53 protein-coding genes are annotated in these 57,671 nt (G+C 37.0%); 39 read left to right on the top strand and 14 right to left on the bottom strand.

The genetic code is table 11. The annotated features are described in order from the left end of the window. Positions 1–357: 357 nt before the first annotated feature. Positions 358–2,061: a methyl-accepting chemotaxis protein gene (locus ACXYMZ_RS06135; RefSeq protein WP_458947502.1), complete on the top strand. Its 1,704-nt coding sequence runs from the start codon at positions 358–360 to the stop codon at positions 2,059–2,061. A gap of 453 nt (positions 2,062–2,514) precedes the next feature. Further along, complete coding sequence (gene metA, locus ACXYMZ_RS06140) at positions 2,515–3,423, top strand: homoserine O-acetyltransferase MetA (RefSeq protein WP_458947503.1); 909 nt, start codon at positions 2,515–2,517, stop codon at positions 3,421–3,423. Between the two features lie 39 nt (positions 3,424–3,462). On the opposite strand, the gene ACXYMZ_RS06145 is transcribed toward metA, so the two are convergent. Both ACXYMZ_RS06145 and ACXYMZ_RS06150 read right to left on the bottom strand, forming a co-directional pair. After that, positions 3,463–3,726 (bottom strand): DUF3006 domain-containing protein, encoded by a 264-nt coding sequence (locus ACXYMZ_RS06145; RefSeq protein WP_458947504.1) that lies wholly within the window; start codon positions 3,724–3,726, stop codon positions 3,463–3,465. Beyond that, the gene (locus ACXYMZ_RS06150; RefSeq protein ID WP_458947505.1) at positions 3,723–5,009 is read right to left on the bottom strand and encodes an MBL fold metallo-hydrolase; all 1,287 of its coding nucleotides are present in this window, start codon (positions 5,007–5,009) and stop codon (positions 3,723–3,725) included. The genes ACXYMZ_RS06145 and ACXYMZ_RS06150 overlap by 4 nt, the downstream gene beginning before the upstream one ends. Before the next feature lie 321 nt (positions 5,010–5,330). Here ACXYMZ_RS06150 and ACXYMZ_RS06155 point away from each other — a divergent pair, with 321 nt between their 5' ends. Further along, entirely contained in the window at positions 5,331–5,651 is a 321-nt protein-coding gene (locus tag ACXYMZ_RS06155) for a DUF3006 family protein (RefSeq protein ID WP_458947506.1), read from the top strand. Here ACXYMZ_RS06155 and coaW read toward each other — a convergent pair. Beyond that, entirely contained in the window at positions 5,648–6,442 is a 795-nt protein-coding gene (gene coaW / locus ACXYMZ_RS06160) for a type II pantothenate kinase (RefSeq protein ID WP_458947507.1), read from the bottom strand. The two genes, ACXYMZ_RS06155 and coaW, sit on opposite strands and share 4 nt — an antisense overlap. A 186-nt stretch (positions 6,443–6,628) precedes the next feature. Between coaW and ACXYMZ_RS06165 the strand changes: the two genes are divergently transcribed. The 11 genes from ACXYMZ_RS06165 (at position 6,629) to ACXYMZ_RS06215 (ending at position 18,598) form a co-directional block, all read left to right on the top strand. After that, the gene (locus tag ACXYMZ_RS06165) at positions 6,629–7,264 is read left to right on the top strand and encodes a 5-bromo-4-chloroindolyl phosphate hydrolysis family protein (protein WP_458947508.1); all 636 of its coding nucleotides are present in this window, start codon (positions 6,629–6,631) and stop codon (positions 7,262–7,264) included. A 4-nt stretch (positions 7,265–7,268) separates the two neighbouring features. Next, on the top strand, positions 7,269–8,423 hold the full coding sequence (locus ACXYMZ_RS06170) for a toxic anion resistance protein (RefSeq protein WP_458947509.1): 1,155 nt from the start codon (positions 7,269–7,271) through the stop codon (positions 8,421–8,423). A gap of 66 nt (positions 8,424–8,489) precedes the next feature. Next, positions 8,490–9,428: a ketopantoate reductase family protein gene (locus ACXYMZ_RS06175; RefSeq protein WP_458947510.1), complete on the top strand. Its 939-nt coding sequence runs from the start codon at positions 8,490–8,492 to the stop codon at positions 9,426–9,428. Positions 9,429–9,606: 178 nt separating this feature from the next. Then, the gene (locus ACXYMZ_RS06180) at positions 9,607–10,593 is read left to right on the top strand and encodes an NAD(P)H-dependent flavin oxidoreductase (RefSeq protein WP_458947511.1); all 987 of its coding nucleotides are present in this window, start codon (positions 9,607–9,609) and stop codon (positions 10,591–10,593) included. 14 nt (positions 10,594–10,607) lie between these two features. Then, positions 10,608–11,381 (top strand): enoyl-CoA hydratase/isomerase family protein, encoded by a 774-nt coding sequence (locus tag ACXYMZ_RS06185; protein ID WP_458947512.1) that lies wholly within the window; start codon positions 10,608–10,610, stop codon positions 11,379–11,381. Positions 11,382–11,402: 21 nt separating this feature from the next. Next, positions 11,403–12,344, top strand: a complete 942-nt coding sequence (locus ACXYMZ_RS06190) for an MBL fold metallo-hydrolase (RefSeq protein WP_458947513.1) — start codon at positions 11,403–11,405, stop codon at positions 12,342–12,344. An 85-nt stretch (positions 12,345–12,429) separates the two neighbouring features. Then, positions 12,430–13,254, top strand: a complete 825-nt coding sequence (locus tag ACXYMZ_RS06195) for an aldo/keto reductase (protein WP_458947514.1) — start codon at positions 12,430–12,432, stop codon at positions 13,252–13,254. A 21-nt stretch (positions 13,255–13,275) separates the two neighbouring features. Further along, positions 13,276–13,713 (top strand): hypothetical protein, encoded by a 438-nt coding sequence (locus tag ACXYMZ_RS06200; RefSeq protein ID WP_458947515.1) that lies wholly within the window; start codon positions 13,276–13,278, stop codon positions 13,711–13,713. 409 nt (positions 13,714–14,122) lie between these two features. Continuing rightward, positions 14,123–16,018 (top strand): PrkA family serine protein kinase, encoded by a 1,896-nt coding sequence (locus ACXYMZ_RS06205; RefSeq protein WP_458947516.1) that lies wholly within the window; start codon positions 14,123–14,125, stop codon positions 16,016–16,018. A gap of 10 nt (positions 16,019–16,028) precedes the next feature. Next, a complete protein-coding gene (yhbH, locus tag ACXYMZ_RS06210) occupies positions 16,029–17,198 on the top strand; it encodes a sporulation protein YhbH (protein WP_458947517.1) in 1,170 nt (389 codons plus the stop codon). Next, positions 17,195–18,598: a SpoVR family protein gene (locus ACXYMZ_RS06215; protein ID WP_458947518.1), complete on the top strand. Its 1,404-nt coding sequence runs from the start codon at positions 17,195–17,197 to the stop codon at positions 18,596–18,598. Before yhbH ends, ACXYMZ_RS06215 begins: the two co-directional genes overlap by 4 nt. A gap of 247 nt (positions 18,599–18,845) precedes the next feature. On the opposite strand, the gene ACXYMZ_RS06220 is transcribed toward ACXYMZ_RS06215, so the two are convergent. Then, complete coding sequence (locus ACXYMZ_RS06220) at positions 18,846–19,844, bottom strand: YcjF family protein (protein WP_458947519.1); 999 nt, start codon at positions 19,842–19,844, stop codon at positions 18,846–18,848. Positions 19,845–20,022: 178 nt separating this feature from the next. Between ACXYMZ_RS06220 and ACXYMZ_RS06225 the strand changes: the two genes are divergently transcribed. Then, entirely contained in the window at positions 20,023–20,976 is a 954-nt protein-coding gene (locus ACXYMZ_RS06225) for a dipeptidase (protein ID WP_458947520.1), read from the top strand. Positions 20,977–21,021: 45 nt separating this feature from the next. Here ACXYMZ_RS06225 and ACXYMZ_RS06230 read toward each other — a convergent pair whose 3' ends face one another. Both ACXYMZ_RS06230 and ACXYMZ_RS06235 read right to left on the bottom strand, forming a co-directional pair. Continuing rightward, positions 21,022–21,879 carry a YitT family protein gene (locus tag ACXYMZ_RS06230; protein ID WP_458947521.1) on the bottom strand — a complete coding sequence of 286 codons (858 nt, stop codon included), beginning with the start codon at positions 21,877–21,879 and terminating at the stop codon, positions 21,022–21,024. A 172-nt stretch (positions 21,880–22,051) separates the two neighbouring features. Further along, positions 22,052–23,146 (bottom strand): branched-chain amino acid aminotransferase, encoded by a 1,095-nt coding sequence (locus ACXYMZ_RS06235; RefSeq protein WP_458947522.1) that lies wholly within the window; start codon positions 23,144–23,146, stop codon positions 22,052–22,054. Positions 23,147–23,296: 150 nt separating this feature from the next. Between ACXYMZ_RS06235 and ACXYMZ_RS06240 the strand changes: the two genes are divergently transcribed. The 15 genes from ACXYMZ_RS06240 to opp4A all read left to right on the top strand — a co-directional run bounded on the left by ACXYMZ_RS06240 (position 23,297) and on the right by opp4A (position 43,110). Next, a complete protein-coding gene (locus tag ACXYMZ_RS06240) occupies positions 23,297–24,088 on the top strand; it encodes an HAD family hydrolase (protein WP_458947523.1) in 792 nt (263 codons plus the stop codon). Between the two features lie 165 nt (positions 24,089–24,253). Continuing rightward, positions 24,254–25,936, top strand: a complete 1,683-nt coding sequence (gene ilvD / locus ACXYMZ_RS06245) for a dihydroxy-acid dehydratase (RefSeq protein ID WP_458947524.1) — start codon at positions 24,254–24,256, stop codon at positions 25,934–25,936. Between the two features lie 996 nt (positions 25,937–26,932). Next, on the top strand, positions 26,933–28,654 hold the full coding sequence (ilvB, locus tag ACXYMZ_RS06250) for a biosynthetic-type acetolactate synthase large subunit (RefSeq protein ID WP_458947525.1): 1,722 nt from the start codon (positions 26,933–26,935) through the stop codon (positions 28,652–28,654). Then, positions 28,651–29,172: an acetolactate synthase small subunit gene (ilvN, locus tag ACXYMZ_RS06255; protein WP_458947526.1), complete on the top strand. Its 522-nt coding sequence runs from the start codon at positions 28,651–28,653 to the stop codon at positions 29,170–29,172. Before ilvB ends, ilvN begins: the two co-directional genes overlap by 4 nt. A gap of 27 nt (positions 29,173–29,199) precedes the next feature. Beyond that, entirely contained in the window at positions 29,200–30,243 is a 1,044-nt protein-coding gene (gene ilvC, locus ACXYMZ_RS06260; RefSeq protein WP_458947527.1) for a ketol-acid reductoisomerase, read from the top strand. Continuing rightward, entirely contained in the window at positions 30,230–31,774 is a 1,545-nt protein-coding gene (locus ACXYMZ_RS06265; protein ID WP_458947528.1) for a 2-isopropylmalate synthase, read from the top strand. Before ilvC ends, ACXYMZ_RS06265 begins: the two co-directional genes overlap by 14 nt. Before the next feature lie 43 nt (positions 31,775–31,817). Beyond that, complete coding sequence (gene leuB / locus ACXYMZ_RS06270) at positions 31,818–32,924, top strand: 3-isopropylmalate dehydrogenase (protein ID WP_458947529.1); 1,107 nt, start codon at positions 31,818–31,820, stop codon at positions 32,922–32,924. A gap of 260 nt (positions 32,925–33,184) precedes the next feature. Further along, entirely contained in the window at positions 33,185–34,591 is a 1,407-nt protein-coding gene (gene leuC / locus ACXYMZ_RS06275; protein WP_458947530.1) for a 3-isopropylmalate dehydratase large subunit, read from the top strand. Between the two features lie 13 nt (positions 34,592–34,604). Next, positions 34,605–35,186 carry a 3-isopropylmalate dehydratase small subunit gene (gene leuD, locus ACXYMZ_RS06280; protein WP_458947531.1) on the top strand — a complete coding sequence of 194 codons (582 nt, stop codon included), beginning with the start codon at positions 34,605–34,607 and terminating at the stop codon, positions 35,184–35,186. 223 nt (positions 35,187–35,409) lie between these two features. Continuing rightward, a complete protein-coding gene (gene ilvA / locus ACXYMZ_RS06285; protein ID WP_458947532.1) occupies positions 35,410–36,357 on the top strand; it encodes a threonine ammonia-lyase in 948 nt (315 codons plus the stop codon). A gap of 873 nt (positions 36,358–37,230) precedes the next feature. Beyond that, positions 37,231–38,241 (top strand): ABC transporter ATP-binding protein, encoded by a 1,011-nt coding sequence (locus ACXYMZ_RS06290; RefSeq protein ID WP_458947533.1) that lies wholly within the window; start codon positions 37,231–37,233, stop codon positions 38,239–38,241. Next, the gene (locus ACXYMZ_RS06295) at positions 38,228–39,160 is read left to right on the top strand and encodes an ABC transporter ATP-binding protein (RefSeq protein WP_458947534.1); all 933 of its coding nucleotides are present in this window, start codon (positions 38,228–38,230) and stop codon (positions 39,158–39,160) included. Before ACXYMZ_RS06290 ends, ACXYMZ_RS06295 begins: the two co-directional genes overlap by 14 nt. 7 nt (positions 39,161–39,167) lie before the next feature. After that, positions 39,168–40,130 (top strand): oligopeptide ABC transporter permease, encoded by a 963-nt coding sequence (gene opp4B / locus ACXYMZ_RS06300; protein WP_458947535.1) that lies wholly within the window; start codon positions 39,168–39,170, stop codon positions 40,128–40,130. 32 nt (positions 40,131–40,162) lie between these two features. Next, positions 40,163–41,071, top strand: a complete 909-nt coding sequence (locus tag ACXYMZ_RS06305; protein ID WP_458947536.1) for an ABC transporter permease — start codon at positions 40,163–40,165, stop codon at positions 41,069–41,071. Between the two features lie 137 nt (positions 41,072–41,208). After that, positions 41,209–43,110 carry an oligopeptide ABC transporter substrate-binding protein gene (gene opp4A, locus ACXYMZ_RS06310; protein WP_458947537.1) on the top strand — a complete coding sequence of 634 codons (1,902 nt, stop codon included), beginning with the start codon at positions 41,209–41,211 and terminating at the stop codon, positions 43,108–43,110. A 62-nt stretch (positions 43,111–43,172) separates the two neighbouring features. Here opp4A and ACXYMZ_RS06315 read toward each other — a convergent pair whose 3' ends face one another. Next, positions 43,173–44,870, bottom strand: a complete 1,698-nt coding sequence (locus tag ACXYMZ_RS06315) for a M3 family oligoendopeptidase (protein WP_458947538.1) — start codon at positions 44,868–44,870, stop codon at positions 43,173–43,175. Positions 44,871–45,218: 348 nt separating this feature from the next. Here ACXYMZ_RS06315 and ACXYMZ_RS06320 point away from each other — a divergent pair, with 348 nt between their 5' ends. After that, a complete protein-coding gene (locus tag ACXYMZ_RS06320) occupies positions 45,219–45,506 on the top strand; it encodes a hypothetical protein (protein ID WP_458947539.1) in 288 nt (95 codons plus the stop codon). 52 nt (positions 45,507–45,558) lie between these two features. On the opposite strand, the gene ACXYMZ_RS06325 is transcribed toward ACXYMZ_RS06320, so the two are convergent. After that, positions 45,559–46,404, bottom strand: coding sequence for a CvfB family protein (locus ACXYMZ_RS06325; RefSeq protein WP_458947540.1), 846 nt, complete (start codon positions 46,402–46,404; stop codon positions 45,559–45,561). A 140-nt stretch (positions 46,405–46,544) separates the two neighbouring features. Here ACXYMZ_RS06325 and ACXYMZ_RS06330 point away from each other — a divergent pair, with 140 nt between their 5' ends. Next, entirely contained in the window at positions 46,545–47,444 is a 900-nt protein-coding gene (locus ACXYMZ_RS06330) for an AEC family transporter (protein WP_458947541.1), read from the top strand. Here the strand turns inward: ACXYMZ_RS06330 and ytaF are convergent. Next, a complete protein-coding gene (gene ytaF / locus ACXYMZ_RS06335) occupies positions 47,439–48,056 on the bottom strand; it encodes a sporulation membrane protein YtaF (RefSeq protein ID WP_458947542.1) in 618 nt (205 codons plus the stop codon). The genes ACXYMZ_RS06330 and ytaF overlap by 6 nt on opposite strands. Before the next feature lie 167 nt (positions 48,057–48,223). Here ytaF and ACXYMZ_RS06340 point away from each other — a divergent pair, with 167 nt between their 5' ends. Further along, positions 48,224–48,463 carry a DUF362 domain-containing protein gene (locus tag ACXYMZ_RS06340; protein WP_458947543.1) on the top strand — a complete coding sequence of 80 codons (240 nt, stop codon included), beginning with the start codon at positions 48,224–48,226 and terminating at the stop codon, positions 48,461–48,463. Between the two features lie 62 nt (positions 48,464–48,525). Here ACXYMZ_RS06340 and ACXYMZ_RS06345 read toward each other — a convergent pair whose 3' ends face one another. Then, complete coding sequence (locus ACXYMZ_RS06345; protein ID WP_458947544.1) at positions 48,526–49,017, bottom strand: cupin domain-containing protein; 492 nt, start codon at positions 49,015–49,017, stop codon at positions 48,526–48,528. Between the two features lie 189 nt (positions 49,018–49,206). On the opposite strand from ACXYMZ_RS06345, the gene ACXYMZ_RS06350 reads away from it, so the two are divergent. Both ACXYMZ_RS06350 and ACXYMZ_RS06355 read left to right on the top strand, forming a co-directional pair. Then, the gene (locus ACXYMZ_RS06350) at positions 49,207–49,812 is read left to right on the top strand and encodes a YczE/YyaS/YitT family protein (RefSeq protein ID WP_458947827.1); all 606 of its coding nucleotides are present in this window, start codon (positions 49,207–49,209) and stop codon (positions 49,810–49,812) included. 9 nt (positions 49,813–49,821) lie between these two features. Continuing rightward, positions 49,822–50,238 carry a universal stress protein gene (locus ACXYMZ_RS06355; protein ID WP_458947545.1) on the top strand — a complete coding sequence of 139 codons (417 nt, stop codon included), beginning with the start codon at positions 49,822–49,824 and terminating at the stop codon, positions 50,236–50,238. 62 nt (positions 50,239–50,300) lie between these two features. Here the strand turns inward: ACXYMZ_RS06355 and ACXYMZ_RS06360 are convergent, their stop codons facing one another. Next, on the bottom strand, positions 50,301–51,404 hold the full coding sequence (locus ACXYMZ_RS06360) for an NAD(P)/FAD-dependent oxidoreductase (RefSeq protein WP_458947546.1): 1,104 nt from the start codon (positions 51,402–51,404) through the stop codon (positions 50,301–50,303). Further along, on the bottom strand, positions 51,397–51,858 hold the full coding sequence (locus ACXYMZ_RS06365) for a DinB family protein (RefSeq protein WP_458947547.1): 462 nt from the start codon (positions 51,856–51,858) through the stop codon (positions 51,397–51,399). The genes ACXYMZ_RS06360 and ACXYMZ_RS06365 overlap by 8 nt, the downstream gene beginning before the upstream one ends. Positions 51,859–52,111: 253 nt before the next feature. On the opposite strand from ACXYMZ_RS06365, the gene ACXYMZ_RS06370 reads away from it, so the two are divergent. Continuing rightward, positions 52,112–53,035, top strand: a complete 924-nt coding sequence (locus ACXYMZ_RS06370; protein ID WP_458947548.1) for a manganese-dependent inorganic pyrophosphatase — start codon at positions 52,112–52,114, stop codon at positions 53,033–53,035. Between the two features lie 51 nt (positions 53,036–53,086). Here the strand turns inward: ACXYMZ_RS06370 and ACXYMZ_RS06375 are convergent, their stop codons facing one another. Then, positions 53,087–53,287, bottom strand: coding sequence for a cold-shock protein (locus ACXYMZ_RS06375; RefSeq protein ID WP_458947549.1), 201 nt, complete (start codon positions 53,285–53,287; stop codon positions 53,087–53,089). 198 nt (positions 53,288–53,485) lie between these two features. Beyond that, positions 53,486–55,210: a SulP family inorganic anion transporter gene (locus ACXYMZ_RS06380; RefSeq protein WP_458947550.1), complete on the bottom strand. Its 1,725-nt coding sequence runs from the start codon at positions 55,208–55,210 to the stop codon at positions 53,486–53,488. Between the two features lie 202 nt (positions 55,211–55,412). Here ACXYMZ_RS06380 and mscL point away from each other — a divergent pair, with 202 nt between their 5' ends. The 3 genes from mscL to ACXYMZ_RS06395 all read left to right on the top strand — a co-directional run bounded on the left by mscL (position 55,413) and on the right by ACXYMZ_RS06395 (position 57,638). Further along, the gene (gene mscL / locus ACXYMZ_RS06385; RefSeq protein WP_458947551.1) at positions 55,413–55,796 is read left to right on the top strand and encodes a large conductance mechanosensitive channel protein MscL; all 384 of its coding nucleotides are present in this window, start codon (positions 55,413–55,415) and stop codon (positions 55,794–55,796) included. Positions 55,797–55,903: 107 nt separating this feature from the next. Next, on the top strand, positions 55,904–56,887 hold the full coding sequence (locus ACXYMZ_RS06390) for an ABC transporter ATP-binding protein (protein WP_458947552.1): 984 nt from the start codon (positions 55,904–55,906) through the stop codon (positions 56,885–56,887). Continuing rightward, positions 56,865–57,638: an ABC transporter permease gene (locus tag ACXYMZ_RS06395; protein WP_458947553.1), complete on the top strand. Its 774-nt coding sequence runs from the start codon at positions 56,865–56,867 to the stop codon at positions 57,636–57,638. Before ACXYMZ_RS06390 ends, ACXYMZ_RS06395 begins: the two co-directional genes overlap by 23 nt. Positions 57,639–57,671: the final 33 nt, after the last annotated feature.

The following is a 57,671-nucleotide window of genomic DNA, read 5'->3' on the forward strand; positions in this document are numbered from 1 at the left end:
AAGTAAAAGAACAATCCTACAGATCAGTCGTTTTTTAAGAGCCTCGTTGTGGAGGCCAGCTTATATCTGGCTCCTGAAAATTGAGGGAAAAGGTGCTTCTTAACTACCAAAACGTCGCTGTCATTCTCGTCTAACTGTAAATAAATCCCAAATGGATGGAGCCACCTTTAATAGGGTATTTAGTTTTTTGGCTCTTTTAGAAAAAAGTTATTAACTGAAAATTCAAACTATATTAATGCAACACTAGTGTAATTTAATATTATTACACTAACAATTTAGGAAAAATGTACGATATAAAGAATATCAGCTAACTTTAGGAGAAAGTTTTGATGCAAAATAAATAAGTGGGGTGCTTCGATGAAAAAGAAGTCAGGAATATTAAATTTTAAAAGGATAAGAACAAAGGTTTTATTCGGCTTTTCCATTGTTATGGCTTTGGTTATATTATTTAGCTTGTATTTACTTTTCTCTATTCAAATGGTGAATAATGAATTAGAGACAATCATAGATGAAGAAGTGGTTTTACTAATAACAGATGAAGAATTAGCGAACAACATGTTGGACCGTACGAGATTAATTCAAGGCTACTTATTATTTGATAACGAGAATTACAAAAATGCTTTTGAAGATGGATTAGAAGAAAGTATAGCTTTAGAGAATCGAGCAGCTGAGTTAAGTAGTTCACCAGAGCTAACATCCTTATTAGAAAGAAAGTTGGATTGGGGTTATCTTACAGATGACATTATCGCATCCTATGAATCTGGTAATGAAGAAGAAGCTAGAAACATAATGGAAAACGAATTAGAGCCATTAGGAAGAGAACTAATTGATGGATTTGTAAACCTTGCAAATGCTGCAGAAGTAAGAATTCAAGAACATGGTGATCAGATTCAGACAAATATGAACTTGTTCTTAATCGTTTCCATTGTTATCTCGATATTAGTTATTATTTTAGGAACTGTTATCGCAATGATTACAGCTTCTTCGATAGCAAGACCAATTCAAAAAGTGATGGAAAGAATGAATTTAATTTCAACTGGTGACTTGAGCCAGGAGCCTCTTGACGTGCAGTCGAGGGATGAAGTTGGACAACTCGTTACAGCTACAAATAAAATGAATAAAGATATGCGTGACATCATGGGTAGGATTACAGATGTATCAAACACTGTTTCAGCACATAGTGAGGAGCTTACACAGTCAGCAAATGAAGTGCGTTCAGGTACCGAGCAGATTTCGAGTACAATGGAAGAACTTGCATCTGGTTCCGAAACCCAAGCTTATCAATCAAGTAGTCTTTCAAACATGATGAGCACATTTACAGAAAGTATTGAAGATGTAAACCGTAACACAGAGTACGTACAAAAAGAGTCTAATCAAGTAGTTGTTATGACAGAGGAAGGATCTGTACTTATGGATTCATCGATGAGACAAATGGGTAACATTGACCAAGCTGTCAAAAACACTGTGGAAAAAGTTGAAGGCTTAGATGTTAAAACACAAGAAATTTCTCAGCTTGTTGTTGTAATCAAAGATATTGCTGACCAAACAAATCTACTAGCTTTAAATGCTGCGATTGAAGCGGCACGTGCAGGTGAAAATGGTAGAGGATTTGCAGTAGTAGCGGATGAAGTTGGAAAACTTGCAGAGCAGGTTGGAAATTCGGTAACAGACATTTCTGAGATTGTAAATGATATTCAATCAGAATTCGGTGTCGTAACCAATGAATTGAATAATGGCTATACAGAGGTTAAAGAAGGAACGGAACAGATTCAATTAACAGGCGAGAAATTTACAAGTATTCGCCATTCAGTAACGGATGTCGTAAATAATATTACAAATATATCTACAAGTGTCACTGAAATTGTTGCAAGCAGTCAGAAGATGAATAGCTCGATTCAAGAGATTGCTGCTGTTTCAGAAGAGTCAGCTGCAGGGATTGAACAAACATCTGCGTCTTCTGAGCAAACAAGTGGTGCAATGGAAGAAGTTGCAGGAAGCGCAACGGAACTTGCTCACTTAGCAGAAGAGCTCAATGATTTAGTGAATCAGTTTAAAATATAAATATGAACAAAGGCGCAAGCGCCCGTTCAGCGACGTACAAACTGCGCCCCACAGGACGTGGGGTGGTTCAACGTTGCGACGTGATGTCGCGTTTTTAGTTGAACTTCCCTTATTTTTTGAGATAAAGGAAACACGACGAGGTACGAGTCGATGTTGACTTTCACCGCAAGGGTATAAGTGCGACTAAGCCTCTCGCAAGCGAATCGGCAAGTCTTCTTTATCGATTGAAGAAGTGCGAAGTTTGATCGCCGCTTTAGCGCTGGAGCCGGACGTGGCTATCCACTAATAATGTCAACACCAAAGAATTTTATAAATTCCTTAATAAAAAGAAAGCAGAATCTTTTTCATTTCAAAAAGTATTCTGCTTTCTTTTTATTGTTTTCTTGTTATTTCTTAGATTACTATCTATAATGTACTTTATTGCTTAATAAAATTGTAAAGGAGGCGTGCTAGATGCCGATAAATATACCAAAGAAATTACCGGCGAGAGAAACATTAAATAAGGAAAAAGTTTTTATCATGGATGAAGAAAGAGCGCGCTCTCAAGATATTCGTCCACTTAATATATTGATTCTGAATTTAATGCCCGAGAAAGAAAAAACGGAACTACAATTATTAAGGCTGCTTGGAAACACGCCACTCCAGGTAAATATCACATTTCTGCGAACAGCAACTTATGAATCAAAAAATGTGAGTAATTATCATTTGGAGAATTTTTATACGACGTTTGATAAGGTGAAGGATCGCAAATTTGATGGATTGATTATTACCGGAGCTCCCATTGAGCATCTCGAATTTGAAGAAGTAAATTATTGGCAGGAACTAACAGAGATAATGGATTGGTCAAAGCACAATGTTACGTCAAACCTCCACATATGCTGGGGTGCACAAGCAGCCCTCTATCAACACTACGGTATAGAAAAGGAAGCACTAGATAAAAAATATTTTGGTATCTTCAAACACGATTTGAGCGACACGACGGAAAAACTTGTTCAAGGGTTTAATGAATACTTTTATGCGCCACATTCACGACACACAACAGTGAGCAAAGCTGCAGTTGAAGCTCATCCTGATTTATTCCTGTTATCAAAAACAGCAGAGGATTCTCCTTTTATTATTTTATCGGAAGATCGCAAGGATATTATGATAACTGGGCATTTAGAGTATGATGCAACAACATTAGCTGATGAATATCATCGTGACTTAAATAAGGGTAAGGAAATAGAAATCCCGATTAATTATTTCCCAGACAATAATCCTGAAAATGAACCACCAAATATTTGGAGATCACATACACATCTCTTGTTTTCAAATTGGCTTAATTTTTATGTCTATCAACAAACACCATATAAATGGGATTAAAAAAAGCGTGGAATCCAACTAAGGATTTCACGCTTTTATTTACTTTCTTTTAAATTTACTTCCACTACTTTTTGCTCGTAGTTTATTCATTAAGTCACTTGATTTGGCTTGTGCAGATTTGGTTGCAGCTTCATCGATTGCAATGATTTGATAGCCGTCTACTTGCTTCTCGACTTTGAAAATAGTGTTTTTTTCGCTGTTCGCTGGTAATTTATCTTGATGAACAATAAATTCTGCATGATCTTCTTCAACTAAAATAACTGCTTGCTCACCTTCAAAACGGTCTAAAACACCTTTTTTCATTGTACACACGCCTTTCCTTCTGCTTTAATATCAGCAATTCTTGCAGGTCCAATCCCTTTAATTCGCGAAAGATTATCTACAGAATCAAATGGTCTTATTTGAATTAACTCCTCTGCACGTGCTGGTCCAATATGGATAATACCCTGTACCTCATCAAAAGATGCTTGATTAATATTGATGCATCCTGATGATGGTTTTAGTTCGGGTTTCTTTTCTTTTTGTTCGGTAGCTTTCGGCTCAGCTTTATTTTCGGTCTTCGCCGGAGCTTTTGCTTGTGTTTGTTTTATTGGTTCACTTTTTCCAGTCGTTGTAACGTTTTGAACAGTTTTTCCATCTGATGAAATGATAATCGTTCCATGTTCATCTGTCCCATAAAGTTTAATGTTACGATCGAGAATAGTGTTCACTACTTCAGCGTTTGGATGACCGTAACTATTATTTGCTCCCGCGCTATACACGGCAATTTCTGGTGCAACTGCATCGACGAAGGCTGTGTCACTAGATGTGTTTGAGCCATGGTGTCCGAGATGCAATACGTCCGCAGCAACATTAAAATTGTTGTGCATATATGATTCGCCATTCTTATCCGCATCACCTGTCAGTAAAAACTTCACACTACCATATGTAAATAGCATCGCAATTGACTCTTCATTTGAATTTCCTGAAATTCCGTTTGGATAAAGGACTTCAATCTCCATTGGACCAATATCAAAGCTCTCACCAGCTCGTGGTTCATGATAACCAGCATCACTGTTCACAACTGATTCAACTGCTCGTTGGAATGTTTGCGATGTGCTTTCGTTTCCAGACATCCAAACCTCGTCTACAGCTATATTTTGCATAACTTTATCCAACTGTCCAATGTGATCGGCATCTGGGTGACTTACAACAACGAGATCAAGATTTGTAATTTGATTTGCATTTAAATAGGAAACAACTTGGCTCCCGCGCCAATCCCCAGTATCAAAAAGGATGTTGTAATTATTTTCTCCATCAGAATAAGCAAATAAGGTTGCATCTGCTTGTCCAACATCAATAAAATGTACATTTAATTCGCCAAGCTTTCCACTTGATTTAGGAGCTTGTTCCTCAACGGTTTCTTGCTCAGCTTTTTCCTCTACGCTACTTTCTTCAGGTTCTGTACTTTCTGTTTCAGCATCAGCTGTCACATCTTCTACAGTAATATCTTCTTCCGTCGTCGATTCTTCTGTATTTTCGACGGTACCACAAGCCGTTAATAAAAACAGCATACTAATAAATAAAAACAATTTAATATTCTTCACTAATTATCCCCCATAATGTTATTCTTCCACTCTTAAGATTATCAAATCAAATAGGAAAATACTAGTTGTGAAAGTTTCCAGTTATAGTTTTTGGCATGAAAAACCCCGCTTTCCACAGGTGGCTAATAAGCTTTGACGCATAGGTTATAACCAAATAAAAAAGATATGAAATTTAATTATCATACTAACTAATTTAGTTAAAATTCATCTCTTCCTAATAGATTTTTAAATTATCTCAAGTTCTTTTCTATTGAAGTTTAAAAAATAGCGATGTGCATGATTCGTGGGCCTTTGTCATAATGGAAATGGAGGTGTTAATGAATGCTATTAAATCTACTATTTTTGCTCATTTTTCTCTTACCTAATCTACCAGAAGAAATTATAAAGCAAAGTGAAAGTTTTACGATCGGTGTCGTTGATCGTGTGGAAGGAAACTATGCTGTTATTCTGCTGGAAGAGGAAGAGAAGGAATTGATTGTACCGACCAATCGGCATACAAAAGAAGGAAAGTGGCTACTAATTTATTTGGAAACCGAAGAACCACTTATCCTTTGGACGCTCGATGAATATGAAAACAAACAGAAAATGAAAATACAACACTTACATGAAAAATTACTTCAAAAAAATTCCTCTTATAACTAATCAAATAAAGCTCCAACTGCGCCTGCAAAAGCACCTAATTCTAAGAAAATCGGTTCAAACCCAAGCATATCTTTAAAACTCGTCAGTACTTGTTGTAATGGATTATTGTCTTGAATAGTCGCACCGATGAACACAATGTTTTTTGCTTCCTTGACTTGAGCCACATTCCCAGACAGAGATAAAATGACCTCTCCAATTAATTGATTTAAAGCTGCAGCATGATCTGCTTCCATACTATCTGTTTTATGTGCTTTACCAAAATTGGCCGCTGTTAAATCACCGAGGAGAGGAATATTTTCATTTCCTTCATAAATATCCTTCACAAGTAAATCGTTGTTTTCTCGATTTCCTTTTCCAGCGAGTTCAAGAAGTTCAGAAAATGATTGTGCGTTCGTTAACTTCGCGCCTAGACCCATCCACGTTCCACCGCCAATACCACTACCAAGCACACGTTCAAAAGTATTGTCGCCTACATAAAAGATAGAAGTTCCTGTACCAATGCTTGTGAGAATAAAAGTATCGATGTATTTTTTCTCTGTTTGCAACAGATGTTTTGTTCCGTTAACAAGCGCAGTAAATTCATCAACTGTAGAGTTCTTTTGTTTTGTAGCTTCTTGAATCTTGGGCCAATTTCCACCTGTTCCAACAAGTTCGGCATCAGGAGCAACAAGACTTAACCATTCCACGAGTTTTGGTATTTCCTCTATTGCATATTTTCTTACCTGAAGTTTCTCTTTTTCCTCGTAAGCAATCTTCACTAGGGAACCACCAGCATCAATTCCAATTCTCATAACTTCTCCACTCCTCTCAAATATATGCTCATCTTAATACTTTCTTATAGTTATTTTACTAGAAGTCAGTTAAAATAAAAATAGATGAAACTTTCTAGGGGGTTTTGTCGTATAATTTATTACAGGTTAACACAGATTCAATCATCCTGAAGATAAATGGCAACAAAATTTATGAGGAGTGGTGAAATGAGAGCATTTTTACAATTTATAGTTCGGTCTGCCAGTGCGCTCACAGCATCAGGGACCGTATGGCTGCTTAGCTTCTTTGCCTTTGGACAAGCCTTTCTATTTGCTTCTCTTTACGGACTTATTGGTGGAGTCGGAACATACTACACTGTTAAATATATAAGCACACATCGATATGCAAAAAATAATGGACTAACGATGAAGGAATATAAATTCATCTCCGATAATTTAAAAGATGCAAGCCTAAAAATCAAACGATTACAGCGCGCATTGATTAACGTTCGCCAATTGGGGAATGCAAGGGAAAACAGGGAGATTCTAATGACGGTTAGAAGAATCCAAGTAAATACGAAAAACGAACCACGTCGCTTTTTTCAAGTGGAAGGATTCTATTATAAACATCTCGATTCACTTGTAGAAATTGCAGAGAAGTACGCTTATCTCTCCCAACAGCCAGTGAAATCCCGAGAAATGAACGAAATGATGCGTGATTCAAGACATGCAATTATTGTACTCGGTCAAACAGTGAAAAAAGACCTTCGCGTCATGCTCAATGATGATGTGAATACGCTCGATTTCGAGTTAGACGTTGCGAAACGTACACTGCAAAAACCACGAAACCAAACAGGAGGGTAAGCCGATGAATCAAGAAAAGAAAAAAGAAGAAGCTTTTGATATGGACGAGCTTTTAGCGAATCCATTTGGTACGGATTCTATCGAAAAACCTACAAAAGAAGAAGAAACAACAAATAAATTAGTTGATTTATTACCAGAAGATAAAAAGCAAAAAGCTGTAGAACTTGCAAAACAAATTGACCATAATAGCCCGCATAGTGTTTCACAATACGGGATTGAAGCACAGGAAAAACTAATGAATTTTTCTCACAGCATGCTTGATCAGGTTAAAAATAATGATATCGGAGAAATCGGTGGGATTTTATCTGACTTAATGAAAAAGCTTGAGCAAGTAGATCCAGATGAATTAAATCCGAATAATCGCGGATTTTTGTCACGTATCTTTAACCGTGTGTCTAATTCTGTAAATGAAATTATGTCGAAACATCAGAAAACGGGAGCACAAATTGATCGTATTTCAGTGAAGCTCGACCGCAGTAAAGATGAGCTAATGAAGGATAATCAGTTACTTGAACAACTTTTCGAGAAAAACAGAGATTACTTTGATACATTGAATGTTTTTATTGCAGCTGGTGAAGTGAAAATCGATGAACTACGCAATAAAGATATTCCTGCACTTCGAGAAAAAGCAGAAGCAAGCCAAAACCAAATGATGGCTCAAGAAGTAAATGACTTGGTGCAATTCACGGATCGTCTTGAAAAACGAACGCATGATTTGAAGCTAAGTAGACAAGTTACTTTACAGAGTGCACCACAAATTCGTTTGATTCAAAACACAAACCAGGCACTGGTAGAAAAAATTCAATCCTCTGTGCTTACTGCGATTCCATTATGGAAGAACCAGATGGCAATTGCTTTGACACTATTACGTCAACGAAATGCTGTAGAAGCGCAGAAGCTTGTTTCACAGACGACGAATGATCTTTTACTTAAAAATGCTGAAATGTTAAAAGAGAATACCATTGAAACGGCGAGAGAAAATGAACGTGGCTTGGTTGATATTGAAACATTAAAACGTACACAAGAACAGCTGATGTCAACCCTTGAGGAAACAATGACAATTCAAGCAGAAGGCCGCGAGAAGCGTCAACAAGCTGAAAAAGAAATGCATATCTTAGAACAAGAAATGAAGCAGAAAATGCTTGAATTGAAAGAATAAATGAGATGCTTGGGATATGTTCCCAAGCATTTTTCATAGCATGATTTACGAAACGGGGGAATAGTTGTGAAAACACTAATCTTAGGTGCTGGCGCGATGGGCTGTCTGTTCGGAGCCAAGCTTGCTCAAGCAGGTTATGATGTAACTATTTATAATAGAGAAAATGAGAAAGTAAAAACTATCGAAAAAGATGGAATTGAGCTACATACTACAACTGACGAAATCCATACAATCCCAGTAGAAATAAACTATAATGCAAAAGAGCTAAAGCCAGAATATGATCTTGTTCTCATCCTTCTCAAATCTTTTGCGACCGAACATGTACTAACAGAAGTAAAACATCTCATAACAGAGAATACTGTTGTGCTTACACTCCAAAATGGTGTAGGAAATTTAGAAAATATGCAAAAAGTTATTCCACATGCGATTCTTGGTGTTGGTGGAACAGGAAGCGGGGCAAGTGTACTTGGACTAGGAAAAATTGCGCATCGTGCAGTTGGGAAAACTACAATTGGTTTTCTAGATAAACAACATGCTATTACGTTTGATAAAATCGCCAAGATGTTTTCCAATGCTGGGCTAGCTACTGAAATTGCTGAAGATGTTTTATCTGTTATTTGGAGTAAGTTGATTGTAAATGTTGCAATTAATAGTTTAACAGGCATAACGAAATTAACGAATGGCAATGCTGTTCTCACAAATGAAGGCGAAGCTATTGCGAGGAATTTAATTAGAGAAGCTGTAACGGTTGCAAAAGCAGAAGGAATCGAGCTTTTATATGATAATCCTGAACGAGAAGTGATTGCATTAATTAAAGAAAAGTTTGCGCGGAATCAATCTTCCATGCTCACAGATGTCTTACAAAAACGGAAAACGGAAATTGACGTTATAAACGGTGCGATCGTTATTTTTGGAATAAAACACAATATCGAAACGCCTTATAATGAACTGATGGTAAATCTTATTCATGTAATAGAGAAAACATATGAACAGCAAATTAACTGATTGATTTAAAAATAAGAAAGCTTTCCTTGACATTAAAAATAAGAAAATTTAGAATTAGTATTATACATTTATTACAGAAAGCTAGAACACTAGATTTCTATCTTTCTTTTTTATTAGCTGAAGTGAATGAGCATTCACTCAAATGATAGCGCTTTACTAAAACAAAGGGGTTGAGAGTATGGGGAATGAAGCAACATTAAAACTAAAAAAAGGCGTAAAATTACCAGTGATTATGGCACCAATGTTTTTAATTTCAAACCCGAAGATGGTTTTGGAAGCTTGTAAAGCAGGGATCATTGGTACTTTTCCAGCTTTAAATGCAAGAACAACCGAAGACCTAGACCAATGGATGACAGAGATTCTTAATGGATTAGCGACAATAGAAGAAGACGGTGAGACTCCTGCACCGTGGGGTGTGAATTTTATAAGTCACCGTTCGAATAAAAGATTCTTTGAGGATTTGGCATTAATTGAAAAACATCAGCCACCTTTAGTGATCACATCACTTGGCGATCCAGGTCCCGTTGTAGAGGTTGTGAAAAAATATGGTGGCGTTGTATTAAGCGATGTAATCGATATTAAATTTGCCAAAAAGGCTATTGAAAAGGGCAGTGATGGCTTAGTATTGGTTGCAGCCGGTGCAGGTGGGCATGGTGGTCAATTAAATCCAATCGCCTTTACGCATGAGGTTCGTACATTTTTTGATGGACCAATTGTACTTGCTGGAACAATGACAAAGGGCAGTGACATAGTTGTTGCAGAGACATTAAATGCTGATTTTGCATATTTTGGTACGAAATTTATTGTAGCGGAAGAAAGTGCTGCTCAAGCTGAATATAAAGACATGATAATTGAATCATCAATTGATGAAATTACTTATACACCAGCTTTTAGTGGCATTCACGCAAATTACTTAACACAAAGTATTATTAATTCTGGACTAGATCCAGCAACCCTACCTGATACGGGTAAAATAGACTTTTCTGAGCTTGGTAATCCAGATGTACGTGCATGGAAAGATATATGGGGTGCTGGACAAGGTGTAGGGCCAATTGAGAAGCGTCAAACAGTAAAAGATATTGTAGCAGAACTTCAAACTGAATATCAAAACACACTAAAAAAAATTGCTGACCAATTTAAAAACAATACAGAAAAAGTTAAATAAAGGGAGAGAAAAGCATGAGTGTTTTAGAAGTAAAAATAGAAAATAAAATTGCTTATATTACAATGAATCGTCCAGATAAGAGAAATGCACTGTCGATTGAACTAGCTAACAAACTTGTTGCAGCACTTGAAGAAGCAGATCAGGATAAAGATGTCCGTGCGGTAATTTTAGCAGGTGCGGGTAAAGGTTTTTCAGCTGGTGGTGACATTGAAACGATGGAAGGGTTTAATGAAACTTCAGATATCGTAAAGTACATGAAAATGGCAATGAAAGTTGTTCAAACGATTCGTAAAATGGATACTTATGTTATCGCTGCAGTTCAAGGATTTGCGGCAGGAGCAGGGTTCAGTCTTGCTTTAGCAGCAGATTTTGTTGTTGCTGAAAAAGACGCAAAATTTGTTAGTAGCTTTACAAATATTGCCTTAATTCCAGACCTTGGTTTAATTAAAGCTTTAAGCGAAAAAGTTCCAATAAATATTGTTAAGGAATGGATTTCAGCAGCTAAACCAGTTGATGCTGAAGAAGCTGCACGCTGGGGAATAGTCAATCGTGTTGCTAGTGAAAACCTCCTTGAGGAAGCAACAGATTTTGCACAGTTTATCATTGATGGACCACCGCTAACAAATCAATTTGTGAAGCATCTTGTAAATCACGCGGATCAGTTAAACTATGATACGGCTGATCTCCAAGAAATTGGCATGCAAACAATACTACTGCAATCCCAAGATAATAAAGAAGGAATTGCAGCATTCTTTGAAAAGCGTAGACCGAATTTTACAGGAAATTAATCGCGGGAGAGGGAGATTATTTTGATAGAAGAATATGGCTTAAAGCTCGTTCGATTGGAACTTCCTTTCAGACTGAATCATGTGAACTGTTTTATTGCTGAAGGTGAAAATGGACGAACGGTTATTGATACAGGTCTTCACAATGATAATACAGTAGCTCGTTGGGATGAAGAACTGGAAGGAAAAAAAGTTGATAATTTACTCCTAACACATTATCATCCGGATCATTTTGGGTATGCAGGAGGCTTTCAAGCAAAGTATGGGGCGAAAGTTTCCATGACAAAGGTTGATGCGAAAAATGGTTTTAGTGCATGGGGAAATGAATTCTTGGATGTGCTAGAAAATAATTATAAGCTAGCAGGTATATCTGCGGAAGAGGCAAATAGTATGGTTGAAAACACCCGAGAGTTTGTTCCACTAGTTACACCATATCCTACGATTGATCATTATTTTGAAGAAGGAGAAAAGGTGCAAATCGGTAAACTTTCTTATGAAGTGATTTTCACCCCAGGACATTCAGAAGGTCTTGTAACTTTTTATAATAAGAATGAAAATATTCTAATCGGAACGGATCATATTTTACCAAGGATCACACCAAATATTTCGCATTGGTTTCACGGAGATCCGAATCCACTACAGAGCTATTACAATTCACTTGATAAAATTGCAGCACTAGAAGTAGATTTAGTTATCCCTTCTCACGGCAAACCATTTCGCAATGGACACGAGAGAGTTATAGAATTAAAGCAACATCATGATGAGCGTTTAGAAGAATTACTCGGAATCCTAAAAGAACCACTCACTGTCTTTGAAGCATGTGAAAAACTATTTGATAAAATACTTACCGTACACGAAAGTCGCTTTGCAATCGGCGAAACACTCGCACACTTAGAGTATTTAAGACTAGCTGGGAAGTGCAATCGAGAAACTATAAACGATACGTATATTTATAAAGCAGAGTAACTAAATTTTACTCTGCTTTTCCTTTTGAAATAATTCATCGAATGGTAAAATGGTAAAGTAGAAAGAATGAAGTAGGAGGTTTCTGATGATTAATCATTTACAAGATAAAGTTACCTTAAATAATAATATTAAAATGCCTGGTTTTGGACTCGGTGTTTATAAAGTTGAACCTGGACAATCAGCCGTTGAGACAGTAAGTACTTCACTTAAAGTTGGTTATAGATTAATTGATACAGCAGCATTTTATGAAAATGAAAAAGAAGTTGGAGAAGCGATTCGTAATTCAGGGATCCCCCGTGAAGAAATTTTTGTCACTTCAAAGGTATGGAATGACGATCAAGGATATGAATCAACATTAGAGGCGTTTGAGCGCTCGTTCGAGAATCTCAATTTAGAATATATTGACCTATACCTTATACACTGGCCAGTTTCCGGAAAATTTAAAGACACTTGGAAAGCACTTGAGGAGATTTATAAGGACGGTCGAGTAAGGGCAATTGGAGTTAGTAATTTTCATAAACATCACTTGGAAGAATTAATGAAAGATGCCGAAATTAAGCCAGCTGTAAATCAAATCGAGTATCATCCACATTTAACACAAGTAGAAACACTCGCATTTTGTAAAAAGAATAATATTCAAATGCAAGCATGGTCACCATTAAAAAAAGGACGTATTTTAGAGCTTCCAGTCATTCAGCAGATAGCAAAAAAACATGATAAAACTGCTGCACAAGTTATTTTACGCTGGGATATCCAAAATGGCGTTGCAACGATTCCTAAGTCTACTAAAGAACATCGTATGATCGAAAATGCAAATATCTTTGATTTTGAATTGACTGATGTAGAGATGGAAGAAATAAATCGACTGCATATTGATTCACGCAGTGGTTCTAATCCAGATGATTTTTAACCTAAGGAGTAATGTTCCGTAATGAAAAAATTAATATTTATTTTATTTTTATCTATTTTTATATTAACAGGCTGTTTTAATCCAATAGCAGTTTCCGTTATTGAAGACATGTACACAGCAGCATTGATGGAAGAGCAAGAAGAGACGCTCTCGTATTTCAGTGCGGAATATTTACAAGAACATTCACCAGATGAGCTTTCTGAGGAATTAGTGGAACATGTTCGCTATGCGGGTGGCATCAAGTTACTTAATGCAGTTGAGTTAACAAGGAATCGTTTGAATGAAGATATTGTTGCTGCGTTAGAGGCAGCGTACGATAATAATTGGTATTATGTTGCACTTGATGCAGGCGAAAACGAAATAATGACGTGGGTTATTATTAAAGGCAGCACACAATATGAAATCGTAGACGGCGAGAAAATGACTATCGATGAATACAATGATAATGTTTTAAAATAATAGGAAACCATCAAAATCAGAGGAAATTGATTTTGGTGGTTTTTTAAATTTTGGTATAGCTTAAGGGCAACCTTAGAATGAGGATAAACCCGCTTCGGAAATATACTACGCTTTCCGCGGGCGGCTGGTGAGCTTCCTCGCGTGCTTTGCACGCTGCGGGATCTCACCGTTGCCTTACTTCCCGCAGGAGTCTTCGTATATTTCCGAAGCTAATTTTGCTCAACTTCCCTCTTATGGATGAGTTTCGATAATACGTTTTAAGATATCTAAACACCCAAAACCCTCCATCTTTCGACAAATTATTTCCCGGGTAATATTTGTCTTTGGGTAAATCGATGATTACGGGGTAATGTTAAATCTTGCTGGTGCATAGGATGTATAAATCGTTGCTATAATGGAGGGAGTTTTTATGGATATATTAAATAAGGTTCGCGCTTATCGTGAAGAGGAAGATAAATTACGCTGGGAAGGGACATTTGCTGAATATCTAGAAATGGTAAAAGAAAACCCTATCATTGCACAATCCGCTCATTCCCGTGTCTATCATATGATTAAAGATAAAGGTTTAACCGAAGAAAACGGGAAGAAGTCCTATCATTTTTTCAGTGATGAAATCTTTGGTTTAGAACATGCAATCGAACGCCTTGTTGAAGAATATTTTCACCCAGCAGCAAAACGATTAGATGTTAGAAAAAGAATTCTTTTATTAATGGGACCTGTTAGTGGTGGGAAGTCAACGATTGTAAATTTACTTAAAAGAGGGCTTGAAGAATATGCGCGGACAGACACAGGTGCAGTTTTTGCAATTAAAGGCTGTCCAATGCATGAGGATCCACTACATCTCATCCCCCCTCATTTAAGAAAAGAATTTCAAGATGATTATGGCATTCGAATTGAAGGCAGTTTGTCTCCACTGAACACCATGCGTTTGGAACAGGAATACAATGGAGAAATTGAAAATGTGATGGTAGAGCGTATCTTTTTCTCTGAAGATAAACGCGTTGGAATCGGGACATTTAGTCCGTCTGATCCAAAATCACAGGACATTGCTGATTTAACAGGGAGTATTGATTTTTCTACAATTGCAGAATATGGTTCAGAGTCAGACCCGCGTGCTTATCGATTCGATGGTGAATTGAATAAGGCCAATCGTGGGATTATGGAATTCCAAGAGATATTAAAATCAGACGAGAAGTTCCTTTGGCATTTACTTTCGCTCACGCAAGAAGGTAATTTTAAAGCTGGAAGATTTGCCTTGATTTCAGCAGATGAAATTATCCTGGCCCATTCAAATGAAACAGAATACCGTTCATTTATTGCGAATAAGAAAAACGAAGCACTTCATTCAAGAATCATTGTAATGCCAATTCCATACAATCTGCAAGTAAGTCAGGAAGAGCGCATTTATGAAAAGATGATTTCAGAAAGTGATATTTCCGATGTTCACGTGGCTCCTCATGCTCTAAGAGTTGCAGCAATTTTTTCTGTTTTGACTAGATTAAAAGAATCGAAGAAGCAGGGAATCAATCTTGTGAAAAAGATGCGACTTTATGATGGAGAAAATGTGGAAGGGTTCAACCAAATCGATATGGAAGAGTTGAAACGAGAGTTCCCAGATGAAGGTATGTCAGGGATTGATCCACGATATGTCATAAATAGGATTTCTTCTGCGATTATTCGTAAAGAAGTTCCTTCGATCAATGCGCTTGATGTCCTGCGTTCTTTAAAAGATGGATTAGATCAGCATCCATCGATTTCAAAAGAAGAGGCAGAGACTTACACGAATTTTATCTCTGTAGCTCGTAAGGAATATGATGATATTGCGAAAAAAGAAGTACAAAAAGCATTCGTTTATTCTTATGAAGAATCAGCGAAGGCACTAATGGATAATTATCTTGATAATGTGGAAGCTTTCTGTAATAAAAATAAACTGTTTGATCCGTTAACAGGCGAAGAATTAAATCCAGATGAAAAGTTAATGCGTTCGATTGAAGAGCAAATTGGTATTTCTGAAAATGCGAAGAAGACATTCCGTGAAGAGATTCTTATTCGACTTTCTGCCTTTGCAAGAAAAGGAAAACGCTTTGATTATCATTCACATGAACGTTTGCGTGAAGCCATCCAGAAGAAATTATTTGCCGATTTAAAAGATGTTGTAAAAATTACTACATCTACACAGACACCGGATGAATCTCAACTTAAAAAAGTCAATGAAGTGATTGCAAGACTCATTGATGAATATGGCTATAACTCTACTTCCGCTAATGAACTCTTACGTTATGTTGGTAGCTTATTAAACCGTTAGGAGGAGAGAGATGAGCGATAAACCAAAGCATGAATTTAACATCGCAAGGGAAAATTGGTCTCTCCATCGTAAAGGCAATCAGGATCAGGAACGACACCTGGAAAAAGTGAAGGAAGCGATTCAGAAGAATTTACCTGATTTAGTCAGTCAGGAAGATATCATCTTGTCAGATGGCAAGGACATTGTGAAGATACCCATTCGCTCCTTGGATGAATATAAAATACGCTATAACCATAATAAAACAAAGCATGTTGGCCAAGGAGATGGAGACAGTCAGGTTGGTGATGTGATTGCTAGAAGTTCAGGTAGTGGTGATGATGGTGCGGGGGATGGGAAGCCGGGAGATCAGCCTGGAGAGGATTATTATGAAATGGAAGTTTCCTTAGCAGAGATTGAAGAAGCATTATTAAAAGAATTAGAGCTGCCAAATATCGAAGAAAAAGATAGTGGAGAAGTAAAGGTTAAGAATATCGAGTTTAATGACATTCGCAAAAAGGGATTAATTGGTAATATCGATAAAAAAAGAACCATCCTTTCCGCGCTTAAACGTAATGCAAGGCATGGGAAACCAAGTATTGCTCCTATTTATAACGATGACCTACGCTTTAAAACTTGGAATGAAACAGTGAAGCGTGAGTCAAAGGCTGTTGTACTAGCAATGATGGATACGAGTGCTTCTATGGGAAACTTTGAAAAATATGTTGCACGAAGTTTTTTCTTTTGGATGAATCGCTTTTTAACGACAAAATACGAAACAGTAGAATTTGAATATATCGCTCATCATACACTTGCAAAGGTCGTGACAAAAGAGGAGTTTTTCTCAAAAGGGGAGAGTGGAGGCACCATTTGTTCTTCAGCATATCTTAAGGCACTTGAATTAATTAAGGAAAAATATCCGCCATCTAGCTATAATATTTATCCTATTCATTTTTCCGATGGTGAAAATATAACTTCAGATAATGTAAAATGTCTAAAATTAGTTGATGAACTTCTTGATGTATCACAAATGTTTGGCTATGGAGAGGTAAATAGCTATAATCGCTATTCAACATTAATGAACACGTATCGCTCGATTGAAGACCCAGGTTTTCGCTTTTATGAATTACGTGAAAAAAATGATGTTTACCCAGCGTTGAAACGCTTTTTCTCAAAAAATGAAACGAGGGAGGGGTCTCGTTGATAGCGGATAAGCAATTAGCCTATGCAATTGAAGAAATCACCGAAGTTGCGGAAGGCTTTGGATTAGACTTTTACGATATGCATTACGAGATTTGCCCCGCAAGCATTATTTACACATTTGGTGCTTACGGAATGCCAACGAGATTCAATCATTGGAGTTTCGGAAAGCAATTTCATAAAATGAAGCTGCAATATGATTTAGGTTTAAGCCAAATTTATGAGCTTGTTATCAATTCTGATCCTTGTTATGCTTTTTTACTTGATACAAATTCACTGATACAAAATAAATTAATCGTTGCCCACGTGCTTGCACATTGTGATTTTTTCAAAAATAATATTCGCTTTTCTAATACTCGCCGCGATATGGTCGAGAGCATGACACAAACTGCGGAACGAATTTCAGCTTATGAGATGCGTTATGGAAAAGATGAAGTAGAAGCTTTTTTAGATCGTGTGTTGGCTATCCAAGAACACGTCGATCCTTCTTTAACAAGGAAAAATCCTGTGGAAACAGAAGAACCCCCAAAGAAACTAAGTACCAAATCCACACCATATGATGATTTATGGGGGATTGATGATGAGGACAAAAAAGAAGCGATCCGACCTAAGGTTAGAAAAAAAATACCTCAGCAACCAGAAAAAGATTTACTCTACTTTCTGGAGCAGTATAGTCGTGAATTAGATGACTGGCAACGAGATATTATGACCATGCTCCGTGAAGAAATGCTATACTTTTGGCCGCAATTAGAGACGAAAATCTTAAATGAGGGCTGGGCGTCTTACTGGCATCAACGAATTGTACGTGAACTTGATTTAACCAGTGACGAAACAATTGAGTATGCAAAGCTTAATGCCGGAGTATTGCAGCCATCTCGAACATCAATTAATCCTTATCATTTAGGATTAAAGATCTTAGAAGATATTGAAGAACAACATAACAACCCGACAAAAGAAATGATAAATAGAGGTGTAAAGCCAGGTTCAGGTAGAGAAAAATTATTTGAAGTTCGCGCATTAGAATCAGATATTTCCTTGATTCGAAATTATTTAACGAAAGATATTATTCTGCGAGAAGATATGTATTTATTCGAGAAAAAAGGTCGAGATTATCGAATTAGTACAAAGGATTTTAATGATGTACGTGATCAATTAATTTCCATGCGAATCAATGGCGGATTTCCTTATATTACAGTAGTTGATGGAGATTATAATCGAAATGGAGAGCTCTATCTTTTACATGGATACGAAGGAATTGAATTAGATTTACCATATTTGCAGCATGTTTTACCATATATTTATGAGCTGTGGGGAAGACCCGTTCACATCGAAACACAAGTAGAAGATCGTACAGTAAGGTTTAGTTATTCTGGTGATGAAGTGAAAAAGAAGTTATTATCTTAAAGTGAGGAAAATAAAAAATGGGAGAAAGGATTATACCTTTGTCCCATTTTTATCTGTTTTAATTTTAAAAAAGTAATATCCATAAAATATTTTGATTGCCTGATTAGCCGCGTCCAGCTCCAACGCCCAACAACTACCAAACTTCACACTTTTCCACTACGATAAGTCAACATCAATTCACTTCGTTCATTGTGTTTCCTTTATCTCATTGCAAAGTGCTCCAGTTTGTACGTTGCTAAACGGGCGCTTACGCTTTAGATTCTGTTTTCTTCCTAAAGAATTCATAAAGTGATTTTAATGTTTCTGCATCAAGTTCAATTTGATTTTCGTATGCGTATTTTACCGCGTACCCCATTGCTAAAGTCATTCCTCCAGCAATACTACCACCGGCTACTGACCCTGCACCAGGTACAAATTTTACTACCTGTCTAAATAATGTTTTACCAATGTTTCCTGTAATGGTTGCGATTAATAATTCCTTCGCTTTCGCTTTGGAAAGTGGTTTTTCATAAAGTGCAGCTAGTTTGACCATCAATCCAACTTGAATTCCAGTTAATGGGATGACATCTGAACCAGGAATTGGTGCAGCTCCAACTGCTGTCGCAGAGCCTGAAGCAGCTAATATCCACTTATTCGCAGTTGATGACTTCTCTTTAATTAACCTCGCAAATTGGATTTCTTTATGCTTTTTTTTGAGGATATCCAAAATTTCATTTCTTAGTTTATCGATATTCTGTCCAGTTCTTGAGGAAATTGGCACCACCTTGAACTGGTTGCCGGTATGTTCCTTCACATAATTTACTAAGCTAGGAATATCATCAGCAGCATCTATTTTATTTAAGACGAAAATAATATCTTTATTTGTCTTGCGAATTAATTCAAATGATTTTCTTTCACCCTCAGAAAACACTGTACCTGCTGCATTAAGGAAAAATAACACAATATCAGCATCTTTGTAGAAGTCTAAGGTTTCTTTGGAGTTATGCTCGTTAATATCATCTAGGCCTGGTGTATCTGCAAAAATAATTTTATCACGGTACACGTAGCGATCAATTCTCGTTGTTTCACCTGGTTTTGCACCAACTTCAGCGACCTCGTCACCAATCAAGAGATTAATCGTCGATGACTTACCAGTGTTGACATCACCAATCATGGCAAATAAAATTTCGGCGTTTAATTGTTTATTTACTCTGTCCGTTTCTTCATCGAACGCTATATTAAAGTCATTCTCGTTGTATTGTTGCATGTGTACCACGCTCCTTAGGGATATCATAACAAAAATAGACATTTTTTGATAGAAAATTTAGTGTGGATGAAATCTTAATAATATTACCCTAAAACCCTATGATATAATCGAGATAATTCGCAAGATACACTCATACAATAGTAAAAGGATAATTTAAATAAAGTGAAGGTGATTCGGCATGCAAATTATTGATGCGCATTGTGATGCTTTGTATAAATTGCAACTGGCAAAACGAGGGACTTATTTCAAGCATGAGCTGAATTTTCGTGATGCTCCTGAACTTGAAACAAATTTATACCGACTTCAACAGGGAAAAGTAAAGGTACAGTTTTTCGCGATATTTGTATATCCCGAGATACCTTCGAGTGAACAATGGCAACATGCATTGGAACAGGTCGACGTATTCCATACAGAAGTCATAGGAAAAAATCCGGAAATGAAGCATATTAAATCTTTCAAAGATATCGCGTTACTTAAAGCAGATGAAATTGGCGCTGTCCTTACACTCGAGGGATTAGATTGCATTGGCAATGATTTGATGAAGCTTGAAACCTTGATTCGATTGGGTGTTTTATCAGTCGGGTTAACTTGGAATAATGCTAATCTTTATGCAGATGGAATTGGAGAAGAACGGGGAGCAGGGCTGACTGCATTAGGAAAAGAAGCCATTAGCCTAATAAATAAACATAAACTTTTAACAGATGTCTCTCACTTATCTGACCAAGCATTTTGGGAAGTACTGGAGCTAGCAGATCATCCATTTGCAAGCCATTCAAATGCTCGCGCGATTCACCCTCATAAACGAAATTTACCAGATGAAGCAATCCAAGCTTTATTTGAAAAAGGTGGTCAGCTTGACGTAGTGTTCCATCCCTCATTCATAAGCGATAACGGAGAAGAAACGGACATAACTGATTTAATCAGACATATCGAACACCTTTATTCCTTAGGCGGAAAAAACAAAATTGGCTTTGGTTCCGATTTTGATGGAATAGAGGTATTCGTCAAGAACCTTGAACATGCAGGGAAATACCAGCTCCTTATAAATGAGCTCTTAAACTATTTTCCCGAAGAAACTGTAAAAGGCTTTGCATATAAAAATATGATGTACTTTTTAGCTAGAGTGAAATAAAAAAATCCTGTGCACTTAGATAATCATCTAGTTGCACAGGATTTTTTAAAACTTCTGCCCATAATACTTATCGATTGTAAATCCTCTACCCAGAATTTCTGACGCATTAATAAAGATAACGAAAGCATCTGGACTAACCTCTTGTAATTTTTTCTTTAACTTAATTGCTTCTTGATGTTCTGTCACACATAAAATCATCGTTTGCTTCAAATTAGAATAGCCACCGACACTGCGAACTTTTGTCATGCCACGGTCAATTTCGTTATGAATAATCGACTGAACTTGATCTTCTTGATTTGTAATAATAAGGACAAGCTTGTTTGCAGCTGTTCGTAATTCGACAAAATCAATTGCTTTACTCGAGAGGAAAATTGCGATTAAAGCAAATAAAGTTAATTCCAAACTGAAAACAAAGATAGATGTAATAACAACAAGACCATCAATGATGAGCTGTGATAAGCCACTGGAGATTTTCGTGAAGTGCTTTAGAATCTGCGCGATCGCAGTTGTTCCTCCAGTTGAACCGTTTCCTTTATAAACAATTCCTAGTCCAACTCCGAGTAATATTCCTCCGTAGATAGCTGCTAGCAATGGGTCCGTGACCTTGACAGGAATGTCTTCTGATAGAAAGATAACGAACGGTAGAAAAGTAATACCAACTAAGGATTTCCAACTGAAATCTTTTCCTAAAATAAGCCAACCCAAAATGAAGATTGGAATATTGATAGCAAATTGTATAAGTGCAGGGCTAATGCTATAGAGTTCAAAAAGTATGGTACTTAAACCAGATATTCCTCCTGCTGCTAATTTCGCAGGAAGCAGGAACATATTATATGTAAGACCGACAATCGTAGAACCAATAAGAATATACATGTATTGCGTAAATTGGCTTTTTGTATTCATTTTGCAAGATTCCCTTCGAAAAATAATACCCTATTAACTTTAACACTTGCGCCTGTTGTAGTAAACACAATTATTCAAGCTATTATTTTTAGAAAAAAAGGCGAAAAAAAGAAGCTAGACAAAAGTTATATTAGTAACCTAAAATAACTTTGTACTAGCTCCTTATTTGAATCTATAATTTAACTTCTTCTTTACTCTTAATTGGCTCGATCCATTGGAATGGATCTTCAATTTTTCCATATTGAATACCTGTTATGGTGTCGTAAACTTTCTTCGATAGTTCTCCAGTGTGACCGCCATTGATCTGATATTCATTTCCTTCCCAAGCGAGTAGTCCGATTGGTGAAATGACCGCTGCTGTTCCAGAACCAAAAGCTTCTTCTAGTTGGCCTGCTTCATGTGCTTCTGCCAACTCCTGCATGCTGATTCTCTTTTCTCTTACTGGAATATCCCAATGTTTTAAAAGTGTAATGACCGATTCACGAGTTACTCCAGATAAAATACTACCGTTCAGTTCTGGTGTAACGACTTCTCCGTTAATTTTAAAGAAGACGTTCATGCTGCCAACTTCTTCAATATATTTTTTCTCGAGTCCGTCTAGCCATAGTACTTGTGAGTATCCGTCTTTTTCAACGACTTCTTGTGCTTTTAAGCTGGATGCATAGTTACCTCCAGTTTTCGCTTCACCAGTACCACCTTTTACCGCACGAACATATTTATTTTCGACTGCAATTTTTACTGGGTTAATACCTTCTTTGTAATAAGAACCTACTGGCGACAAAATAATCATTAACTTATAATTATGTGATGGTGCGACACCGATAAATGGTTCCGTTGCAATAATAAATGGACGAATATAAAGAGAAGTACCATCTGCATCAGGCACCCAATCTTGATCGATTTCAATTAATTTTTTTAGAGCTTTTAGTACAAAATCTTCATCAATTTGTGGGATGACAAGTCGGTCATTTGATTTATTCAAGCGTTCAAAGTTTCGTTTCGGGCGAAATAATTGGACGTCCCCATTCTCCGTGCGAAATGCTTTCAACCCTTCGAATACCGATTGGCCATAGTGGAATATCATCGCAGACGGATCCACCATGATTGGCTGATATGGTAGAATCGCTGGGTTATGCCACCCTACTGGTTCGGCATAATCCATTACAAACATGTGGTCTGTAAATATTCTGCCAAATTCTAATTGATTTGCTTTAGGTTTTTCCTTCAATGATGTGCTTTTCTCAACGTGAATTGACTGTTCTTCCATATCGCTATCTCCTTATATTAAAAAGTTATCCCTTATCATAATGGATTTTAAAATTTTAGGCAAGTCAATTTTCGAAATTTATCAAAAAAGACTAAAATTTATTGAAAGTATGTTAAATTAAATGTACTTACAGTGTGAGGAGGGCTTTTCTTGATTAAAGCAATATTTTTTGACCTTGATGATACTATCCTTTGGGACGAACAGAGCGTAAAAGACGCATTTGAACAAACATGTAAAATTGCCGCAGATAAGTATGAGTTGGATACCAATGAATTAGAAAAAAATGTGAGAGAGCAAGCGACAAAACTATATGCTTCATACCCTACATATGAATTTACAAAGATGATTGGGATTAATCCCTTTGAGGGTTTATGGGGAGATTTTCCTGATGAAGGTGGAAAGTTTCCTGAGATAAAAGAAATTGTTCCGGCGTATCGTAAGAATGCTTGGACGCTAGGTCTTAAGGCAATGGGTATTAATGATGCGGCTTTGGGAGCTGAACTTGGTGAAGCTTTTCCCCGCGAAAGAAGAAAAACAGCGCGACTTTATGAAGAGTCTTTTGAAATTTTAGATGCACTATGGGATAAATATGAGCTTTTACTACTTACAAATGGTTCACCAGACCTGCAAAATACAAAGCTTGAATTAACTCCAGAGCTAGAGCCTTACTTTAAACATATTATAATTTCTGGTGCTTTTGGAAAAGGGAAGCCTGATCCAACGATTTTTGAACATGCCCTAGAACTTATGAATGTGCAGGCTGACGAAGTCTTGATGGTTGGCGATAATTTAAATACGGATATTCTCGGAGCGGCGAGAACGGGGATTCCTTCTGTGTGGATTAATCGTAAAAATGTTCGACCAGAAAGAGTTCGGCCAGACTATGAAATTACTAATTTGATGGATCTATTACCTTTGCTTGAAAAAATAAATAATAAATAAATTTTTGGAAGCTTAATAAGTCGAGCAAACCTCGTCATGTTAAGCTTTTATTTTATACGAATATTGTTGGAAATGTAAGAAACTTTAAACGAAATAGAAAATTATACATTGAAATATTAAATAATTAGCTTTATAATGATTCGAAAATGAAGGGTGGTCCAGATGATGACAAAAGATATGCGAATTAATAGCCATGTTTTTGATGGTAAAATGCGTTCACCCAACCGTGCGATGCTACGTGCAGTGGGTTTGACAGATGAGGATTTTAAAAAACCGATGATTGGAGTAGCTGACACAGAAAGTGATGTTACCCCGTGTAATGTTCATCTTGGGTCACTTGCAAAAAAAGCGAGAGAAGGCGTGAGGGAAGCAGGCGCAGTGCCATTCCTTTTTCATACGATAACTGTTTCTGACGGAATTTCTATGGGAACTCCAGGCATGCGTTACTCTCTACCAAGTCGAGATATTATCGCAGATTCGATTGAGACGGTTGTAGGTGGGGAAAGTTTTGATGGACTTGTCGCCTTCGGTGGCTGTGATAAAAATATTCCAGGTTGCATGATTGCGATTGCTAATGCTGAAATCCCATCTGTCTTCGTATATGGAGGAACGATTGCTCCAGGAAATTTAAATGGAAAAGATATTGATTTGGTTTCCGTGTTTGAAGGTGTTGGAAAAAATAATAACAATGATATCTCGGATGATGAGCTACGAGCGATTGAATGTGCAGCTTGCCCTGGTGCTGGTTCTTGTGGTGGAATGTACACAGCAAACACAATGGCTTCTGCAGTGGAAGCTTTGGGAATGAGTTTGCCAGGTAGTTCATCAAATCCAGCAGAGTCAGAAGATAAAGAAGTGGATTCTAAAGAAGCTGGCCAAGCTGTTTATAATTTATTAGAAAAAGGAATTTATCCAAAAGATATCATGACAAAAGAAGCATTCGAAAATGCAATAACAGTTGTCATGGCTTTAGGTGGATCTACAAACGCGATTCTACATTTGCTAGCAATTGCCCATGCGATCGAGGTTGATTTAACAATCGATGACTTTGCACGCATGCAGAAAAAAGTACCTCACTTAGCTGACTTGAAACCAAGTGGTAGATTTGTTTTCCAAGATTTATATCATGTCGGTGGTGTGCCAGCAGTGATGAAACTACTACTGGAGAACGGCTACTTGCACGGAGATTGTTTAACAGTTACTGGAAAAACATTAGCTGAAAACCTAGCGGAAGTTCCGGATTTGAAAGAAGGTCAAGAGGTAATTATGCCGCTGGATAATCCAAAACGGAAGGATGGTCCGCTAATCGTATTGAAGGGGAATTTGTCGCCAGAAGGTTCTGTTGCTAAAGTGTCTGGAGTTAAAGTGAAGAAGCACACTGGTCCAGCGCGTGTCTACAACACAGAAGAAGAAGCGACTGCAGCAGTAATGAACAACGAAATTAACGAAGGCGATGTGCTTGTTATTCGCTATGTAGGACCAAAAGGTGGCCCAGGCATGCCTGAAATGCTTTCGATTTCTAGTATTCTAGTAGGAAAAGGACTCGGAGAAAAAGTTGCATTGCTTACAGATGGCCGTTTCTCTGGTGGGACTCATGGACTTGTAGTTGGTCATATTGCACCTGAAGCCCAAGTCGGAGGACCAATTGCATTTCTAGCGGAAGGTGATCTCGTTACAGTTGATACAGAGGAGATGGTGCTTACCTTTGATGTTTCCGATGAAGAGATTGAGAAACGGAAGAGAGATTGGGAAGCACCACCACTATATAAAAAAGGTGTGCTCGGGAAGTATGCACATAACGTTACGAGTGCTTCGAAAGGTGCAGTTACAGATTACTTAAATAGATAATATTTTACCCTAGGCTTGGATGCCTGGGGTTTTTTATGGTTTTTACTTGGATTGATGCTGATATTTTACGGAATGCTGAAGTTCACAATCAAGTCGCCGAAGTTCACAAGCGACTCGCCCAAGTTCACAGGCCGACCACCCAAAGTTCACAATTACCTCGCCGAAGTTCACAATTCAACTCCTTCCACGAACCTCATCTCTAAACTTTTTTACGAGAAAGCTGAAGTTCACAATCAAGTCGCCCAAGTTCACAAGCGACTCGCCGATGTTCACAGGCCGACCACCCAAAGTTCACAATTACCTCGCCCAAGTTCACAATCTCAACCCATCCCACCACCCTCCACCCCCACACTAAACCCCCTCCCACCCCAAAAAGTCTAACTATTCCCTTACTTCTAAAATAAATTTTAAAAAAGTTTTATTCATAACAATGCATGATGATACAAGAGATGTAAGCGCAATCAATTTAATTGATTTATCTAAAGTATCGAAAAACTTTCAAAATAGGTGTTGACGACTTGATATAAAAGTATTATGATAAGCGACAACATCAAAAAACAAATAAATTTTTAACTTTTGTTCATGCATATTATTAATAAATATGTATAAACTGTTTAAAGTGAAAATTCTTGAACTTAAACTAAATATCAAAACGCTATGACGGGAAAAAAAGAACAATAACATGATATTCACAGAGAGCTGGGGTTGCTGGAAGCCCAGAAATATCAATTGTTCTGACATCATCTCTGAGTGCTTAACTGAACGGATACTCCAATTAGGTTAAGCCAGGTGCACCATTATGCACCTGTTATCCAATCAAGCTGAGTATATAGCTTGATGAGGCAGTATTCGTAAGAGTGCTGTAAATATGGGTGGTACCGTGAAGAGCAGACGCTTTTCTCCCCAATATTCTTGCATGAAGCAGGTCTATTTGTTGGGGTGAAGAGCGTCTTTTTTTATTTCAAAAATGCAAATTATCAAAAGGAGGTTTATTGAATGGCGGTGGAAGTGAAACAAACGACAGAAATTAAACATGAGCTCTTAACAGGTGCTGATGTACTTATTGAAGCCTTAGTCGAGGCCAAAGTAGAAAAGGTTTTTGGATATCCTGGTGGTGCTGTTTTACCGATTTATGATGCGATGTACCGCCATAACTTTCCTTTTGACCATATCTTTTGCAGGCATGAACAGGGAACGATCCATGCAGCAGAAGGATATGCGAGAGTTACCGGCAAGCCAGGCGTTGTGATTGCTACATCAGGTCCAGGAGCAACGAATCTCATTACAGGGATTACCGATGCAATGATGGATTCCTTACCGCTAGTGATTATTACAGGTCAGGTTGGTCAAAGTGTAATTGGAACAGATGCTTTTCAGGAAGCGGATATCCTAGGAATTACCACACCAATTACAAAATATAACTACCAAGTGCAGGATATAAAAGATTTACCACGAATTGTTCGGGAAGCATTTTATATCGCTACAACTGGTAGACCAGGCCCAGTACTCATTGACATACCAAAGAATATTGCAGCTGAAGTAACTGCAGGTGGCTTTGATAATTCCTTTCACTTACCAGGATATCAGCCAACAATGAAACCAAATCCATTACAAATTCAAAAACTTGGAGCATTACTTGAAAAAAGTGAAAGACCAGTTTTACTAGCTGGAGCAGGAATTCTATTCGCTGATGCTAGCGAACAGCTCATGAATTTTATTGAAAAATATCAAATCCCAGTTGTAAACACACTTCTTGGATTAGGGAATTTCCCAGGAGACCATCCATTATTCCTCGGAATGGGAGGAATGCATGGAACGTATACAGCAAACACAGCAATCTACGAAGCGGATTTATTAATTAATATTGGAGCCCGTTTCGATGATCGGCTAACAGGTAAAATTGCAAACTTTGCTCCAGGAGCTAAGGTCGCTCATGTCGATATAGATCCTGCTGAAATCGGAAAAATAATTCGCACGGACATCCCAATTGTTGCTGATGCCAAGAAAGCACTCCAAGCCTTAACAAATTTAAAAATAAACAAACCAGATATAAAAAGTTGGATAGATCACATAAATGAAAATAAAGCGGAATTTCCTTATTGGTATGACAGAGGAAAAGAAGCAATCTCACCACAATGGCTCATTGAAGAAATTCATGAAAAGTCAAAAGGAGAGGCAATCGTAGTAACCGATGTCGGTCAACATCAAATGTGGGCAGCTCAATTTTATGCTTTTAGAAAGTCACATAATTGGGTCACATCAGGAGGGCTTGGGACAATGGGATTCGGCTTACCAGCTGCAATAGGTGCACAAATCGGACGTCCCGATGCTCAAGTAATTGCGCTTCTTGGTGATGGTGGTGTACAGATGACGATTCAAGAGTTAGGCGTCATCCAAGAATTAAAACTACCAGTTAAAGTTTTTATCATAAATAACGAAGCCTTAGGAATGGTTAGACAATGGCAGCAGGAATTCCATGGAGAAAGATACTCTAGCTCCTTGCTTCCAGCAAATCCAGATTTTATTAAAATTGCGGAAGGTTACGGTATAAGAGCCGTGAAAATTGATAATGAAAAAGATGTTCCTGAATTGCTTGAAGAAGTATTTGCTTATGAAGGACCAGTCGTCATTGACTTCCGCGTCGAAAAGTTCGCTAAGGTACTTCCAATGATAGCACCAGGAAAAGGCATCAATGAGATGGTGGGGGTGAAGGCGTGAAGCGGATAATAACCTGCACCGTACAAAATCGCGGGGGAGTATTAAACAGAATTACCGGAATGTTTTCAAAAAGGCAGTTCAATATCGAAAGTATTACAGTTGGAGAATCAGAATCAGACGGGTTAGCAAAAATGACCTTTGTCGTCAATGTCGCAGATGAACATAAATTGGAGCAGCTAACAAAGCAGCTTCACAAACAGATTGATGTCATTAAAGTAAATGATATTACTGATAAATCAATCGTCGCTCGGGAGCTTGCGCTTGTAAAAGTAGCAGCTAGTGCCCAAGTAAAAGCAGAGATTCAAGGTGTCATTGAACCTTTTCGAGGAACAGTCGTAGACATCAGTAGAGAGACGATGACCATCCAGGTTACAGGAAAAACAGATAAAATTGACGCATTTATTTCCTTGTTAAAGCCTTATGGGATCAAAGAAATCGCAAGAACAGGTGTCACAGCATTATTAAGAGGACAGCAAGCAAGTCAACAATTAGTAGAAGTAAATGCATTTCCACTATAAAAATAAAACCTGGAGAGGAAGATAAAAATGGCAAAAGTATTATATGACCAAGATATTAATAAAGAGGTATTGGTAGGAAAGAAAATTGCAATTGTAGGATACGGTTCACAAGGACACGCCCATGCACAGAACTTAAGAGATAGTGGGTATGATGTTGTCGTTGGATTACGTGCAGGAAAATCAGCACAAAAAGCAGAGGAAGATGGATTTGATGTTTTCCCAGTTGATGTCGCTGTAAAACAAGCGGATGTCGTTATGATTCTTTTACCTGATGAGTCACAGGCAAAGGTTTATGAAGAGAGTGTTAAACCGAATCTTGAAGAAGGAAATTCACTTGTATTTGCCCATGGATTCAACATCCATTACTCACAAATCGTACCACCAGAAAATGTGGATGTTTTCTTAGTTGCACCAAAAGGGCCAGGGCATCTTGTCCGAAGAACATATACAGAAGGAGCAGGCGTACCAGCACTATATGGAATTTACCAAGACGCAACAGGAGCGGCAAAAGAAACTGCATTAGCTTATGCTAGCGCAATTGGTTCAGCACGTGCTGGAGTTCTCGAAACAACTTTCCAAGAAGAAACCGAGACAGATCTATTTGGAGAACAAGCAGTGCTATGTGGAGGAGTTACAAGCCTCATTAAAGCTGGTTTTGAAACGTTAACTGAAGCAGGATACCAACCTGAAGTTGCCTACTTTGAATGTTTACATGAAATGAAATTGATCGTTGACCTTCTATATGAAGGTGGACTAGAAAACATGCGTTACTCGATTTCAGATACTGCACAATGGGGTGATTTTGTATCAGGCCCGCGTGTAATCAACGAAGATACGAAAGCTAGAATGAAAGATATTTTAACAGATGTACAGACAGGTGCATTTGCTAAGGGCTGGATTTTAGAAAACCAAGCAGGCCGTCCGCAATTCAATGCAATTAATCAAGCTGAGAACAAGCATGAAATTGAAACTGTAGGAAGGGAGCTCCGTGACCTCATGCCTTTTGTAAAACAACCAATTCAAACACAACAAGACAAACAAAAGGGAGCGAAGGAATATGTCCAGAATTAAAATATTTGATACAACCTTGAGAGACGGCGAACAATCGCCCGGAGTAAACCTTAATCAATTAGAAAAACTTGAAATTGCAAAACAGCTTGAACGCCTTGGAGTAGATAGAATGGAGGCTGGCTTTCCAGCTTCCTCCAAAGGTGACTTTAATGCAGTGAAAGCTATTGCAGATACGATACAAAATACATCTGTTATTGCTTTAGCACGAACAGTAAAATCAGATATTGATACAGCTTGGGAAGCATTAAAAGGCGCGAAAAAGCCAGCTATCCATATATTTATAGCTACATCAAAAATTCATATGGATTATAAATTACGAAAAACTCCAGAAGAAGTGATTCAAACTTCTGTTGAGATGGTCCGCTATGCGAAAGAGAAGTTTGACGAAGTACAGTGGTCAGCTGAAGACGCATCACGTTCTGACTTGGGTTTTCTAGCAGAAATTATTGATAAAGTAATTGATGCTGGGGCAACAGTAGTCAACTTGCCTGACACGGTCGGTTATACGACACCTGCAGAATATGGAGCGATGTTTAAGTATATGAAGGAACATGTACCAAACATTGATAAAGTTACTCTTTCCTGTCATTGCCATGATGACTTGGGGATGGCTGTCGCTAACTCAATCGCTGCCGTTGAAAATGGTGCAACACAAGTAGAAGGAACGATCAACGGAATAGGTGAACGTGCTGGAAATGCTGCCCTTGAAGAAGTTGCAGTTGCGCTAAATATTCGTTCTGATTTTTATCCATATGAAACAGGGCTTGTCTTAAATGAGATTAAGCGTTCAAGCGATCTAATTGCAAAGCTTACTGGGATGCAAGTACAGGCAAATAAAGCAATTATCGGTCGAAATGCATTTGCACATGAATCGGGAATTCACCAAGATGGGGTATTGAAGCATGTGGAAACATATGAAATTATCACTCCTGAAATGGTTGGTGTAACTAAAAACACATTATTCCTAGGCAAACATTCTGGACGTCATGCATTTAAAGAAAAAGTTCAAGAATTTGGCTTTGAACTAACAGAGGCTGAATTACAAGATGCTTTTACGAGATTTAAACAATTAACGGATTATAAAAAAGAAGTAACTGATGATGATATTTACACCATGTTAATGGAAATTAAAACAGATGCTACCGAGGTAGATAAATATATTCTATCAAACTTCCAAGTGTATTATGGCACAGGTAATACACCAACAGCAGTTGTAAACCTTGAAACACCAGATGGAGAGCATCGAGAGGCTGCACTGACTGGTAGAGGAAGTGTCGAGGCTCTTTATAAAACAATCGAATCCTTGATGGACCAAGAATTAAAGTTGATTGACTACCAATTAAGCTCAGTCGGCGGTGGAAAAGACGCATTAGCGGAAGCTTATGTACAAATGAATGTTGACGGAGAAACGATGAACGGTCGCGGTTCACATCAAGATGTACTCATGGCTTCAGCCAACGCATTTTTAAATGCAGTCAATCGTTACTTGATGACTAAGTCAACAGCAAGAAAAGTCGAAGTCGTTCCATAAAAAGTAAAACGTGCAATACAAAAAACAGAGAGGGGATCCAACAATGAAAAAACAGATCATTTTATTACCAGGTGACGGTGTCGGTAAAGAGGTTATGGCAAGTGCAAAGCAGGTGTTACAAACGATTGCTCAGGAATTTGAACATACATTCTCTTTCCATGAATATGCAATTGGTGGATCCGCGATTGACGAATACGGTGTTCCTTTACCAGAAGAAACGATTGAAGCATGTGAGAATGCAGATGCAATTTTATTAGGTGCGGTAGGTGGTCCAAAATGGGATACAGTTCCAACTCATATACGCCCTGAACAAGGTCTTTTACAGATTCGTAAACAACTAGGTTTGTTTGCAAATCTTCGCCCAGTAAAATTATATTCATCTTTGTTGCATGCTTCACCACTAAAAGAAGAAGTAGTTGCGGGCAGTGATATTTTAATCATTAGGGAATTAACTGGTGGACTATATTTTGGTAAACCGAGTGAACGCCGTAATAACGGAAACTCTGTTGTTGACACATTGCATTATGAACGACATGAAATGGAACGTATTATAGAGAAGGCATTTGAAACAGCCAGAACAAGAAAGAAACATTTAACTTCTGTAGATAAAGCAAACGTTTTAGAATCAAGCAGAATGTGGAGAGAAATTGTAGAAGAAAAAGCAAAGAATTATCCAGATGTAACTGTCGAGCATCTATTAGTTGATGCAGCAGCAATGAAATTAATCACAGCACCTAGTCAATTTGATACGGTAGTTACGGAAAATCTTTTCGGAGATATTTTAAGTGATGAAGCTTCTGTAATTACTGGTTCACTAGGCATGTTACCTTCAGCGAGTGTAAGGGCAGATGGGTTAGGTTTATATGAGCCAATCCATGGTTCAGCACCTGACATTGCAGGTAAAGGAATTGCAAATCCACTAGGAATGATTTTATCAGCAGCATTCATGCTAAGAAATTCGTTCGGACTAGAAGAGGAAGCAATTGAAATTGAAAGAGCAGTAGATGAAACACTAAAACAGGGTTATCATACAAAAGACATCCAAATGAAGCAAGGTGTCGAAGTAACCACAAAAGAAATGACCGACGCAATCATCGAAAACCTATCAACAAGAAGCATCTCAGATAGCATTTCGTTTATGTATGCTTAAGAAAAAAATTTAACTGTTAAGACTTTGTTTATAACAGATTAAAAGAGTAGAACTAGCTTCGGAAATATACGAAGACTCCAGCGGGAAGAAAGGCATAGGTGAGATTACGCAGTGCGCAAAGCGCGCAAGTAAGCTCATCAGCCGCCCGCGGAAAGCGAAGTATATTTCCGAAGCGGGTATATGCTCATAAAAAACAAAAGATTTTATTATAATTAAAACTAAAATTCGTAAAGAGAAAAAAACGTCGAGAGGTGAGAGAAATGGGGAAACCTGAAACAATTATAAAGAAAATATGGGATCAACATGTTGTCCATCAAGAGAAAGGGAAGCCGGATCTCTTATATATCGATCAGCATTTAATTCATGAAGTCACCTCACCACAAGCATTTGAGGGATTAAGACTAAATAATAGAACAGTACGTAGACCAGACCTAACCTATGCAACAATGGATCACAACGTACCAACGAAAAATCGGGAAGTCATTAAGGATGAAATATCCCGTAAACAAATGGAAACATTAAGACAAAACTGTGAAGAATTCGGAATAAAATTAGCAGATATGTTTCATCCTGACCAAGGAATTGTACACGTTATTGGTCCACAACTTGGATTAACACAACCAGGAAAAACAATTGTTTGTGGAGATAGTCATACATCGACACATGGAGCTTTCGGCGCTCTGGCATTTGGGATTGGAACAAGTGAAGTTGAACATGTACTTGCAACCCAAACCATCTGGCAAGAACAACCGAAAACAATGAATGTAAAAGTAGTTGGCGATCTTGGTCCAGGAGTAACAGCTAAGGATTTAATTTTAGCGATTATTGCTAAGTTTGGTGTTCGATTTGGAACAGGTTATGTCATGGAATATACAGGAGAAGCCATTCGCAATTTATCTATGGAAGAGAGAATGACTATCTGTAATATGTCGATAGAAGCCGGTGCTAGAGCAGGATTGATTAGTCCTGATGAAAAAACGGTAGAATATTTACGAGGTAGAGAATATGTTCCAAAAGATGAAGCATATGAAGAGTTAAGTAAAGAATGGTTACAACTTGCAACAGATGAAGGTGCTGTTTATGACCATACAGTTGAAATTGATGCAAGCGAAGTAGAGCCACAAGTTACTTGGGGAACAAATCCAGGAATGTGTGTGCCAGTTAGTGGAAGTACGCCATACATCAATGAATCAGATAATGCAGATGAGGTAAATCGCGCATTAGAATATATGGGATTAGAAGAAAACCAACCGATCACTTCTATAGAGATACAACATGTATTTATTGGTTCATGTACGAATTCTCGACTTAGTGATTTACAAAAAGCTGCAGCTATCATTGAAGGGAAACATGTAAAAGAAGGGGTCAAAGCAATTGTTGTTCCCGGATCTTTTAGTGTAAAACTTCAAGCTGAAGCAGCAGGCATTGACAAAATCTTTAAATCAGCTGGCTTTGAGTGGCGAGATTCTGGTTGTAGTATGTGCCTAGGAATGAATGATGATATCGTACCTCCAGGAGAAAGATGTGCATCTACTTCAAATCGAAACTTCGAAGGTAGACAAGGAAACAGGGCGAGAACGCATCTTGTTAGTCCAGAAATGGCAGCAGCTGCAGCAATCGAGGGCAAGTTCGTCGACGTACGTGAATTTACTAAGGTAGCAATATAAGAGGAGGGATAATATGGAAGCAATAAAACAGCATGAGGGATTAGTTTATCCATTGAACAGGGTAAATATTGATACCGACCAAATTATTCCTAAACAATTCCTCAAGCGAATTGAAAGAACTGGATTTGGACAATTTCTTTTTTATAATTGGCGCTTTGATGATGAGGGTAAATTACGAGAGGATTTCAGTTTAAATACTCCAAAGTACAAAGGTGCATCAATTCTTATAGCAGGTGAAAACTTTGGATGTGGTTCTTCAAGAGAACACGCACCATGGGCATTATATGATTATGGTTTTAAAGTGGTCATTGCTCCGAGCTTCGCAGATATTTTTTATAACAATGCATTGAAGAATGGCATGATTCTTGTAAAACAAAGTGAAGACCAAATAAAAAAATGGGCGGAAAAAGCAGAGTCAGGTCAATTACATTTAGAAATTGATTTACAAAACCAACAGATAACAGATGATGAAGGTAAAGTTATCTCCTTCGACATACCAGAATATCATAAGGAAAAGTTAATCAATGGCTGGGATGACATTGCTCTAACTTTATTACAAGAAGAAAAAATATTAGCATTTGAAAGTCAAAGATAGCAAAAGGATACTTTCTTAATGAAAGAAATTAGGAAAGTTCCGATAAAAATTGAAGAAGTATGAAGATCTAGATTTTATAAACTAAACCTGTTTCTTCTATAGTATATATAAATTATTTTTCTACTATTATATAGAAGAAACAAGAAATAAGGAGAGTGGCTATCTTGGGGATTTATTAACAGGCGAAAAAATTTATCAAGCATGGAAACGTTTAGCACCACTTGTGCATCAGACACCATTATTAACTTCTCAGACGATTGATCAAATTGTCGGGAAAAATGTGTATTGTAAAATGGAAAACCAGCAGAAAACAGGTGCATTTAAATTTAGAGGGGCGACATTTAAATTAATGCAGCTCACGAAGGAAGAATTAAATCAGGGAGTAATAACAGCATCAGCTGGTAACCATGCACAGGGTGTAGCATATGCGGCAGCTAAACTAGGTGCTAAAGCAAAAATATTTATGCCAGAAAGAACACCCAAAGCCAAAGTGGAAGCGACGAGTAACTATGGAGCAGAAGTTGTGCTTGTTGGTGAAAGTTTTCAGGAAGCATATCAGGCATCAAAAGAACATGAACAAACGAGTGGAATGCTTTATATCCATCCATTTGATGATCATGATGTGATGGCAGGACAAGGTACAATTGCAATGGAGCTTTTACGCCAAGAAGATAGAATTGATACGATTCTCGTCCCAATAGGGGGCGGTGGTCTCATTAGTGGAATTGCGGTTGCATGTAAACATATCAATCGTCATATTCGAGTAATTGGTGTTCAAGCGAGCGGTGCACCGGCAATGTATGAGAGCTTTCATAATAACCATGCAACAAGTTTAACAGAAGTGAATACACTAGCTGACGGAATTGCGGTAAAGGAGCCAGGCAAACACACCTTTCCTATTATTCAAGAATATGTAGATGATATTATTACTGTTACTGACGAAGAGATTTCAGCAACGATTTTATTCATGCTTGAAAGGAATAAAACGTTAATTGAAGGAGCAGGTGCAGCAGCTTTAGCAGCTCTATTTGCAAACCACGAGACGATTAAATCACGCCATACCGGTGTAATTGTTAGTGGAGGAAATCTTGATATAAGTATGATGGCAAGGATTCAACAACTTGCAGAAGGCCTCCATTATACAAAAAAAGATAAAGCTCTAGCCTACTAAACAGAAACAGTATCTGTGGTTATTATCAGATACTGTTTTAATTTGTCTAATAAAAAGGCTAAATCAAGTTTTGGAAACATATGAAGACTCACCAGGCACCTGTATGAATTTCAATACGATTTTATCCTCAATAAACAAAGAAAGTTAATTTACATACTACATTTGAAAACAAAAAGCACTTATAAAAACATAATTAAAAATAAATAACTGAAAAATTTATAAAACTTTTTTTATGATTATATGTTAATACTGTAATAATTTTCAATTTAATATTTATAATACAGCTTTAATTTCTTGAAATAGGAAAAGATAAAAAGTGAAAAATTTCTTCGCTTAATAAAAAATCCCGAAAGTAATTTTAGAATTATTAAGAGCAAAAATTAATAAAAACAGAAAACTTTATTATGTTTATTCACGAAGTTTATCAAAAATATTTATTTTCCAAATTATTGCTTAAGCTAATGATTGCAGGGTATTTGGAGATACATAACGACAAATGTGCAAAAAAAGAGGCGAACAAAAATTATTTATCTTATTGCATTTTTTTAATCATTCCCTTATAATCGCATTACTATATTTATTTGTTACAATTCTATTACATTTTTTTTAGAATAATATTACTTTTTCATGCAAGAGGAAAAAAATCAATATTGTATTAGAGAGAAGGTTAAGAAAAAAATAATAAAAAGTAGTATAACAGTTAAATTAACTGAAAATAAAAAGCAGTTGCATAAACTAAAAAAAATGATAGAATAGAACAAGTAAGTAAATCAAAATTGTCAGAAACTTATGATATCTTGATTGCAAATTTAATGACCCTTAGCGTCAAGGTCATTTTTAAAAAAGAATTTTAATTCACTAAGGGGGATTAAGTTGAGTAATAAATTATTAGAACTTAAGAATCTTACTACGTCTTTCCGAATTGGCGATGGGTACTATGCTGCGGTAGACAATGTAACTTTAACACTAAACAAAAATGAAGTTTTAGGAATTGTTGGAGAGTCAGGATCAGGTAAAAGTGCTCTAGCCTATTCCATAATGAGATTACATAATCGAGCAAAAATCGAAGGTGAAGTATTACTTAAAGGGAAAAACTTAGTTAAAAGTTCTGTTCCGGAGTTAAATAAATTACGCGGTGATGATTTAGCAATGATTTTCCAAGATCCGTTGACAGCTTTGAATCCATTGATGGAAATCGGCAGACAAATCTCGGAAACTTTGGTCCTTCATCGTCCGAAAATGACTAAAAAACAGCGTTATGAAAAAGTAATTGAATTATTAAATCAAGTTGGACTTCCACGTCCTGAACATGTTTATGATCAATTTCCTCATGAATTATCAGGTGGAATGAGACAGCGTGTTATTATCGCAATTGCGATTGCAAACCAACCCGAATTGTTAATAGCAGATGAACCAACAACAGCATTGGACGTAACAATTCAGGCTCAGATCCTCGATTTAATTCGAGACTTGAAAGAAGATATGGAAGCTGGAATCATTCTAATTACCCACGACTTAGGTGTAGTTGCTGAGATGGCAGATAGAGTTGCAGTAATGTATGCAGGTGAAATTGTTGAGATCGCAGATGTACATACGTTATTTGAAAATCCACTTCATCCGTATACAAGATCTTTACTTAATTCTGTACCCGCAGAGGGAGAAGATAAACTTCATGTTATCCAAGGAATTGTTCCTTCGCTAAAGAATCTTCCGAGAAAAGGCTGTAGATTTGCAGCACGTATACCTTGGATAGATGAATCGGCGCATGAAGAAAATCCGGTATTACATGAGGTAACACCAGGACACTTTGTACGTTGCACATGTCATAGCCATTTCTACTTCCCAGATAATAGCAAGGAGGCAGAAACGAATGGGGTTTCTTGAGGTAAAAGATTTAAAAGTGCATTTCCCAATTAAAGGTGGAATTCTTAACCGAACAGTTGGACATATAAAAGCAGTAGATGGTGTTTCTTTTTCACTAGAACAAGGTAAAACTTATGGTCTTGTTGGAGAGTCAGGTTCAGGGAAAACGACTACAGGTCGTGCAATAATTGGCTTGAACGATATCACTTCTGGACAGGTTTTATTTGAAGGAAAAGATATTACATCTAGAAGAAGTATGACAAAGGAAATTAGAAATGACATCCAAATGATTTTCCAAGATCCTTATTCATCACTGAATCCAAGAAAAAGAGTTTTAGATATTATTGCAGAACCTATACGGAACTATGAAAAGTTAACTAAAGGTGAACTTTATAAAAGAGTAGAAGAATTATTAGAACTGGTAGATTTAAGTCCAGAATCTATATTAAAGTATCCTCATGAGTTCTCTGGTGGTCAAAGACAACGTATTGGCGTAGCTCGAGCAATTGCTTTAAAACCAAAGCTAATTATAGCTGATGAGCCAGTATCTGCATTAGATGTATCTGTACAGGCTCAGGTATTAAACTTTATGCAAGATATTCAAGACGAACTTGGTTTAACATATCTATTTATTAGTCATGATTTAGGTGTTGTGAAGCATATGTGTGATGATATCGCTATTATGTACAAGGGTCGATATGTTGAACAAGGCTCTACAAAGGATATTTTTGAAAATCCACAACATATATATACGAAACGCCTTGTTGCGGCAATTCCTGATATGAATCCAAGAAATCGAGCGGCACAAGTTGAGTACCGCCAAGAAATACAAAAGGAATATGAGCAATCCTACGATGATTACTTTGATAGTGAAGGGTTAGCTTACGGATTACAAGCTGTCTCTGATACACATTCAGTTGCTCTACCAGAGAAAGGTTGATACGTATATGTGGAAATTTATAGTTAGACGTATTATTATTACATTCCCGCAAATTGTGTTATTAAGTTTACTAGTTTTCATCATGGCACAATTCATGCCTGGTGACGCACTTACAGGGATGCTTGACCCTAACGTAGATCAAGCAGCTGTTCAAGAACAGCGTGAAAGAATGGGATTAAATGATCCTTGGCACATCAAATATGCTGACTGGGTTACAGGCGCGGTCCAAGGAGATTTTGGACAGTCGTTCCGATTTAAAATGCCAGTTACAGACTTAATGGAGCAACGTATTTATAACTCTGTATGGTTATCATTAGTAACATTAATATTTACATATGTAATCGCGATTCCTCTCGGTATTACAAGTGGTCGTTATAATGATTCTGTACTTGATTCAGCCATAACCGGTTATACCTATTTAGGATTCGCCACACCATTATTCATATTTGCTTTAGTTATGCTCTGGGTGTTTGGATATCAGCTCGGTTGGTTCCCAACTAGTGGTAGTGTGACCCCAGGTCTACAACCAGGAAGTTTTGAATATGTATTAAGTAAATTTAATCACTTGTTACTGCCAGGGTTATCCATGGCTTTAATAGGAACAGTTTCAACCGTGCAATATTTGCGAAGTGAAATTGTAGATACAAAACAGAAAGACTTTATTATTACCGCAAGAGCAAAGGGAGCTTCGGAATCTAGGGTCTATAATAAACATATTCTAAGAAACTCGTTATTGCCGATTGCCGCTTTCTTTGGATGGGAGATTACAACATTAATTACTGGTTCAATCTTTATTGAACAGATTTTTGGATATCCAGGTATGGGAGCATTATTCATAGAATCTATTAATCTACGTGATTATAGTGTTGTAACCGCAGTTGTTGTGTTATTTGGAGTAGCATCCATTCTAGGGGCGTTATTATCTGATATTATTCTTAGTATTGTTGACCCGCGTATTCGTATTAAGTAATTTAGAACTCGATAGACTCTGAGGTGATAAAAATGGAAGAAAAAAATATGGAAGTTGTAGAAAAAGATATATCTGCAACAAAAAGTCCGTCGGGTTTTAGTATCATATGGCGGGAGTTAGTTAGAGATAAATTAGCATTAGTATCATTAATATTCTTTGTATTAGTAACCGTTGGTGTTTTCGGTGTTTCATTAGTACTAGATCAAAAAGAAATTGTAAAAGTAGATTTGTTTGCTCTGCATCAACCACCAAATGAAGACTTTATACTAGGTACAGACTATGGTGGAAGAGATGTATTTGGACAATTGATTATAGGAACAAGAAACTCATTATCTATTGGATTTTTGGTTACATTCTTTAGTGGTTTAATCGGCGTAACTTATGGAGTTATTTCAGGTTACTTTGCTGGCCATATTGATAACGTGATGATGCGTATACTAGATTTCTTTATGATTCTACCATCAATCATGATTATCATCGTATTTGTTTCGATCTACCCAGGTTATAATATTTGGTCATTCTCGTTCATTATGACAATGTTCCTCTGGATGGGGATAGCCAGAATGATAAGGTCGAAAGCCTTACAGGAAAAAGAGCTAGATTATGCGCAAGCATCCAAAACGCTCGGATCCAGTAATTTCAAAATTATCTTTACACAAGTTTTACCTAATATTACGTCATTAATTATTGTTACGATGACGTTAAACTTAGCAGCCAATATTGGGTTAGAGTCCGGACTATCATTCTTAGGATTCGGTTTCCCAGAAGACATACCAAGTTTAGGTACTTTACTGAGCTATGCTAGAAACCCACAAACACTTGAATTTAGATGGTGGATTTGGGTACCAGCAGCAATCATGATCCTATTGTTAATGTTATCTGTTCGTAACGTTGGAGAAGCATTACGACGTGCGGCAGATTCTAGGCAAAGAAGAGGATAATTTCATCCTCTTCCAAGCCAACCAATTTAGTTACTTACATCAATATAAATCCTTTTATTGATGTTTAGTATATAGTCAGCAAAAAAATTATATAGCTGACAGAAAATGTAATGAATTATAAAAGGGAGGTTAAAAGGATGAAGAAAGCTAATCTTAGCAAATGGCTATTAGCATTAATGCTTGCATTTGTTTTAGTGCTTGCAGCTTGTAGTGGCGATTCAGATGATGGAGCTACTGGCGATACAGAAACTGATGACGACACTACAGAAGAGGTAGAAGAGGGTACTGAAGATGAGGATGCTACTGAGGAAGAAGAGGAGCATGATGGGATTTATGACATCGCAGATTTCAGTGCTACAAAGAATAACGAAGGTGACGCAATCGAAGGTGGAACACTTAACTTTGGTTTAGTAAGTGATACAGTATTCGAAGGTACATTAAACTTTAACTTCTATTCTGGAGCTCCAGATGCTGAAGTAATTGCATGGTTTGACGAGTCACTTCTTGCAATTGATGAGAACTATGGATACACGCAAGATGGTGCTGCAACATGGGAAGTTGATGATAGCGGTACAGTATTCACATTCACAATTGGTGACAATGTAAATTGGCATGATGGTGAACCTGTTACAGCAGAAGACTGGGCATTCGCTTATCAAGTCCTAGCACACCCTGACTATGACGGTGTTCGTTACGGTAACGTAAGTGGTGTTGTAGGTGTTCCTGAATATAAAGAAGCATCAGATGGAACTACACTTGCTGGTGAAGCTGGAGAAATTGAAGGTCTAGAAATCATTGATGAAAAGACACTTCAAATGACATTCGCTGAAGCAAGTCCATCACTTCTAGCAAGTGGTATTTGGTCATATGCTATGCCGAAACACATTTTCCAAGATATCCCAGTGGCTGAAATGTCTGCACATGATGCAGTACGTGTAAACCCAGTTGGATTTGGACCATTTAAAGTAGATACAATCACTCCTGGTGAGTCTGTAACATATGTTAAGAACGAAGATTACTGGCGTGGAGCGCCTAAGTTAGATGGCGTTACATTAAAAGTTGTTTCTCCACAAACAGTTGTTCAAGCTTTAGAAACTGGAGATGTTGATGTAGTTGATAGTTTCCCAACTGACCAATATCCTGACGTTGAACAAAGCCTTGATAACGTAGAGTTCTTAGGTGATATTGATTTAGCTTACACTTATATTGGATTTAAATTAGGTTCATGGGATGCTGAAAATGGCAAAGTTCAAATGAACCCAGATTCAAAAGTTGCTGACGTTGAACTACGTCGTGCAATGTGGTATGCAGTAGATAATGATTCTGTAGGTGAACAGTTCTACAACGGACTTCGTTGGGCTGGTACTACTTTAATCCCACCTTCTCACCCAGATTATCATGATGAAACAATCGAAGCTCCATCATACGATCCAGCAGAAGCTGAGCGTATTCTAGATGAAGCAGGATATGAAGATGTTGATGGTGATGGCTTCCGTGAGAACCCAGAAGGAGAAGAGTTAGTTCTTAACTTTGCTTCAATGTCTGGTGGAGACGTTGCACAGCCAATCGCTAACTACTATATCCAAGCTTGGGAGCAAGTTGGAATTAAAGTACAACTTCTAGAAGGTCAATTAATGGAGTTTAACGCGTTCTACGATAGAGTAGGACAAAGTGGTGAAGATGATCCTGCAATTGATATTTATCAAGGTGCATGGGGTGTAGGTTCTGACGTTGACCCAACAGGTCTATACGGTCCAACTGAACTATTTAACTTCCCACGTTTTGAAAACGAAGAAAACGATCGTCTATTAGCTGAAGGTGTATCTGAAGCTGCATTAGACACAGAATATCGTCAAGAAGTTTATAAAGAGTGGCAAGAATTAATGGTTGAAGAGATTCCAGTATTCCCAACTCTTTACCGTTCAGTTCTTGTACCAGTTAACAACCGTGTACACAACTACACAATCGCAACTGGATCTGGTATTTACAAATCTGATATCCAAGTTACACAAGAAGAGCCAATCAAAGCTGGCGAATAATTATCAGATTATTAAAAGAAGACCTCACAATTTGTGAGGTCTTCTTTTTACATTTCATCATTTTATAGTTTTTTATCGTCTACTTCATTTAACCAGTCTTCTATAAGGCCAACTGTTGATTCTACTGTTCCTTCTGTAAATGGTGATTGTAGATTAGCAGCATCTACAAGCTCTAAGAAAGGTTTCGAACCTCCTAATTTACATAGTTCCACATAATCTTGCCAAGCACTTTCGTGGTCTTCTTGATTCTTCTTCCAGAACTGTAGAGCGCAGATTTGTGCAAGTGTATAATCGATATAATAGAAAGGAATTTCATAAATATGTGCCTGTCTTTGCCATAATCCACCCTGTTCTAAATATGAATTGTCTTCGTATTTTCTGTGAGGTAAATACACTTCCTCTATTTGCTTCCATGCGGCATGTCTTTGATCTGCAGTCCATTCAGGGTTTTCATAAACTAGATGTTGGAATTCATCCACGGCAACACCATAAGGAATAAATTGGATAGCACGAGCTAGATGAGAGAATTTATATTTATCTGTATCTTCCTCAAAGAATAGCTCCATCCAAGGCCAAGTAAAGAATTCCATACTCATGGAATGAATTTCTGCGGATTCACTCGTAGGGAAGCCATACTCTGGAATACCGAGGTTACGACTTGAGTATGCTTGGAATGCATGTCCTGCTTCGTGAGTAAGTACATCTATATCATCTGAAGTTCCGTTAAAGTTCGCAAAAATATATGGCACTTCATAGTCCTCAATAAATGTGCAGTAACCTCCACCTTCTTTACCTTTCTTCGCTTCTAAATCCATTAGATTTCGATCAAGCATCAACTGGAAAAATTCATCCGTTTCTGCAGACAATTCTTTGTACATTTTTTTCCCATTTTCAATTATCCATTCTGATGAACCTTTGGGAGTTGCGTTTCCTGTTTTGTATTCAAAGCTTTCATCATGGAACTTGAAATCTTCAATACCAATTCGTTCAGCTTGTCTTTCATATAACTTTGTAGCGAGTGGGACAATAACATTACGAACTTGCTTTCGGAAAACATCAACCATCTCAGCATTATAATCGATACGTTGCATTCGTAAGTAACCTAGCTCGACAAAGTTTCTAAACCCAAGTGTTGTCGCAATTTCATGGCGAACTTTTACTAAATCATCATAGATTCGGTCAAATTGCTCTCCATTTTCTGCATAATAATTAAAGCTTTTATCGACAGCTTCTTTTCTGACGGATCGATCCTTACTTTGTCTAAATGGAGCTAATTGAGCAAGTGTATATGTATCTCCTTGGAATTCAATTTCTGCTGCGGCAACAAGATTACCATATTCAGTTGTTAGTTTATTTTCTTTTTGCATTAATTCCATGACTTCTGGTGAAAATGACTTAATTGCCTTGTCAGCTAATTGGAAAAGCTGTGTACCATATTTTTCTTCTAAATCAGATCTAAACGGTGAATCGATAAGTAATTTGTAAAAATTAGTACTCATTTCATTCAGTTTAGGTGAAACTTCGTCAAAGAAGTTTTTCTCTTCTTTATAAAAGGGATCTTTCGTATCGATTGAAGCACGGATATAAACGAGATTTCCCATCGTTGATAATCTGTTACGTAGTTTATTGATTTCGTCAATTGCTAAAGTTGCTTCATTAAAACTTTTTGCGTCGGAAAAATTTTTAAGTAGTTCGTTAAATGTTTGTTCCGAGCTTGCTACATCTGGTCGTTCGTAAGTAAAGTCTTGAAACTTTTTCATCGTCATACCCCATTTGTTTTTTTATTTGAAAAATTAAAATACTATTTAATTATAACAGAAATTTTCACTAGTTAGGACTTGGAAGTGGGTAAAGAATGAGTATAACTAATTTTGGTAAGGGGTATTTCTATATAGTTTTGAGTGAAATGTTAGTGTATTACTATTAAGGAGAAGGCTAATAAATGGTTGAACTTCATTCTGTGTATTTTCTATAAAGTTTAGTAAAGAATATATCCTATGAAGTCAGAGTCTATATGGGTTAATTCATAAATTATTCATTTGGTTTCATTGACTTTCAAGGGGAAGATATGTAGACTAGAAGAAGATATTATTATATGGGGTGAAAGTATGGTTATTTCTGTATTAACATTAGGTGCTGTATTTACAGCAGTCGTACTTATTATTAATCTTGTATTATTAAAAGTATCGAGCAAATCAAATGCTTGTTATTACGCAAGTATTTTCTTCAGCTTATCTGGCTTGTTATTATTAGGAATTGCTTCCGTATTGCCAAAAGTTGACCTACTTGGTGCAGGTCTAGGTGGCTGGGGTATCGCAGGATTATTTGCAGGTGCTATTGGATTCATGGTTACTTCAATTGTAGATGCATACGTAAATACAGTTGAAGAAGCTTAATTAAAAACCATAAAATCTTTCCAAAAGGAGAGATTTTATGGTTTTTTAATTTCTACAGTAAGTATGTCTTACCTTCTTTTTGCTCGACCTTACCTGTTTTCATAAGATTCCCTAGTGCTCGCTTAAAGGCGGCTTTGCTCATATTAAAAGTTTCTCTAATTTCTTCTGGGGCGCTTTTATCACTAAATGGAATGACGCCATCATTCAGTTCTAAATGCTGTAAAATTAGCTCGGCATCGAGTGGGATGCTTTCTTTAATGAGAGGGCGTAAGGACATGTTGATTGTCCCATCTTCTTTTACTGCAATTACTCTTCCAGTAACTTGTTCTCCGAGACGTGGTTCGCTTTTTCGTTCGGTATGATGAATGAAACCACGGTAATTATCTTCTGTTAATACCTCTGTGCCTTCTCGGCTAGAGTAATATACATATGCCTGGATCTCTTTGTTAAGTAGATTCTCTGGAGCTTCTTCAAAAATCTCTGCGACGGTACTTCCGGTTGCAAGTTTGCCAATTAATCGATTTTTATAATCTAAATCAAGTGTTACTAATAACTTATCTCCCGTCTGTGGCCATATGGAACGGAATTTTGGTAAGTCATCATTAGTGACAAGGATTTCTTTAGTGATTCCTATATTGACAAAGGCACCTAGTTTGGGATGTACTTCGCTGACGCTAGCCCAACCATATTTCCCAATAAGTACAGATGGGAGTTTTGTTGTAGCAGCGACATTTTCTTGCTTGTCATTATAAAGAAACACTTCTACTTCTTGATTCTCTTCTAATTCATTTTCAGCTTCATTATGATGCAGTAAAGCTTCTTTACCTTCAAGATCAAGTACATAGCCTGTTTCAATTTTTCTTAACACGTTCATTGTTTGGATGGTTCCCAATTGCATAATGTTCACTTCCTTTTGCTTCTGTTTCACTCTAACTTTTACTATCGTACCACAGTTAATGATGGATTGTTAATTCTTAAGGAGCAAAGGTTATGATATGATAGTTTTTAGACAGAGATGAATAAAGTGGAGAGATGTTTGTGGCATTATTTATTGAAGTAATTTTACCAATTATTTTTGTTTTTATAGCTGGATTTACATTGCAAAAATTTAGAGCGATGGATGTTCGTTCTATTTCTGCGATGACAATACATATTTTGGCTCCTGCTCTAATTTTTATTACATTATATGATACGACATTTGATAGAAGTTATCTTGTAATTATTGTATTTATGTTTGTCCTATTAGGATTCGTTGTTTTATCAAATAAAATATTGAAAAGAATATTTGGTTGGAGTCCGCAGATAGAGAGTGCGTCGATTCTTGCTAGTGGCTTTCTTAATGCAGGCAATTACGGGCTGCCAGTTGTCTTATTTAGTCTTGGCCCAGCGGTACTTCCTTATGCAGTATTTATTATGGTTATCCAAGGGTTAATGAATAACTTTTTTGGAATTTATTATGCATCACGTGGAAAGAGTGGGGTAAAGCAGGCATTATTAAATGTCATGAAAATGCCTACAACGTATGCTGCAATGCTAGGGATACTTTTTCAAGTTTTAGAAATTCCTTTAACTGAATCCCTTCATTCGATGATTTCAATTGTCGGTGAGGCTTCGATTCCTGTGATGATGTTGGTGCTTGGAATGCAGCTAGGAACGATGACGGCACTAAGGTTGAATTGGCAAGTTATTATTTCGTCTGTATCGATAAAAATGATCGCGTCACCAATCATCGCGTATGTTTTTGTGTCCTTGATAGAGATAGATCCACTTGTAGGGACGCTATTAATTATAATTTCTGCTATGCCTACAGCTGCAACTACTACCATGTATGCGATTGAGTTTGATACAGAGCCTGAACTCGTTTCAAGTATAACTTTTATCGCAACTGTTGTGAGCTTCGTATCGATTTCGATTGTACTTAATTTATTAAACTTATAGGATACTTAACAATCCAATTGTGATAAGAATTAGCGGTGGCAGGTAAGTGAAAAACGTTATCGCTTTGTTCTGTGATAAATACAGTCCAAGTCTTAGTCCGATAAAGAGGAAAGCACCACTCATGATTGCAACTGTTACTGCAGTTAATATGGCTGAATAATGGAGGAAGCTCGCTGCAATACCTGCGCCAAAAGCATCCAAAGCAAGCGCGATTCCAAGTAGTGCTGCTTCATGTTTTGAAATGATTCCTGATTGATCAAGGTCGGCATGAGTTGGGGAGCGGAGGACAGTTTTCATATCTCCTAAAATTGTTTTTTCTTTTATTACTAGGGGTTTATTGGTTTTCGCACGTGTAATATTTATAAATGTTAATATCCCTAGAAAAATTAAAATTAACCCACCTATCATTTCTGTAAGGGAGGCAGGGATAAGCAATTTCAAATAATCTCCCATCACCATCGTGATCAGGACGGTAAATCCTGAACATAGCATGATAATGATGATTGCGATAATGGGGACTCTTGTTTTCTTGATGCCATAGCTAACTCCAACACCAAGTCCATCCAAGCTTACAGCAATACCTAAAAGCAATAATCCAGTATATGAAGTCATCGCATTCATTCCTTTTGAATAATCTAGGTTATTGTATGAATCACGAGGTTCATTGTGTGGGCAAATTGTTATGGGGGTAAGCTTCATCATATAATCGAATTAATTTACATTCACTACAGAAAGCTTTATCATTTATATAAGGTTATATTTTTGAGGAGGTATAAGAAATGGCTTTCGTTATACTTGACCCATGCCAAGGGGAAAAAGCTGGTGAATGTGTAAGTGTGTGTCCTGTAGATTGTATTGTAGAAGGACCAGACCAATTTTACATAGATCCCGATGTATGTATTGATTGTGCGGCATGTAAAGCTGTCTGCCCAGTAGATGCAATCGAGGAAGAATACGATTTATCACCTGACCAAGAAGTGTTCCTTCAACGTGCAGAAGAATTTTTTGCAAATAGATAAGTAAAGTACAAACCACCAGTAATGTTATTTAAAACATGAATGGGTGGTTTGTTTTTTTAACTTCATTTATTATAGGCTACTGAACCATGTGGGTGTTCAGGTGGTGCATAAATAGAATATAGCTTCAAGGCTACGCGCCCAGTATTACTTAAATTATGCCAAGTTCCAGCTGGTATCATCACTACATCATCTTCTTTTACACTACGTCTTATATTTAAACGATCTGGATGATTCCCCATTTGAATAAGTCCCCGGCCATCTACTATACTTAAAAATTGATCTGTTGTGCGGTGATTTTCAAGTCCAATCGCTTCTCCAGGGTCGATACTCATTAAAGTCACCTGTAGATGCTCACCTGTCCATAATGCTCTGCGAAATGCTTTATTTTTCTCAGCAACCTGTTCCATGTTTACAACATACGGATGCTTTCCAAAATCCTTTTGTCTATGATCTTCAGATGGATCAACAATGTTGGAAGGATATCTATTAACCGGATAATGTGTTTGCGGATAATAGTTTAGTGAATGGTAATATGGAAAATAACGATCATACATCAAGTGTCACTTCCTTTCTTCTTTTTCTTGTTATAGTATGCAGGAAGTATAATATTGGGTTCATCACTCTTAACGTGCTACCTTCTTAAGCTTATTTCACTGAAAATATGATATAGTATGAATAATAACATCGCTAGGGGGATTGACTTGAAGTACGCTTTCCATTGGTTATTCTTTCTTATTGGTAATATGATTTTTAGTTTAGGTATAACAATTACAATTAAAATGCAACATCTTGGGATTCATCCATGGGAAGTTTTGAACGTGGCAATGTATGAAAAAGTAGGCTTCTCAATTGGGACATGGAGTATTATTTTTTCAATTATATTAGTAATTATTTCTTTCGTTTTAGATAGAAGGTATGTAAAACTTGGAACCTATGTGAATGCTTTTATTGTCGGTTTATTTGTAGACTTTTACTTATGGGCTGATTTTCTTCCAAATGCCAGTAACACTTGGACAGATATTATTATAATAATTATTGGAATCGTCATTATGGGTATTGGTGGTGGAATGTATAATGCTGCAGGGGTAGGCTCTGGACCAAGGGACGGGTTTATGCTGTCTATCTCGGATAAAACTGGGATGACGATACGGCGCGTCCGAATTACAACTGAATCGCTCGTTCTAGTTATCGGGCTAGTAATTGGTGGACCAGTATTTGTCTTTACTTTTATTTTTACTTTTATTCAAAGTCCGATTTTCCAACATTCTTATACATTTTTTAGAAATGTAATAACGAGGATGGACAATGTATTTGGTTTCAATAATAAAATTAAAGAGCAAAATAGTTGAGGTGAGAATATGTTCAAGAAGATTCTATTGGCTGTAGATGGATCGGAACACTCTATCCGAGCAACGGAATACACGTTAGAAATAGCGAAGAAGTTCTCTAGTGTGATTGATATTGTTTACGTTGTTGATGGGGACACGGCAAAGAAAGATGTACTATATGCTTCCAATCAATTTGAAATTGAGAAAAAGCGTAAAGAAAAACTCCAACCCATTCGCGACATGCTCAACGACTCCGATGCAATTTTTGGTACGCATGTATTGCACGGAGAACCTGGCCCAACCATAGTAAAATTTGCAAATGACCGGGAAATGGATTGCGTCGTTATTGGCAGTAGGGGACTAAACCAGCTACAATCTTTTATACTAGGAAGTGTCAGTAATAAAGTAGTCCAACATGCAAACTGTCCAGTGCTTATCATTAAGTAAATAAAAATCCGAACAAATTACCTTCGATTCTAAAATTAGAAAAGGTGATTTGTTCGGATTTATTATAGCTGATAATCTTCTATTGGAAAGTCAGTTGCTTCATTTAGTACAAGCTTCGCAAGTTCTTTTCCAAGCAGTGGTCCTGCTGTAAGGCCGGTAGAACCAAGTCCATTAACAAAGAATGCCCCATCATGATTCGGAAGAGCCCCGAGAAACGGCAAAAAGTTTGGAGCAGTTGGCCTGAATCCGACTCTTGCTTCAAGAAACACACTATCCTTTAATGCGGGCGCAACTTCCAAAGCTTTATGCAAAATCTCATGGACCCCAAATGCGGTAACATCCGTGTTAAAGCCCACATTATCTTCATGCGTAGCACCAATCACAAAACGTTGATCCTCAAAACCAAGTAAATATTGGCTGCCAGGTGCCATTACGACAGGAAGTTCTGAATTGTCGAGGCCTTCATACTTCAAATGAAGAATCTGTGCTTTTTGAGGAATAATATCTAGTTTAATACCTAGTGGTTTAATTAAATCATCCATCCAAGCTCCTGCTGTGATAATAACGAGGTCACTGTGAATTACTTCATCATCTGTTTTAATCCCAGTAACTTGTCTACCATTAACCAAAAGCTCTGCATCCGCCTGTATGATAGATGCACCGTATGTTTGCGCAGCCCGAAGCATTGCATCACGAAGTTTGCGACCATCGACTCTAGCAGCTCCTGTAACATGTACAGATTGATATCCCTCTGCAAGTAACGGGAACTTCTCTCTCGTAGCTGCTTCATCTAAAAATTGAACCTCACCAATTTCGGGTGCTTCTTCTAAACGTTTGATCGTCCGTTGTTCTGTGGCAAGTAATTTTTCTTTATCTTTGTGGATACTAAGTGCGCCGACCTTTTTGTAGCCAGTGTCGGTTTCGCCGTCATGCTCAAGCTCGGTAATTAAATCTTGATACATAGCAGCCCCAGCCTTAACAAGAGCGTACCAGGCTTTGTTTCTTCTTTGGGAGAGCCAGGGGCAGATAATCCCAGCGGCCGCGTCTGTTGCTTGACCAGGATCTGCACGATCAACAACAATTACTTCCTGACCTTTTTTAGCAAGTGCATACGCTGTGCTTGCCCCGACGATTCCGCCTCCAACAATGATAATCTTTTTAGGCATTCTCGTTTTTCACTACTTGTAGCATTGCTTTCATTTTACCTAAATGCTCACTTTCATGATGGCCAAGCATGATTAATAAGTCACTGAACGTTTCCACACTACCAAATGGAACCTTGAAAGTAACGTTAGATTTCCAGAATAAATCATCAAAACTATTTACTCTTTCTTGTTGTTCCACTAAATACTTTGTTAGTTCTTCAAGTGAAGGGCCTTCTTGTTCCCAGTCGCTTGGCTTTGTTCCACCACTAAATAAATCTGAGTAATGTGCTGGAATGTTCTCTGATTTTTTCGGGTAGCGGAATAATAGTTTTTCCGTTGTTACGAGAACATGCCCGATATGCCAGCGAATTGTGTTATTAAAATAAGTTGCTTGAACATCAGCAGTTGCCTCGTCCATCTCTTGGAAAAAAGTAATAAGTGCAGTTCTTGCTAAATTAAATTGTTTTTTAGACATAATAAAATCTCCTTTAATTAAAAAATAATTGCTATTGTATATCGTTTTTACTAGAGCATAACGAATCTAGTTTCTAATAAGTGCATAGCTTCAATATCTAGTTTAGCTTCATTCGTTGTATTTGTAAAACTATGTGACAAGTATATACAACTCCTGGTTTGAAAGGAAATTCTACCTATGATAAAATTTGTTATGTAATTCATTATATTTAACTTACGTTAAGGAACGAGAAAAGAATAAAGGAGAAAAAATAATGACAACATTCGTTTTCGGTCATAAAAACCCAGATACAGACACGATTTCTTCTGCTATCGTCTATGCAAATTTGAAAAGCAAATTAGGTGTAGAAGCTGAAGCAACAAGACTTGGCGAGGTAAATAAAGAAACACAATACGCACTTGATTACTTTGGAGTAGAAGCACCAAAGTTGATTGATTCAGTAGGCTATGGTCAAGAAGTTATTTTAGTAGATCACAACGAATTTCAACAATCGGTAGACAATATTAAAGATGCTGTAATTAAAGAAGTAATCGATCACCACCGAATTTCAAACTTTGAAACAAAAGAGCCACTTTATTTCCGTGCTGAGCCTGTTGGATGTACAGCGACAATTATTCATAAATTGTACAAAGAAAATAATATAGATTTATCAAAAGAAATGGCAGGACTTTTATTGTCAGCAATCATTTCAGACTCTTTATTATTTAAATCTCCAACTTGTACAGAAGAAGATGTAAATGCTGCTAAGAAATTAGCAAAAATTGCTGATGTTGATCCTGAGCAGTATGGGATGGACATGCTAAAAGCTGGTGCAGATTTAAGTGATAAATCGATTTTAGAATTACTTACAATGGATGCAAAAGAATTTACAATGAGTGATAAGAAGGTTGAAATTGCTCAGATAAATACGGTGGATATTGAATCGATTTATGCAAATCAAGAAGAAATTGAAAAAGAAATCAATCAAATTATCGAAGAGAAAAATCTAGATTTATTCTTGTTTGTGGTTACTGATATTTTAAACAATGATTCAGAAGTACTTGCTCTTGGAGAAGGAAAAACGAACGTTTCAAGCGGTTTTGAAATTGAACTAATTGATAACCGTGCCTTACTAGAAGGCGTTGTGTCACGTAAGAAGCAAATCGTAAATGTATTAACAGATGAATACGAAAAATAAAAAGAACCTGAAGCATATGCTTCAGGTTCTTTATTCGTCAATCAATTATAATTATAATTTAGTAACGTTTGTTGCTTGTGGTCCACGGTTACCTTCTTCGATATCGAAAGAAACTTGTTGACCTTCTTCTAAAGTTTTGAAACCGTCGCCTTGGATTGCTGAGAAGTGTACGAATACGTCGTCTCCACCTTCAACTTCGATGAAACCGAAACCTTTGTCTGCGTTAAACCATTTTACTGAACCTGTGTTCATGAAAAAACCTCCATGTGCATGTTGCACGTTTATTACTATTTTTGTTCAAGATAACAATTCAAGACGATAACGACTTACGTGTTACTCTTATCCCTAATTTCTACCGAACATAAATAAGTAACCTTAGTATAGCATTAGAAAAATAATAACGCAAGTCAATTTGAAAGAAATCTACAAAAAAATTTAAAAAAGTTGAATTTACCCGAGTTCTTTTATCTCTGTACTATCCTTAAACACTTGGCAAGTATCGTTTCCCGTCTTTCCACAACGAGGACATTTGTTAATATTAACTAATTTTAATCCATAATCAACAGCGTCACTAGCATCATCAAAAATATGATTTGCTCCGATTTCTTTGTAAAGGCCACTCGTTTTAATAATTTCTAACACATCTTCGTTTAATTCTGCAAGCAATGTTGTACCACCATTTTTATTAAAATCGACAACAAGTGACGTGAGGTTTGCTCCGCCAGTTGCATCAATAAAGGAAACATGTTTCATTTTTAGAATGAGAACAGTTGGTTTACTTGAAATTGTTCCAGATATGATGGATTGGAATTTATCTGCCGCTCCAAAGAACAAAGGTCCATCAATCGTGAAGAACGCAAGCTGTGGACATTTCGTAGCTAATTCATTTTTGTGATCACGCGTTTCTTCTTTAATATGAGAAGGAATAACCTTTTCAACTTCAAGAACTTCACTCATCCGTTTTACAAAGGAAACCATTGCAAGTAATAATCCAATCTGTACAGCAACTGTTAAATTAACAAATACAGTTAATAAGAAGGTTGCTGTTAAAACAAGAGAGTCACTTGTGCGTAATTTAATAATATGTGTAAATGATTTATACTCACTCATGTTAAAAGCGACACGCATAAGAATCGGCGCCATACTTGCGAGTGGGATATGTGATGCCATAGGTGCAAATAGTAAAATGGTTACTAGCACAAAAAGACCTTGGAAAATTCCTGAAAACGGACTGACAGCTCCACTATTAATATTTGTTGCAGTTCTCGCAATCGCTCCAGTAGCTGGAATTCCTCCAAATAGAGGAGTAATAACGTTTGCAATTCCTTGCCCGACGAGCTCGCGATTGGAGTTGTGTTTTTTCCCTGTCATTCCATCAGCAACTACCGCTGATAAAAGAGATTCTATTCCACCTAGCATTGCAATGACAAGAGCTGGTTGAAGCAATGTCAAGATGCGGTTCCAAGTAAGTTCAGGGAAATGCAGCGTTGGTAAACTTTGTGAAATACCACCGAATGCCGTTCCAATCGTTTCAACTTTACCTGGGAAAAATATATAAGCAATAACTGCTGGCACAATTAAAGCCACTAAAAGGATGGGGACGCGTGGGAAAAACTTAGGAATAAAAATGAGTAGAAGTAAGCCGATAACAGCAATGAAGATACTGTAGCCATTTATAGAAGTTAAATTTTGTCCTATTTGAAGCATTGTTTCATGAAAGTATTCTTTCTTTTCTAGGCCTTCTAAACCTAGGAAGTTTTCAATTTGACCAGAAAATATAATTACTGCAATTCCTGCTGTAAATCCAATGGTTACAGATCTTGGAATAAATTTGATGAGGTTACCAAATTTAAAAAAGCCCATAATCATCAGTATGATACCGGCCATAAATCCTGCAATCAAAAGATCCTCGTATCCATATTCCAAAACGATTGCAAGTAAAATTGGGATAAATGCTCCAGTTGGACCAGCGATTTGGAATCGTGACCCTCCGAGTAATGCAACGATGATTCCTGCGATGACGGTTGTGTATAGTCCATACTCGGGCTTTACACCGGATGCAATTGCAAAGGCCATTCCTAAAGGTATTGCGACAATACCGACAGTAATACCTGCAATTAAATCTCGTTTCAAATCATTGGCAGTCAATCCTTTGAACCGATTGTCTCTAAACAAAGTTTCTTCATCTCCTATAGTATTCTATCTATAATCATACCATAAATTAAACGATTTTTTGGTAAATAGCCTTTTACAACATAGGGTGTAGCACTTTTTATTTTTCTAAAAGCGTATTTTAAAAGAATACTTTTCATCCTATCATAAAGAAGGTATACTGAAGGTTATCATAATATTTTATACAGAGAATGGGGAGAGCGGGATGTGGAAGGAATTTAAGGCATTTGCTTTTAAGGGGAATGTTTTTGATTTGGCGGTCGCGGTTGTAATTGGAGCGGCTTTTGGAGCAATTATAACTTCGTTCGTGGATGATATTATTACACCAATCATGGGGATATTAATTGGTGGAATTGACTTCTCTAGTCTAAGTATTACAGTTGGCGATGCAAATATCATGTACGGCAGTTTTATTCAATCATTTATTAATTTCTTAATTATCGCTTTTGCAATTTTTATGGTTATTCGTTTCCTATCTAAGTTTAAACGTGAGGAAGAAGAAATCGTGGAAGAAAAAATTGATGCCCAAGAAAAATTACTTACAGAAATTCGCGACTTGCTAAAAGAACAAAATTCAAAAAGTGAATGATTTGAAATCTCAGTCTATAGGCTGAGATTTTTTAATACTTGAGGTAGTATGATTCTCAATACAGTTTAGATAAAATAAGAATAAGTTAAACAAAGGAGTTGGATGGGATGGAGCCTATTGTTAAGGTTCAGAATTTAAAGAAATCATATAAAAAAAGAAGGTCGAATGAATATGTACATGCTGTTTCAGAAGTATCTTTCGAAGTTTACCCAGGGGAAATACTAGGTTTATTAGGGCCGAATGGAGCAGGGAAAACAACGACAATTAAGATGATCTGTGGGCTTTTGCGAGCAGATGAGGGCACAGTCCTAATTAAAGGAATGAACAATAAAGATAAACGATTGAAAGCTCTACAACATATCAGTGCTGTCTTAGAGGGGAATCGTAATTTGTATTGGCGTCTTACTGTAAGAGAAAACCTAGAATACTTTGCCGGCAACCGTGGTTTCTCTGTGAAGGATGTCAAAGAAAGAATTGAAGAATTACTTGAAAGCTTTAATTTGAAGTCAAAAGAAAATGAATTAGTAAATCGTCTTTCCCGTGGCATGCAGCAAAAGTTAGCAATTGCTGTTGCGATGCTAGCGGATAGTGATGTCATTTTACTTGATGAGCCGACATTAGGTCTTGATGTGGAAACAAGCTATGAAGTTAGAGAAATACTGAAAGATATCGTAAAAAAATATAACCGAACCATCATTATTAGTTCGCATGACATGGATGTTATTCAGGACATTTGTGAACGAACCGTCATTATCAATAAAGGTGAAATTGTTATTGATGATCGGGTTGAAAATTTAATGAAGCTGTTTGAAGTTCGCACATATAAATTAACTTTGGGTTCTATTTTAACTGTGGAACAAGAACAACTATTAAATGAAAAATTCCCTAGTTATAAATATGAATCTGAACAAATTCACCCAATAATTGAAGTTGATTTAATGGACACAGAAGAAATTTATGATTTATTCGATATTCTTAAACGTGCCAAAACTCCAGTAGAGGCAATTGACCGTGAGATGGTGAATTTTGAACAAATCTTTATAAAAATACTAAAGGGGGAAAAGGGAAATGGCTTGGCTCAATCTTCTTAAAGCAAACTTGAAAAAGGAATACCTCGAATTAAGACGGTACTTACCAAACACAATTGCAATGATACTTACTTTTTATATTATTTTCCTCGGTTTGTTTGGAGTCATTCAATTTGTAGGAGATCCATCGACACAGGATGCGAACACGCAGTATGTAATTGTTAATTACATATTTTGGTTTCTAACGATCACGATTATAAATAGTATTGGTTATGAAATTATTAATGAAGCAATGCGTGGAACTTTGGAGCAACTTTCGATGTCACCAATGGGGATTTGGCGGATTATGTCAGCGAGATTGCTTTCTACAACAATGATTAATTTAGTCATTGTAATCGTGTTATTATTTGTCTCAATGGCAACGGCTGGTCAATGGTTGAATATAGATATTCTTTCGATTGCGCCAATTATTATTTTAACGCTCATTAGCATGTTTGGGATTGGATTTATTATTGCCGGGATTTCGATTATCTTGAAGCAAGTGCAGGCGTTCTTACAAATTTTACAGTTTATTTTAATGGCTTTAGCATTTGTGCCTTTGTCAATTTCACCAGTTATGCAGTTTCTACCTTTTGTAAAAGGATTTGAAATGGTTCGTCAGGTGATGATTCAAGGAATGAGTCTCACACAGTTTTCTGCTTACGATTTTAGTGTATTAATTGTTACTGCAGTCTTTTATTTCGCAGTTGGTTTATCCGTATTTATTTATTGTGAAAGAGTTGCAATGGAAAAAGGCTTGTTAGCGCATTATTAATAGAAATCCACTTCAAAGTTGATGGCTTCTGAA

It is taken from the genome of Oceanobacillus sp. CAU 1775, assembly GCF_054482815.1.

Coding starts and splice junctions, on each gene's coding strand:
- ACXYMZ_RS06135 (WP_458947502.1), top strand. CDS start 358: ATGAAAAAGAAGTCAGGAATATTAAATTTTAAAAGGATAAGAACAAAG.
- metA (WP_458947503.1), top strand. CDS start 2,515: ATGCCGATAAATATACCAAAGAAATTACCGGCGAGAGAAACATTAAAT.
- ACXYMZ_RS06145 (WP_458947504.1), bottom strand. CDS start 3,726: ATGAAAAAAGGTGTTTTAGACCGTTTTGAAGGTGAGCAAGCAGTTATT.
- ACXYMZ_RS06155 (WP_458947506.1), top strand. CDS start 5,331: ATGCTATTAAATCTACTATTTTTGCTCATTTTTCTCTTACCTAATCTA.
- coaW (WP_458947507.1), bottom strand. CDS start 6,442: ATGAGAATTGGAATTGATGCTGGTGGTTCCCTAGTGAAGATTGCTTAC.
- ACXYMZ_RS06165 (WP_458947508.1), top strand. CDS start 6,629: ATGAGAGCATTTTTACAATTTATAGTTCGGTCTGCCAGTGCGCTCACA.
- ACXYMZ_RS06170 (WP_458947509.1), top strand. CDS start 7,269: ATGAATCAAGAAAAGAAAAAAGAAGAAGCTTTTGATATGGACGAGCTT.
- ACXYMZ_RS06180 (WP_458947511.1), top strand. CDS start 9,607: ATGGGGAATGAAGCAACATTAAAACTAAAAAAAGGCGTAAAATTACCA.
- ACXYMZ_RS06185 (WP_458947512.1), top strand. CDS start 10,608: ATGAGTGTTTTAGAAGTAAAAATAGAAAATAAAATTGCTTATATTACA.
- ACXYMZ_RS06195 (WP_458947514.1), top strand. CDS start 12,430: ATGATTAATCATTTACAAGATAAAGTTACCTTAAATAATAATATTAAA.
- ACXYMZ_RS06200 (WP_458947515.1), top strand. CDS start 13,276: ATGAAAAAATTAATATTTATTTTATTTTTATCTATTTTTATATTAACA.
- ACXYMZ_RS06205 (WP_458947516.1), top strand. CDS start 14,123: ATGGATATATTAAATAAGGTTCGCGCTTATCGTGAAGAGGAAGATAAA.
- yhbH (WP_458947517.1), top strand. CDS start 16,029: ATGAGCGATAAACCAAAGCATGAATTTAACATCGCAAGGGAAAATTGG.
- ACXYMZ_RS06220 (WP_458947519.1), bottom strand. CDS start 19,844: ATGCAACAATACAACGAGAATGACTTTAATATAGCGTTCGATGAAGAA.
- ACXYMZ_RS06225 (WP_458947520.1), top strand. CDS start 20,023: ATGCAAATTATTGATGCGCATTGTGATGCTTTGTATAAATTGCAACTG.
- ACXYMZ_RS06230 (WP_458947521.1), bottom strand. CDS start 21,879: ATGAATACAAAAAGCCAATTTACGCAATACATGTATATTCTTATTGGT.
- ACXYMZ_RS06235 (WP_458947522.1), bottom strand. CDS start 23,146: ATGGAAGAACAGTCAATTCACGTTGAGAAAAGCACATCATTGAAGGAA.
- ilvD (WP_458947524.1), top strand. CDS start 24,254: ATGACAAAAGATATGCGAATTAATAGCCATGTTTTTGATGGTAAAATG.
- ilvB (WP_458947525.1), top strand. CDS start 26,933: ATGGCGGTGGAAGTGAAACAAACGACAGAAATTAAACATGAGCTCTTA.
- ilvC (WP_458947527.1), top strand. CDS start 29,200: ATGGCAAAAGTATTATATGACCAAGATATTAATAAAGAGGTATTGGTA.
- ACXYMZ_RS06265 (WP_458947528.1), top strand. CDS start 30,230: ATGTCCAGAATTAAAATATTTGATACAACCTTGAGAGACGGCGAACAA.
- leuB (WP_458947529.1), top strand. CDS start 31,818: ATGAAAAAACAGATCATTTTATTACCAGGTGACGGTGTCGGTAAAGAG.
- leuC (WP_458947530.1), top strand. CDS start 33,185: ATGGGGAAACCTGAAACAATTATAAAGAAAATATGGGATCAACATGTT.
- leuD (WP_458947531.1), top strand. CDS start 34,605: ATGGAAGCAATAAAACAGCATGAGGGATTAGTTTATCCATTGAACAGG.
- ACXYMZ_RS06295 (WP_458947534.1), top strand. CDS start 38,228: ATGGGGTTTCTTGAGGTAAAAGATTTAAAAGTGCATTTCCCAATTAAA.
- opp4B (WP_458947535.1), top strand. CDS start 39,168: ATGTGGAAATTTATAGTTAGACGTATTATTATTACATTCCCGCAAATT.
- ACXYMZ_RS06305 (WP_458947536.1), top strand. CDS start 40,163: ATGGAAGAAAAAAATATGGAAGTTGTAGAAAAAGATATATCTGCAACA.
- opp4A (WP_458947537.1), top strand. CDS start 41,209: ATGAAGAAAGCTAATCTTAGCAAATGGCTATTAGCATTAATGCTTGCA.
- ACXYMZ_RS06315 (WP_458947538.1), bottom strand. CDS start 44,870: ATGAAAAAGTTTCAAGACTTTACTTACGAACGACCAGATGTAGCAAGC.
- ACXYMZ_RS06320 (WP_458947539.1), top strand. CDS start 45,219: ATGGTTATTTCTGTATTAACATTAGGTGCTGTATTTACAGCAGTCGTA.
- ACXYMZ_RS06325 (WP_458947540.1), bottom strand. CDS start 46,404: ATGCAATTGGGAACCATCCAAACAATGAACGTGTTAAGAAAAATTGAA.
- ytaF (WP_458947542.1), bottom strand. CDS start 48,056: ATGACTTCATATACTGGATTATTGCTTTTAGGTATTGCTGTAAGCTTG.
- ACXYMZ_RS06340 (WP_458947543.1), top strand. CDS start 48,224: ATGGCTTTCGTTATACTTGACCCATGCCAAGGGGAAAAAGCTGGTGAA.
- ACXYMZ_RS06345 (WP_458947544.1), bottom strand. CDS start 49,017: ATGTATGATCGTTATTTTCCATATTACCATTCACTAAACTATTATCCG.
- ACXYMZ_RS06350 (WP_458947827.1), top strand. CDS start 49,207: ATGATTTTTAGTTTAGGTATAACAATTACAATTAAAATGCAACATCTT.
- ACXYMZ_RS06355 (WP_458947545.1), top strand. CDS start 49,822: ATGTTCAAGAAGATTCTATTGGCTGTAGATGGATCGGAACACTCTATC.
- ACXYMZ_RS06360 (WP_458947546.1), bottom strand. CDS start 51,404: ATGCCTAAAAAGATTATCATTGTTGGAGGCGGAATCGTCGGGGCAAGC.
- ACXYMZ_RS06365 (WP_458947547.1), bottom strand. CDS start 51,858: ATGTCTAAAAAACAATTTAATTTAGCAAGAACTGCACTTATTACTTTT.
- ACXYMZ_RS06370 (WP_458947548.1), top strand. CDS start 52,112: ATGACAACATTCGTTTTCGGTCATAAAAACCCAGATACAGACACGATT.
- ACXYMZ_RS06375 (WP_458947549.1), bottom strand. CDS start 53,287: ATGAACACAGGTTCAGTAAAATGGTTTAACGCAGACAAAGGTTTCGGT.
- mscL (WP_458947551.1), top strand. CDS start 55,413: ATGTGGAAGGAATTTAAGGCATTTGCTTTTAAGGGGAATGTTTTTGAT.
- ACXYMZ_RS06390 (WP_458947552.1), top strand. CDS start 55,904: ATGGAGCCTATTGTTAAGGTTCAGAATTTAAAGAAATCATATAAAAAA.
- ACXYMZ_RS06395 (WP_458947553.1), top strand. CDS start 56,865: ATGGCTTGGCTCAATCTTCTTAAAGCAAACTTGAAAAAGGAATACCTC.